Raw genomic sequence first — 57,671 nt, 5'->3', positions numbered from 1 at the left:
GCATTCTCTATATCGTCGGCTACCATCAGTCCGCAGTAAAGCGTGGTTTTCGGGTTCTTATCCCGGACATCCTCTATCATACAGTCTGAGATAAAACTAATATCTTCCGTGTAGAAGTTATGGTATACCATGGGGAAGACAATGTCCAGATTCCATTTCCCCCAGTCTTGACGAACCATTTTGGATGCCATCTTGGGCGTAGGGAAAGGAGAGGCTGCCATTTTCTTGCCGTAAGAGTGAACCACGTCGGCGATCATATTAGCGACCTCGGTAATCTGGTCACAACGGAATTGGAGCCATTTCTCGTCTTGCGAGGGATCTTCTTGTTCTCTTGGATCATATCCGTAAGCGGCCTTGAACTTCTCGATCATGGCCGGGTGATAACCAAAATCCCATTGCGGATATTCTTGGTCTTGCACGATACCGTATTTCGGCCAAAGGGTAGTCGGCAGGATAACATCCACGAAACGGTTGTAATCGATAGCGATACCGTTCAAACCCTCTACCTCGCAGTAAGCCTCTATTTTCTTCTTGATAAACTCCCGTACCTCGGGTAAGGCGGGGCACATAAATTTGTAGTAATCCACGTAAGCGGTCGTATCGGCCAAGCTTTGTCCATTGCGGTTTACGCTGAACCATTCGGGATGTTCTTTTAAGATAGCGTCTCGGTCATGTTCCGGATTCATCGTCCATAACCAAGCGTAGACCTCTATCCCATGTTTCTGGGCGATGGGAATAGCGGCCCGATAATCATCCGGAGTAGGGGCGTTTAGCATGACACCGTCTATCCCCGCCTCATTCATGATCGTACAGATGGAGTCGAAATTCATTCCGGGCTGGTAATCCAACCAAGTCCAGAACATCGGATAAGCATCTTTCGTATCATTTTTCGGGGAACTGCAAGCACCTACGCTGCAAGCTACCAGAAGCAATACTAAATAATTTATGTGTCTCATAAGTTTAATGAATTTGATTAACGATTTATCCGTTAAAGATACGTATTCCTGTTTAATGCCGTTCTTTTTTCAGCGTAAATATCGGTAAATAAAAGAAGATGCCTAGGATAGACATGATAAGGCCGCCTATCGTTCCGGCGGCGAGCGGGAACCAAAAGGCTTCTTTATCGGTGCCTAGCATGAACGGGATAAATCCGAGTATGGTCGATATAACGGTTAGGAAAATCGGTGTGATCTTGGCGTTCCATGCCTTTAGATAAGCACGGATTGGGGAAATAGCGGGTATCCGTTCCCGAATTTGGTTATATTCGTTTAAGATATAGATACTGGCGTTTACCGTGATACCGCATAATAAAACGAAGGAGGCGAATCCACCTTGGTCGAAGTTCAGTTTGAACCAATAGAAGGTCAGGAATACCCCGATATAAGAGATCGGTATGACAAAAATGACCGCCAGCGGTTGTTTCAAGGAATTAAACAAGATACTGGTCGTAAAGAAAATAATAACGATGATCAAGAATAATAACGCATATTGTTTATTATCTTTCTGATCCCATGACCAATAGTTCTTTTCCGCTTTAGCCGTATATCCCATAGGCAGGATCTTGTTAAACTCTCTAAGTTCCCTTTTCTGTATCTTCTCGCCTTGTGAGGAGGCTCCGATATATTCATATTGCAGGCAGAGCCTGTATTGCTGGTTTACTTTCGCTATCTGTTGAGGGGTCTGGCTTTTCTCGACGATAGCGAGTTCGGACAACTTATAGGATTTATCACGGATGGTTTGAGGTACATATTGCATACTCCAGATATCGAACTCCTTTGATTGGCGAGAAGAAAGTTTTAGCTTTTCCGTCTCGTTATCAACGACGATGGTACCTGCGTAGATATCTTTACCGAAAACAGGCCGGATAGACGCGAATAAATCGATAGGCAATATATCCGCTTGCGCCATACGGGATTTATTCAAGTTGAAGTAGAATTCCTGATAATCATCCTTCCACCAAGAAAACTCGGAATTGATCAATACTTCCTTGATACGGCGATACGTAAGCAATTTCTCCCGTAGTTTCTCCGCCCATTCGTATAACTCGTCATAATTATATCCGTACATCTCGATCCGGAAAGAACCTGCGTTCTCACGGACATCATTGCTGAAACCTTGGTCCATAAGTCCCCATACGCCCCAACTTCCACCACCTAATTCCAACGCTTTGCTAATCACCCTGCTTTTCAAGGTGTAGGGGAAACCACTTCGCTCGTTCTCACGGGTGAAATAGACGTTGATACTGGCTTGACGTGCGTTATAGATACTGGTCTGGAATTGCCGTATTTCCTTATAGGTACTCAAGTAAGCCTCCATTCGGTTGATCAAGTGGTTCATTTGATCAAGGGTCGTACCGTTCGGCATGGAAGCGCTGATACTTAATACCGTTTCTTCATTCCGGGTAAAATAACTTCCCTCGTATACCTTTTGGACAAATAGGCGCAAGGTTCCTCCCAAACTCTTATCGACGATAGGTTTTATCGTTTCCTTCCAAATACCTTTCGCCGCGAATTCATTGTAGCGAGCGATCCACAAAGAGTCCCTTGCGGATAGATCCTTCTCTTCCGGCTCGATCTTCTCCGGCAATAAAAATATCGGTAGTCCGAAAGCCAGTACTAGAATAAGGCAAGCCAGCTTTTTCCAATTGCAAAGGAAACGGATCTGCGCCCGGTAATAATGAGAGAAATAGACTGGGAAACGGTGTATGAACGACCGTATCGGACGGACCACCGGATGTTGTCTCCAATGACTCCGGGCTTTTGGGGAAGAAGAAGCGACTTTCTTCCGGTGCAAATTCATCTTGTCGATCAATGCCGGAACCAAGAATAACGCGATGAACAAAGATACGGCCAGATTAATGATCACGACAGCAGCGAAATCCTGTAAGTTCAACCGTATCTTCTCATCCAAGAAGAAGATGATCACGAGGGCGCCCATAGTCGTCAAAGTGGCCGCCAGAATAGACAAGAACGCTTTCCGGTCATGATGGTGCCGGATATGATCGGTCATCACGATCGTATTATCGATCACCAAGCTGAGAGAGATCGTGATACCCGCCAGCGAGTACAATTGCATCTCCAACCCTAATAAATAATAAAGGATGACGGCTATACACAGGTTGATACTTAAACTGATGATGATCAAGAACAGATAACGTACATTCCGGGTAATCAGCAGAACGAAGAGCAAGAGGATCAAGATGGTCAAGCCTGTACGGACGTAGATTTTATCCAATTCTTCTTGGATAAATTCGGTAGCGTCGTAACTGGTATGGATCTCGTAACCGGGAGGAAGCAAGGTGCGGATATGTTTCATTTCTTCCTTCACTTTCTTGGCTAATTGCAACTGGTTGGCAGTCTCTTCCGCACGGATAGACAGGTAAATAGAGTTTAAACCATTGATCCGGTAGTAACTTTGCGGGGCCTCTTCTTGCCGGGTTACCTTTATCAATTGATCCAGCCGGATTAAGCTACCATCTTTGTTTGCGACGGTGATATGCGATGGTTCGAACCCATTCGTGATCTTTTCCGGCATTAACGCCAGACGAATCCATTCCTTGCTGGTATCTCCTTGTCCCATATTAGCGGTTCCAAGGAACTCTTTTTTGTAATATTGGCTGATCGCCGATTGGATATCCTCTATCGTGATCCCCAGATCCCGTAGCTGGCGGCTATCGTATTCCAAGCGCCATTCCATAGGGGTCGCTCCGCTTACATCGATACGATAAATACCTTGCACGCTGCTAAGCCGGGGCTTTATCTGATCCTCGGCGAATCGCTGGATGAATATCGGGGTAGCGGAAGCGTTCAAGGTATAACTCATGAACGGGCGTGATTCCTTGTCGTCCGGACGGCTCATCTCTAAAATCGGATAACTTAATTCTTCCGGAAGGTCCGGCCACGTCTGTCTAACAATTGTTGATGCCTCAAAACGTGCGGCATCTATATTCGTATGTTTATCTAGTTCTAAAGTAATCCTTCCCCATCCGTTTCCCGAGGTCGAGGAGATCTCTTTGATTCCTTTGATACGGGCAAGCATCGCCTCCAACCGTGAGGTTACCTCCATCTCGATAACCCTCGCTGAGTTGGAGGGCATATTATAGCTGATACTTAATTTCGGCAGCGTACGGGAGGGAGATAGCTTGATCGGCAATAAAGGCACGAAAGCGATCCCCGCCAATGCGATACAAAGGAAGGTGACGATGATCGTAAAGGATGATATGTTCGGCTTAGAACCCATGCTCGTAATCAAATTCGTTGGCTAATGAGATGCCTGTCTCGAAATCATGTAAGGTGAGCTTACGTATTTTGTAATAGCTCAACCAATAATTTTGCAAGGCCGTGATATAATTACGTTGCGCTTCCTGCTGTCGGTTCAAGGAGAGCGTAAGGCTATTGATATCCGCTTTGCCGATCATGAAACGTTGCTTGGTCTCGTTATAGGCCATGATCGCGATGTCCAAAGCCTCTTCGGCGCTGGCGATCAGGTTTTGCTGTACATTGAAATCGCCGACAGTCATGATTACGTCTTCCTCCAGAGTGACTTCCGTCTGCCGTGCGGATATTTGCGTAACATTTAGATTGCTTTTGGCTATATTGTATTTACCCTTCCGTACTCCCCAGTCTATAAGGGGAATAGAGATAGATATCGATACCAAGTCCTGCTGCAGCGGATTCTTGTAAACTTCCTTAAACTGGGTCGCTACTTGATTGAAACCGATACTAGCATTCAAGGAAGCGTTGAATAAGGTTTCCTTTTTGGTCTTATCCACTTGTTGCTCGGCCTCTAACACCTCTTGCCGCACTTCCAGAAACTTGGGGTTATTCTCCCGGGCTAACGTCAATGCTTGATCCACCGGAATATCCATATCATGGGGGCGTGACGGCAGACGAAGCCGTATCTTCGTATTCTTATCGAAATTCAAATACGAGGCCAGACTGAACATGGCTCGCTTCAAGGCTATATCGGCGTTTTGTAACGTATTGCGGGCATTGATCGCATCCAGCTTGAGTGTCAGTAAATCCGCTTGACTAATAGCCGCGATCTTATGCCGCTCTTGGCCGGTACGGTATAACGTATCGGTTGTCGCTACATTTTCTTTGGCCATATCATATTCTACTTGAGCCATGGCTAAAGAGAAAAAATAAGTGGTGGCTTGCTCGCTGACGGTCTCGATATTATAAAGCAACTCTTTCTTTACTTTCTCATATTTTAGAGGCTCTATCTTCTTCTCCCACCGGAAAGGATTGTATCCCAATAAATCTTGGCTGTATCCGATACGGATTGGAACGGAGGTGAACTGATTATAAGTATTCGAGCCGAAATAGCGCATATACCCCAGATCCGTATCCACGAAGAAACTACCACCCAGCATATCGAAGTTCTGCTTGATCTTTAAGTTTCCTCCCGCATAAAAGGACTGTTGCTTACGGTATTCGTCAATGTCTTTTTCTGAATCGTATCGTTTCGTGATATCCCGGTAATATTCGGCGGGTGTGATATTCAATGTAAGACTAGGCAGTCGCTCCGCTTTGTAATTACGAAACTCCCAGTAGCCGGACAAGAATAGGTTTTTCGTACGAAAAGCCTCCAGCGAGCTATCGGCGGCCAATGAGATCGTCTTCTCAAGGGAAAGGACGAGCGATTGGGCCGATACTCCTTCGGCTAATAGCGAACAGAACGCGTATAAAACTAGGAATGTCCTCTTGTATCTTTTTTTCATAATGCATGTCTCCTATAGATAAACCAATAAACCAAAGGGATAATAAATAAACTGACAGCCGTACCGATCAGCATCGCCGAGATCATGGCAATGGAGAGTGGCTTTTGCAACTCACTACCCATATCGAACGTGAATAGTAGCGGTACCATACCGAATATAGTTGTCAATGAGGTCATGATAATCGGGCGCAGACGGCGACGACCCGCCTCATGGATCGCTTCCATCAAGGGTACACCTTCTTTCCGAAGCTCATTGATCGCGTCCAGTTTCAAGATAGAGTCGTTTATGATGATACCGCAAGTTACCACGATACCGATAGCACTCATCAGGTTTAAGGTATGCCCGCATATCCATAATACCAGTAAGGAGGCGGCTACGTCTATAGGTATTTCCAGCAGGACGATCAAGGGCTGCAAGAAGCTCTCGAATTGCGCCGCTAAGATAAAGTACATCAAGAGAATGGATATGAACAAGATGACGACCAGTTCATTCAGCATTTGTTGGTTCGAGAAGAAGCTTCCCGAGAAATCGATGTCCCAATTCGTCTTATCTTTGGATTCGCTGCGGACGAGCTCCCGAATATTTTCCATTAACTGTTCCGCATTCTCTACTTGATAGAAGCTAAAAGGAATATATTCCCCGTTCTTTCCAGCGGTGAGTATCTTCAAATCCTCTCCGGGAGTAATTTTTGTTACTGCACTAAGAGGGACATGATTCGTCTTTTGGTTTTCGTCCGGTTGCGTACGGATTAACGTATTATGTAGGATATGATCGACCGTTTGCTCGTTTCCGGCTAGCGTGATCGGTAAATACTGTTGATAAGAGCGTAAAGTAGCGACTTCATTTTCCTTGAAGGCCGTCTTAAGTACCCGGTAGACCTCTTCATAGGAGATATTATAAAGTAATAGTTTCTGATGGTCTATGGATATGTTTAATTGATTCTCGAAAGCTACGCCAACGGGAGCGAGACCGGTCTTACTCTCTAGTGTTTTCTCTAGTTTTTGCAAAGTAGGGGCATCCGGAGCTTGTTCTTTGTTACGGGCATAGAACTCGGCTACGATATCGGCCTCACCGGTTACGAACAGTTTCTCAAACACGGTCTCCGGCGGAGAGAACGATAATACGGCTGTCGGGTAATTTCGCTTTACCCAAGCGGAGATTTCTTGTTGTAAAGGAGCGATAGCATCGGTCTCTTCTGTCTTGAAATAAAGCTCTACTTCCGAGATGGATAATTCCCTGTCTCGGTTTAGCAGGAATTGTTGCTGTCCGATATAGGCCGTGTGTTGCGCACCTAACCGATCGGCCTCACCAAATAATTCGGTGACTCTCTTTCTATTCTCATCAATATGGATGTTCTCATTCCATTCAACATGTGCGATTAACTCATTCTGATCGATTTCCGGCATCCGGCTTTTGGGGATCATATAGAATAGGATCGCGCAAAGGGGGATAGTGACAGCTACAAATAGTAGGCTAGTGGTTTTATGCCTGAATATGAAATCAACCCCTCCGTCATAGAATCGGTCTAGCGTATGCTCCTTGATCAAATTGTTTATTTTCAGATTGAAAAAGGAATGCTTGATCTCCGGTATGCTGTAAACTAATTTGTAAAGTACAGGCAGTAACATGATTCCGGTGAAATAAGAGACCATTAAACCAACCGTAACAGCAAACGCCTGATCGAAGAAAATCGCTCCCGCTATACCACTCATAAATACCAGCGGGACGAATACGGCGATCGTGGTAAATGTGGAACTAAGCATGGGGGTGATTACTTCTGTGGTCCCTTTTATACACGCTTCTTCCAGATTATCTCCTTTTGCCCGGTATTGCGCTATATTCTCCGTCACGATGATGGAACTGTCTATCATCATACCCAATGCCAAAATCAATCCGGATAGGGAGATGATATTTAAGGACATATTGAAAAGGTAGAAGAACAAGAAACTAATGATGATACTGACTACCATACTTAGTCCGATTACCGCCGGGCTTTTTACGTCCCCGAGGAAAAGGATCGCCACGATGCAGATAAATAAGAAACCTAACGATAGATTCTGTTTGAGGTTGGAGATCGTATAATCCAATAACTCGGTCTGGTTTCTTGTGATCGTAAATTCAATATCCGGGTAAATAGACTTGAAATAATCGGTAACCTCGGCAAGCGCCTCTTTCATATTGTCCATATTCTCATCCGCTTGCTTGATAACGGCTAACGTGACGGCCCTTTCCCCGTTGGCTAGCGATAAGCCGGTTTCTTTTTCTGGTACGACAGCTACTTTTGCCAGATCTTTTATCTGGAAGATCCGGTCATTCTTACGGATATAGATATTTTGTACGTCTTCCGGTGTACGTAATAAGGTAGAAAATTTGATATTGTACTCATAATAACCATCCCGTACGGTCATGCTTCCCGGCTCTATATTATTGGCAGACAAGGCTGATTCCAAATCATTTAACGTAATATCAGCCATATCCAAGAGCTTCATATCCGGTACGATCTGTAATTGCCGTCCTAATATGCCCGTGATATCCACCATCGCCACTTCCGGCAACTGTTCAATCCTTCGTTTGATCACTGTTTCCGCGAATTGGCAAAGATCGAGGAAAGCGGCATCATTTTCAATTGTCTTGAGTGTGAGGTTGAGGCAAAACACCGGAATGTCCGTAGCGCTCGCCTTGACTACCCGTGGACGTTCTACCTCACGGGGCAGGTAATTCATGGCGGCGTCTATTTTCTCATTGACCTCTATAAAGGCAAGATCCGTGTTCGTGCCAAAGTCGAAGCTAAGGCGGATAATACCCGCTCCATCACGAGTCTCGCTATGGATATCCCGTAATCCTGCCACTTGCATCAATTGCAAACGGACCGGCTTCACGACGGTGTTTTCCAATTCCCGTGCGGATGTATTTTGTCCGGATATCTGAACGGTAATCTCAGGTATGGCGATATCAGGCAATAAGGAGACCGGTATGGTGAAATAAGTCACCAACCCCACGATAAAGCAAGCCGTAAAAGCCATCAATACCGCTATCGGACGTTGTAGCAGGAAGCGAATCATACGCAACTAATTTTCAATTCTCAATTCTCAATTTTCAATTACCTTGACCGGTGACTCATGCGCCAGATTAATATTGCCGCTTGTAATCACGACATCCCCTTCTTTCAATCCTTCCAAAAGGGTATAACTATCCGCGTTTTCCAGTCCGGTGCGCACGTAGTTCCAATAAGCGTGCCCATCAACTAAAGTAAATACGACTTGTTTTCCGGAACGTAATACCACAGCCGTTTTAGGTACGACCAATTGCTTCCCAAGCGAGCGTTGTACGCTAACCCGTACATTCATGCCTTCGAATAATTTACCTTTGTCGTTTACCGCCGCTTTCACTTGTACCATCCCGTTCTCATCCACTAGCGGGTTGATCTCGGATATACGTCCTTCAGTCTTTAAGCTGGTGGTGGCGAAAGGGGTAACTTCCACTTTATCTCCGTTTTGGATAAGCGGCAACTCACTTTCCAATACGGTGAAAGAGGCTTCCAGACTATGAGGATCGATAACGGTACAGAATGCGTCCGTCGTAGACACCACGTTCTCTTGTTTAGCGAAAAGGTTTGCGATAATACCGTCGAAAGGCGCGATTAGCGTCGCATTCTGTTCCTCATATTGGGCAAGTTGATATTGGGCGAGCGCCAGATCATATCCACTTTTTACCCGTGCTAGGTTGAGCGTTGCGGGCGGGACTTTCGCTGAGTCTTCCAGCATATATCCTTGACCGATCAATACGTCTTTTAATTCAAGCCTCGCTTTCTCTAGGGCATCTTTGGCTTGCGCTGTTTTGTTCGTGAGCCGGAAAGTAGCGAGTTCCGCTATTTTCTGTCCTTTGTTTACCCGGTCTCCGTTCTTCACGTAGATACGGGCGATGGGTTCCGCCGACTCAAACCGTAAGTCCACCAACTTGCGAGCGGACAGTTTACCATTGCTTATCAACTCATGATTAAATTCCGTTTGCTTCAATGTCATGATCGTGACTTCGTTCGCCTCATCCGGCAATACGGTCTCTACGGAATCCTGTGTGGCATCTGTATCTTTCTTTTCTCCGCCGCATGCGCTTAAACAGAATAAAAGCGTAAAGGTCAACAATTTATAGTATTTCATACTCGTATGATTGATCGGTTTGTACAATTTGTCATTCGCAAATATAAGTATTTATTGTTACGATGTAGTCGTAATTGCTATAAAAATAAGGATATTGTATTCATATTGATGTGTTGTTTAACATACTTCGTGCTTTCTCTTTCATTTCTTTAATAGCGGAACTTTCCACTTTGGGTTTCTTAGTTAATACGGAATCAATCGCCTTTTTCAATTTTGCAGGTTGAAAATAAGATGGTTCCGTATAAAGATTCATTAACAGATAATACGGATAGATACGTTCCGGTAAAATATCAATGGCATGTAACAGGTGCTTTTCCGCTTGTCGGTATTCACCTAAACACTGCTCATTTTTAGCCATTACGTAATAAAGCATGGGATCGGAGCTTAATAAGACAGCTCTTTCCAGATATCCATTCGCTTTCTCGTATCGTCCGGTCTTGCTTAGGCATTGAGCGACCTCGAAAAGGAATTCCGGTTTATGCTTCAATAATGGATACAAAGGTTCATATACCTCCAAGGCCGCTTCGTAAGCTTTATTATTGTAAAACATTTGTGCTCTGTCCCATTTTTGATAAGCCCTATAATAATCTTTCTGGGTCCAAAATAGTGTAATGCCTAGAATGGCTACACCAATAAGAAATACCCGTTTATACCATTCGTTGTGACTAGGCTCTGTCTCATCCTTTTGAATTTGATCCGGATTCGGTGTTACGCACATCACTCCCAAAAATATCAATATGACCCAGAACTCCGGCAATTGTAACGGATACGATGAGAAAGCAAATATAGCCAACGCTATGATTCCTCCACAACAGGCATATCTTTTATTCTTGATCCCTTTATAGACAATACTTCCTAGGCAAGTCATAAACAAGGCTAATCCAATGATCCCTTGCTCCAAGCCGATTTGCAGGTATTCGTTGAAAGCATATTCCGGACATCCTGCGATCCATTTCTCCTGTTCGCTAGCTTTTCCTGAAGTCATGTATTCGGCTTGTGCTTCAGCGTAAGCAGCTGGGAACCCACCTAAGCCTGTACCGGTTACAGGGTATTTTTGAATTGCTTTTGCTGTGACTTTCCACATAAGGAACCTGCCATCCGCAGAATCCTTTTTTAATGTATAGAAGTATGTGCTTCCTGCGAGAAATAAAACACATCCGAGAAAGCCACATATTATATATGGCTTTTTGTGCTGTATCAATTCTATTTTTATCCGTTTCCAATCAAGGCGGTACATTGCGTAAACCCAAGCGCAAGAGCAAATTGCCGCTATCCATGCCGACCGGCTCATTCCGGCGGGGAGTATGACGATAATTGTAAGTATACACAACATTGCGAAATAATATAAAATATTCCGTTTGGATTGTTTCAACAAGATCCCAAGAGCTATAGGAAGCGTAATCGCTAAATATCCGGAATAAGGCCCCGGGTTGAAAAAAGAACCAGTTAAACGAAATAGGGAATGGCTAGATTGTGTCCAACCTTGTAATTGTTTGAATCCCCAAATAGCTTCTATCAAGCCGATACCTATGAGGACAAATAAAAAATAGTTTCCAAGCATCGGATATTTGCTGATAGTATATCGAAGTATAAACCATAATATAACCATCTGTCCGATAAATATGATTTTTTCCGGTTCGGGATTAAGTGTCCATGGATAAGCGATGGCAGACCAAATGCCTATAAGTGGAAGTATAAAATCATTCCATGTTAAAGAGATATCAGGCTTTTGTTTTTTGGTAAAAAGAGAGAATGGTATATAGATTGAAAAGATAAACAATATGAGTTGTACCCAATGTAATTTCCCCATGATAATTCCATTCACTAATTCAGACATGATTGCGAATGGGGTACATAATAGTAGTACACCTAGAAACGAGAGAAAAAAACAGTCTATATAATAAAGGCTTTTCATGTTAATTAACTGGATTAAATAATCGTTTCCATCTGATTTTACCCGTATATGGATCTATTGACTTCCATATGATCCAAGCTTTACCTACGATATATTCCTCAGGTAAAAGCCCCCAATAGCGGGAATCTTGAGAGTTTTCTCCGTTATCCCCTGCCATGAAATAGTAATTTTTCTGAAACTGGTATGTGTCTATTTGCTTATCTCCCAAAAAGACCGATTCGCAATGAATACTCAAGATTTTTTGTTGTTCCCACTCAATATACTTTTTATAAAGAATATAGCTTGATCGATCCATCTGTATCGAGTTTCCTGCTTTAGGAATAAATAGAGGACCGAAATTTCTTATATCCCAATTGAAAGTCGTGTCATACGGAAAACATTTAAAAATTTCTTTCTCAAATGTGTCGTCTTCTCGCTTTGATATTGTTTGTTGAGATATATCGTTTCCTATGGCACCTTCGTATCCTCTTATCTTGAATATTCCATTTCTAATAGATAATGTGTCACCGGGTAGTCCCACGCATCGTTTTACATAATATTTTAATATATGCATTTCTACTTTATTCCATCGATTAGGGAAGGGGAAATTAAATACAAGAATGTCATTTCGCTGTATTTGCTGGAATCCGGGGATCCGATAGATTTTAGTTGGTTCGTTACGTAAAGATGTGAATATGTTAAATATACGTGCGCCAATTGTAGGCTTGAATACCATGATGTTATCTCCGTCTTTCAAGGTTGGACTCATGGAGTCGGATGGTATCTTGAAAGTGCTGAAACAAAATATCTGCATGAAAATAAAAGACAGAGTTGAAATAACGAGTATACTGGCGATCCGTAGGACTTTGTTGATGAATATATCAAGTATGTGTTTTCGTCTTATATTCATGATAGATGCTGTTTATAACCATTTTAGATATCCATTCTTATAAGAGAATATGCGTTGCATATTTTTCTGCTTCTTATTTGTTTCATTTCTCACTCTGTAAATAGTACCTGATGGGACATACTTGAAAACAAGGAAATTTTTGTTTCCTTTCTGCTCGTCAAATAGTTTCCATTCTTGATCCCAATAATATAATTTATATATATATTCAGGTTGTATGATACTAGGAGTATAGGGGGTATAATGGATAGTTGAAATATTGTATAATCCACCAAGATCAATTTTTACTTTATATTTCCCGTGTGAATTTTTTTTGATATTTCCGATCATACCTGTAGCGGATATATGATCTGTTATCATATCGATATTTTCGTATGTGTTGATATGTTTGATAGGTGTCTGTATTGTTATGTTACGGATTTGTTCTTGTTTTTCTGCTTTTTGAGTGTACAACGTGAAGTCACAAAGAGCAAAAGTATCGCTTGGAATTTGTAACTCAATACTATTATATTTGTTTCTGCTTTGGATATTTATTATATTTTCCCATAAATCGGAATGATCCGTAATAGTGTACAATGTATCAACAATGCCTTCCAGATCATTTATTCCTATAATATGTGTATTTAATAAAGGATTTATTATTTGTAATCGATCTTTAGGGTCTCTGAAAAAACCGGGTGACCGAACATAAATATCTTGTGTTTGGTTAGAGATTGAGAAAATATGTTTTTCTCCAGTAGGTGAGATATAAAATGGATTCCCTATGGGCAAAATGTTTCCATTTAAGTAAAAAGCAGGTAAATATACGACATCTCTTCCCATACCAATGAAAGTGACATTACGGTTCACTATTTTTCCCCATTGTATAGGTTCCCATTTTTCGTGGTTATATACACAAAGATATGCGTAAGAAGGAACTTCTTTTATACCTTTTGGTATTAGTATGTTTACATTTGTTGTATCAAAATATTCATTAGAAACATCTTTTATTCTGGGATTTTTAAATAGGTTTGGAATATCTTCTTTTGATATATTAGGATCGAATAAAGGGCCTGTTTTGTTTATAGAGAATGTGTTTCTATATACTTTAGCGAAACGTAATTTCCCCCATTTTCGATCTGTTGTTTTATTATTGTACATAATTTTATATTTCCATCTATCTTCGTCCCAAAAAGGTTCAAAAGGTATGGTTTGGGAAGGCGTTATGATTGCATTCCATGTATGGGAGTTGTTTCTGTTCCCTTGTGAAGGTGCAAAGTCAATACTTGAGGCTATACCGGATGAGGCCAATACTAAGGAATTGAACCAACTTCTATCTCCGCATTGTCCGTATTTAATTTGCTCGAAAGTCTTTACACTGTTAATTGGAATTCTATCTCCTGCAAAGAAATTATACCTTATGTCTTTGTAATAGTATAAAATAGAATCTATCCTTTGGATGAAAGAGGCGCCAACACTATCTTTAAATATGGTATGATGTCTTTTATAAAACATCTCTTTCGAGTCCTCAAGTATGATTCCTTCTTTAAAACGGTAAGGTAATATGAATTCACAAAACATTTCAAAAGGATATTCCCTCGTATATATATTATTTTGCCATGCCTCAAATGCTAGGTCTATTTGCTTGATAAGCCATTCTGACTTGATCGTCTCTATATCGGACTTATAATCTAAAAATGAGAATGCGGCAATTTGGTGAGCGTATGCTTTCTCAAGAGAATCTATCTCTTGTCGCCAAGGCAATGGAGTCTTCATCCAATTATATTTTTCCGATATGGCGGCATGTTTATCATACAAGTCTTGCAAATTGACCTCATTTGAATTGTTTTTATTGTAGTGAAATGCCATGTGCTGTATTAGGAATTTTGCTGCAGCTAATTTTTGTTCGTCTGACTCATAGTGTTTTATGATTTTTTTCTGACTCATTTCTGTTGCTTTTTGCTTTCTTTGTAGAAAAAATAATGCTGTTATTTTGAGAATTACAAGAATAAAAAATGCAAAGGACAAAAAACAATATGTATATCATGATGTGTTTTATTTAAGTGTTTTTAATTAGATCGAAACGGATAAAACTTAATAGGTCATCACTGAAATTTGGATTCATATAATGGCTGTTAGATATATAGATTCCGTCCTTCATGATCAGTATTAATTTCGAATTGTATGTATAGTCTTGAAATTTTGTTTCTCCAATATAATTTAAATCTTTATCTAAAATGATTATAGAAAAATTTTTTCCTCCATACTCTAGTAATTCCATGCTTCTTACTTTTTCTTTGGTCCAGTCTATTTCTGTTTTTGGATAGGCTATGCGATAATATACATTTCTGTATTTGTCATATAAAATATTTCCATATCGCTGATTTGTACACAATCTATCAGGATCATAACCAAATTCTGGAGGCCAATTTACTTTAGGGATAAATTTGCTTTTTGCTTTTACTCTATAAATGGAATCATGGTTGATGGTAGATGTTACATATAAGTCTTCTTCGTAATCAAAGGAGTAAATAAATCGTTTGCCATCAAAACAACGACTATAATCATTTTCCCATCCGTATTGTTTCCTTTTTACTTTAGAACCTTCATATTGTGGATATGTAAAAGGTAGGGCTTGAATAGATTTTGTATCTAAATCGAGAATAGCTGCTACTGGAGCGTTTTCGACCCATCGGTTAGGACCTGAATATATGTACATTTTTCGCCCAATAACAGTGGCTGGCCGATAGACATGAGTTATAAAACAAAAAAAGGACAAGGCCGTACCATTGTCTGCTTTTTCATAATTTATTTTATCCTTTACAATTGCATTTTTGTTAATTATAGCTATTTCTTGAAAATCATAATTTGTTAAATAGATACTGTCTAGATTTTGAATATAATACCCTAGAAAACGCCCAACCCCATTGTCTCCGTCTATTTTAGGCTCTATCTTGAACGATAATAGGCTGGTGTTTATGTCATAGAATAATATTTCGTTTTTTTTCCATTCTGAAAAGTTAAGTATTCTTTTCCGTCTTTGCTAATGTATTGTGCAAGAAAATAGATGGAATTTTTAGTGTTGCTATCTAAATTAAACGATTTGTTTATATTTGATTCTTTTAATTGGTAATTATCGATTTTATTGCTGCTGCATGAAAAAAACATGATAAATACTATAGCTGTAAATAGAAATTGGATTGTTTTCATGTTATATGTTTTAATATATGTAGGATTGTTGCAAAAATAGAGATATATACAGCTTATATAAAGTTATATGTTCTTACATGTTCGCAACAATCCTATATCGTTAATTATCACAAGGGCTGCATCCCATTCCTCCACCAGAGCAGCAACTGCCATAACTTGTGGTCCAGAAACAAGACCCCCCAAAAGTTTCGCAGCCTGCTAATGCTTCTACATTACTAAGTAAGATGTCGTTTAATGCAACACGTTCTTTAGTTACATTCATATTCCATGCTGTAGCAATGGCAATTGTTGCCATTATTGCTATTATTGAAATTTTCTTTCTCATGATTTTTATAGTTGTTATTGTTTGTATTTTAAGAATTTTGTTTCTTGCTTACTTTTCTTCCGCAAGAAAGGGATATTCTAGAATCCTTCTATAAATTTATTTTCGTACTTTTACGTCACCTCCTTCTCTTGCGTGAAGCGGGGATAGCTTGTTGACGATAGGCAAGCTTTCTCATAGCTCTTAATTTATAGAGTTGTTCCCCTTATATTAAGCTTTATTGGCTGATTTGCATTGCATTTTACTGTGATTGTTTCATAGAAGAACCCTCTGTCTTTGGGTGTCATATAGACTTTCACTTGAAGGGCTTCTCCCGGTTTGGCCGGATGTTTGTCAAAAGTTGGTTTAGCGCATCCGCATGTTGTGGCTACATCAATTATGACAAGAGAGCAATTTCCCGTGTTTGTTAGGGTGAAAATAGCTTCTTTACTTTCTCCAAGTGTTATTGTACCCAACTGGATGGATTCTTCCTTTATCTTTACGGTGGTTTGTATCTGTGAGGATAACTTTTCTCCCGATATTTCTTGTAGATACAGGTCTTTGATATTAGAGTTATGGATGGGATTACCTATTATTAGTACCTTATTTGCTTTATCCAATAAAAAGGTCTGATATCTATTATCTGTTGGAAAATGGTTGAGTTGATTCAGTTTGTCTGATTGATCAAAACATACAGGTGTGTTAAAGCCTTCTCTTTTTAGTAGATATCGTATTTCATTCTTGTCGTTAGGGTGGAAAAAAAATAAGAATGGAACTGTTTCTTGGCTGGTAGAGTCTATATATTGGATCAATTCTTTCCAACGAGGTAGTTGTAGTTTACAACTGGTGCATCCTATGGAATCTACATAAACTAGAACTTTATGGGATGAATTTGGGATAGTGTGATATATTGTATCGGAATTGAATCGCATGAAAACCATATCCTGTGGAAACTGTATTTCCTTTCCTTGCCATTTGGATATTAAATGTTTGATCTCTTCTTTTTTCTTGTCTTGGCAAGAAAAAAGAAATAATAACAATATGATTAGACTTAAGTGCTTCATGGTATTTTATAACTAAATTTTAAATTGCAGAATTGGTTCGTCATTATTTACATCTGTGGCGAGGATCGTTCCCGTATCTTCATTTACATAAATGCCATAAATAGCGTGATCTAGAATGTATTTACGAACTAGGTTTCCTGCCAGATCGAATACATAAATATAGTATCCTCCATCTTCTGTTTTTTTCCCTTGTTTTAATGCCTGCTCTATTTCTTTGAATGTCTTACCATGGAATACTGTATAGATATAATTATCTGTGATTTGTATATCACTAAAGCCCATAATACCGATTGGTATAGCATCAGATGGAGTACTTTGAAATTCTGGTTCACCATGAGGACCATATATAATAAATTGCACAGAGTCTTAAAATTGTATATTTCTAAGACTTCTCCAAGTTGGGTTGCCATAGCTAAAATTTTTTTTTGAGGATTGTAGTCTATAAAACTTCTCCATGCTTGAGCTAAAATGGGACGAGATATTTTTTCATTATATTTTCTCGTTGGAATTTCATTAGTTGAATTGATCCATTTCCCTTGTTGATCTGTCCACTTTTGTCTATACTCACCTAGATAGTCAGTAACTAAAAATCCTGATTCCATCGGATAAAAGTCCAAAGCTCTGACCAATCGCTTATCCATATCAACAGTTTCCACAGATGTAATCTTGTGCATATTTTGTTCAATTTTCCATCTAGTTGTTCGCATTCTATTCGCATCAAGTGTCCATATAGAATCAGTGGAGATAAACCGGAAGCAGTCTGCTGATGACATTTCTTCAGGCCCTTCACCTCGTTTACCAAATGAAGTCATATATTTCCATTCGGGGTAGGAAAAGGCATGGAAAAAACAATCTGCGTTATGTAAGTCCATAATAATAGCAATACCATCCTTGACCGCTATCCGGAATGGATAGCGGAACAAGGCGGTATCTAGGTGGATAACCTGCGCATTTAATGCCTTTTCATCGGGAAAATCCTCGTAGCGGGGGAAGTGCCGTGAGGATTCCGAACAGGATACCAGACTACCTATTAATAGAACTATGTATACGTAGTAGCTCATGTGTTGTTTTAACGGTTGTATATATATTTGTAATATCCTCCATTACATGATAGAGAGCCAGCCCCATAGCAATCTCCGGATCCACTTTCACCGGAAGCTAGCGCTTCAATATTAGAGAAAGTAAGATCTGTGAAATTTTGTTTTCCTTCTTTCAAAAGAAAATACGAAGCACACAAGGCGCAAATGAAAATGATAGCGAAAGCTTTTTTAAAAGTAATTTGTTTCATGTCGTTTCTAATTTTTGTTACAAACGTACGGCTTGGTCTTTGGATAGCCAATCTTTTTAGGTGACTTTTAGCTGACAGTTGAAAAATAAGCCTTTTGTCTACCTATAGTCATCTTTCATCTTGCGAGTTGAATGAATTTATTCGTAGAAAGGGATGGAAAACGTATCTTTGCAGTTTCAACGAGGAATAATTATGGAGAAGCAAAATTGGAAATTTTATTGGAAGTGGAGTGTATTTGTTCTGATGACGATGATTTGCTTGTTGTCTTTTTATAAATCATACCAAAATGTAAAGTATGAATTACAAGAAGAGTCTCAAACGTTATTTCAGCGGGCAGTTCAAGATGATACAAATAGGCGGATAAAAGATTTAGGGGATGCTTTTTGTTTTTCCTATTCAGGCGCTAATCGATTGGAACGAGATAGCATTACAATCAAGACTGCCGATGCGATTATACATATGAGGAATAATAAGGAGGTGGCACGGAGGATGTCTTCACAGGAGAAGTCTGATTTTTGTCTCCAACATTGTTTGTCTATGGAGAATCCGATTCAAGTAACCTTGCTGGATAGCGCTTTTCGTGCATCTTTGTATGAACATGCGATTTCGGCTCAGACCGTAACTTGTTATACTTTTATGGATAAGACGGAATGTAGCTCTTCGGATACTTCTTTTTATCAATCTTTTATACCATTAAAAGAAATTGTTTTTGGAGCGAATCGGACGATCGTTTTGCAAACGTTTGTTCAATTTCCTTTCCTTTATATAGTAGGTGAAGTGTTTTTGCGAAATATATTTTGGATTCTGGCAATGGTTATTCTCTGGGTTATCGCTATTGTCTTGACATGGAAAAGACCAAGGATAAATATCTTACCGCTACAAGAAGTACCTAAAGAGATGATACAAATAACAGAAGATATCTTGTTCGATGAAACACATGGCGTATTGCATTATCATAGGCATCGTATCGAATTGGCAAATCAACGGCTGAAACTGTTTTGTATTTTATTAGAACATAAAGGATATTTCATTGAGTCCGATCGGCTGAAAGAAGAAATCTGGCCGGATGGAAGTGTGTCCAAAGACGCTCTTACCGCTACGGCTAAAAGGCTTAAAGAGGATTTGTCTTCTATTCCCAATCTTAAGGTGGAAAGCTCTCGTGGAAAAGGCTATATGTTAAGTGTCGTGGGTTAACCTAACTTAGGAAAGGAAAGAGTGTCTTATAAAGCTTTGTCCTTGCCTCTTAGCTTTCTCTCATATTCCTTACTGTAAGCCTCTCCTCTGCTAACTAGATATTCAAAGAAAACTGTATTGTCTATTACCCGTAAAAGGAATAAGGCACGAAAACTACCAATCCTTATACGGTATATATTTTGAAAGTCTTTCAGTTTCTTACAATCGGTAATATCCTCTATGGATGCGGCTTGTTTAACCTCCTTGATCATATTGATAACTGAATTCTTGTATTTTCCGGACAATTTATTTACAGAATTTGAAAAATCCTTGGAGTAATTAATGTTCATATCCCTAATGATTTCTCAAAATCCTCTTTCTCTTTGTCCGACAAATAAACCTTACCTTCCGGGCGAGTCTCAACTAGATGGCGATATAAATCCTCATCATTCATGGTTTTCGCTTCAGTGATCAATAAGTTCTCAATGAATGCCTTTAAACTCTTGCCTTCAGATACCGCCATGAACGATAGTCTCTTTAATGTGTCCTCTGGAAGCTCTATCAGTTTCTTCTTTCTTGGTAATGATAGTGCGTTACTCATAAGTCTATGTTTTTGATGCAAATATATAAAGTATATATAATATATGCAATATATAAAGTCTATATGATTGTTTTAAATTACCAGCACTATCCGGAAGGGCTGTAGTTACCGACAAACTGCGTTGGCAAATCGAGGCACATACTTATAACCAGTATATTGCGTACTAAAAACGTTAATATACAGGGTTATTGTTGTTTCTCGTAGGGAAAACAATGGTTTCTCCTATAGGAAACTTTAGTTTCTTCCTAGGGAAACAAAAGTTTCATAAGCGGAAAACTTTTGTTTTTGCTTAGAAAAACTGTAAACTATTATACGTTAATGTTTTATAGGTATCAAGAAGAGTGCTGAAGTGATGAAATACGGCGAGTGTAAGAAGATCGTTCTGTTTTGTGGTGAAAAAGCGTAAGTGATTGTAGATAGGATCGGATTATTGTAGATGTTTTTTTATCTGCAATCATGGGTTAAATATCATATAACCAGATGTCTATATGCGAAGTTGTAGATGTTGTAGATGTTTTTGATTATTTATAGGAAAGGATAGGGTGGTAAATGAATAGTGAGTGGGACGAGGGCGTTTTTAAGTAGATAGCCTTAGGGCAATTTATATAAAGGTATTTGCACGATGCGATGTGCAATTTTGTATGAAAATTGCACATCGCATCGTGCAATTTTGTATATTTGTCCTTTAAACATGAATCAATATGGAGACCTTATTTCGTTCCTTTAGAACTCAATTAGAGCATACTTCGACAGAAGTCGTGCGTTTTCTTCACGATCAGATCGCATGGGATAGCCGATTGGTTGCGATTTTAGGTGCTCGTGGTGTTGGGAAGACTACCCTATTGTTGCAGCATATCAAATTGTATGATCGTGAGGATGAGTCTTTGTATGTTACGGCAGATGATTTCTATTTTACCAAGTATCGGTTATTCGACATGGCTTATCAATTTTATAATCTGGGTGGGAAAAAACTTTATATTGACGAGATTCATAAATACAAGGATTGGTCTAGGGAGGTGAAGAATATATACGATCAAATTCCTGGTCTTCAAGTTATCTATACAGGTTCGTCTATTCTTGATCTGGAGAAAGGTGGTGCGGATTTAAGTCGCAGGAAGGTAGAGTATAGATTACCCGGACTTTCTTTTCGGGAATATTTGAATATATCGCAGGGGTGGCAGCTTCCATCGTATTCGTTGGAAGAGATTCTTGCTGGGAAGGTTGAGTTCCCTTATAAGGAAGCTCGTCCACTCAAATTATTTAATGATTATTTATCGACAGGTTATTATCCATTTTTTCAAGATACGGAATATCTCTTGCGTCTGCGTAGCGTGATTAACCAAATGGTGGAATCTGATATTCCGATTTTTGCGGATATGACGGTGGCTTCTGCCGTAAAGTTGAAGAAATTATTATATGTATTAGCTCAAAGTGTCCCTTTCAAACCAAATTATACGAAGTTGGCGAGAGATTTGGATATCAGCCGGAATGTGTTGCCCGACTACATGAGTTATTTGGAGAAGGCAGGTCTGGTTAATTTACTGCGAGAAAAAGCGCAGGGCTTGAAATTATTGGAGAAAGTAGAGAAGATCTATCTGAATAATACGAATCTGGCTTATGCGTTGTCGGAGCAGGTACCGGATATCGGTTCCGTGCGTGAGACGGTTTTTCTATCTTGGATGCGAGTCGTATGCTTCGTTACTTCTTCTGCGATTTCAGACTTTGAGATAGATGGCCGAACCTTTGAGATTGGGGGAAAGAATAAGACGCGGCAACAGATCAAGCAAGCGGCGGATGGGTATGTGGTGAAAGATGACATAGAGTATGCTTTCCGCAATATGATTCCTTTATGGATGTTTGGCTTTATCTATTGAATATCCATCAAGGTCTTGCCACGATCATAACATAATCCCTCTCGAACACTTTAGGATCGTCTAAGAATTTGATTAGGTCTTTTTGGCGGGAGGAGCCTGTGCGTTTAACGGTCTCACGCATTTCGGTGACGGTACGAATCATATAAACACAGTCATCGGTTTGTCCGTCTGGCCAGAACGGAAGTCCATCATCTATATCATTGATAAATCCTCCGGAGCTTTTGGGTAAGGCGTATGTTTTCTTCTCTTTCTTGAGATAGACTACTCGATGGGTGATAACCGGTTTGTAATCGTCCAGCCATCCCAGCCAATTATAGATGGCGGGAGAACCTTTTTGAAAGACTCCCATAAATAGCCCATTCGGATTCTCCAAGAAAGAACGAAGACCGGTCGGTTTATCTTGATTGTCTTTATGAAGCGTATATAAAGGGGTGATCGAGTGGGAACTTGAAAGCTGGTATACCGTATCTCGATAAGGAATCAAGAAATTTATTCGGTCTTGATCCGTATTCCAATAAAAGGTTTGAAACCGGGTGATCGTATCCGGAGAGACGTTAATATCCTTGGCATCCGCAAGGATGAATTTGCAAAGCGTATCTCCTCGAAGGTTGAATGTCGTTATTCCTTTCGGGATTTTAGAGCCTTCCGCGTAATCACAAAGCATATATCCCGAGGAGGAGAAGCCTACTATTTGACTGGCATCCGCATTTATCGAATATTTGGTAGGCAGGTTTTCGGGGAATATATAATTCTGAATGGTCAGCATCGTATCTAATGTGGATAATTCCCCGATACATGGCCTTATATCGTTGAATGTGGTCGAATCTTTTTTATTGTCTTGGTCGAGGCCGCTCAAGGCGCAGTACATACGGGTTGTTTTCTTGTCGTAAAATAGATTAAGGCCGTTCATCCCATGGTTCCATTTATAATCCAAGGCCTTAAATCCATATCGTTTGCTGGGAATGCCTTGCTTACGATAATAAATACGTGGGTTATTGAATGTGATAAAAGCGTCGCTATCCGGAATAGCGATCGCTTGTGTTACCGTGTAACGAGCGTCTCCAACATTATAATATTCCAGCTTAGAGGCTATTTGACTCAGTTTCAACATCGCCGGATGGTTCAGCGCCTTTTCTATATCAATGAGGGCCGGAGTCGTTGAACTATTATATTCCGGTTCATATTGGGGAGAGGTGGGTTGATTCCTTTGCTGGCAACTATTTAAGAGCAATGCAAGGAACAATAAGCATGTTGAGAACTTGGTGATCATGATTGGATACGTATTGTTTATCGCAAACATATGTAAAATAATTGATTGTAACAAATGATTTTACGAATTTATCATAGATTTGCGATAGCCCCGTAAATAGTATCTGGATAGAAATGATACCTATTGTGATTTTATGATTTAGCGTTCTTTTTCTTAAGCGGAAGCCTTGGGAAAAGCTTTCGAAAACGAACTAGGTGGCTTGTTACGTTACTTCCTGCGATAATGAGGGTAACGGCTAGGATGATCAGGATGATTCCGCAACACAATCGTAACGTTAATGATTCACCGAAGACAGTCACTCCGAAGAATACGGCGGTCAACGGTTCCAAAGCTCCGAGGATAGCCGTCGGGGTGGAGCCGATATATTGGACCGCCAGTGTCGTGCAAAGGAAAGAGATAGCGGTTGGGAATATGGCTAGAGCGATCAGGTTACCCCATAAATACCAATCATGGACAATGTGAAGGCTCCTGCCGAAATCTATACGGACTAAAAACAAGGTCATTCCGAAAAGCAAGACATAGAACGTAAGTTTCAACGTAGCGATATTCTTCAATAGCGGACGATTCGCGCCTACGATATAAATAGCATAGGAAAGAGCGGAAGCCATGACCAACAGGACACCGGTTAAACTAAGAGTCGTTCCGTCGCCACTTTTATAAAGTAAGCCGATACCGCCTAATGCCAGCAAGATACAAAAGATGGTTTGTAACGTTAATTTCTCCTTGAAGACAAACGCCATGATCAGCGCCACTAAGATCGGATAGACAAACAGCAAAGTCGAGGCGATGCCTGCTTCCATATAATTATAGCTTTGGAATAACGCTAGGGAAGAGAAGGAAACCAACAGCCCCATGAGGATTAAAGGAACGATCTCGTTGGGTTTCAACTTAAAGTTCCGCCCTCTCGCTTTGATCATGATACCCAATACCGGGATCGCGAATAAATATCTGAAAAACAGGACTGAATCCGGATTCATACCGGCTTTATACAAGGGTAGGGCGAACAAGGGGTTCATTCCATAAGTCGCGGCGGCGATAGCCCCTAGAACATATCCTTTTGCTTTTGCATTCATGATTAAAAATATTAGCGCGCAAAAGTAGTATATTCATGATAAATATTATATATTTGTAGATTATCATTTCAATAAATCGTTAACTAAAAAGTAATAAATATGCCTCCAGCAGCAAGATTGACAGATATGCATACATGTCCTATGCAAACCCCGGCTTGGCCATCACCGATACCCCATGTAGGCGGTCCTATCGTAGGGCCGGGAGCGGCGACTGTTCTAATCGGCAAGCTACCGGCGGCGGTAATGGGGGATAGTTGCGTTTGCGTAGGTCCGCCGGATACGATCATTAAAGGATCTTCCACCGTGATGATCTGCGGTAAACCTGCCGCCAGAATGGGAGATACGACAGCTCACGGAGGGCAAATCGTATTGGGATGCCCCACCGTTATAATAGGTGGTTAGGAGGATCTGCGGCATATAATAGTATGTATATTGTGAGAATATTACTATCTTTGCCGCCACTTGAAAACTAAAAATAACAAGACATGGAAACAGTAGTAAGTGGAATCAGACCAACAGGTAATCTGCATCTAGGCAATTACTTTGGTGCGGTAAAGAGTTTCTTGCGGATGCAAGATGAGTATAATTGCTTCTTCTTTATCGCTGATTGGCATTCGTTGACTACTCACCCGCATCCTGACAATATACGAAATAGCGTAAAGACGATCCTCTCGGAATATCTGGCTTGTGGTATCGATCCGGAAAAAGCTACCATTTATATTCAGAGCGATGTGCCGGAGGTGGTAGAGTTGTATCTATATTTGAATATGAACGCCGGTATCGGCGAGTTGATGCGTACGGCTTCCTTTAAGGATAAGGCCCGTCAGCAGTTGCATATCAGCCGGGAAGGATGTGAAGGCGATGTAGAGAAAGAGATTTTTAATGAAGGTAATAAACATAGCGTAAGCGCTGGTTTGTTGACTTACCCGACCTTGATGGCCGCCGATATTATTATCCATAAGGCGTTGAAGGTTCCTGTAGGTAAGGATCAAGAGCAGAATATGGAAATGGCTCGTCGTTTCGCCCGCCGTTTCAATTCTACCTATGGAGTAGATTTCTTCCCGGAACCTGCGTCGTTCCATTTGGGCGATAAGTCCGTGAAAGTACCGGGCTTGGATGGCTCCGGTAAGATGGGCAAGAGTGAGGGTAACGCGATCTACTTGATCGATGATGAGAAAACAATCAAGAAGAAGGTTATGAAAGCGGTTTCTGATGCGGGACCAACCGAGCCGAATAGCGTGAAGCCCGAGCCGATCGCCAATTTATTCACGATGATGGAAATTGTCTCCGAGAAAGAGACCTATGATTTCTTTAATGAGAAATACAACAATTGCGAGATCCGTTACGGCGATATGAAAAAGCAGTTGGCCGAGGATATCAATAAGTTCTGCGCTCCGATCCGTGAGCGTATCTTGGATATGGCCGCCAATACGGAATATCTGGATAAGGTAGCCCGTATGGGTGCGGAGAAAGCTCGTGAGAGCGCTTCTAAGACTTTAAATGAGGTACGCCAGATTATCGGTTTTCGTCCATATTGATGCTTATTAATTAAAAATAAGAAAAAGCGTTTAGGGATAAGTCCTTAAACGCTTTCTTTTTATTAAAACCATTATAAAGAACCTGAAAAGCGATTTGTTAAAAAGAAAAGGTTGTTACTTTGCGGTGAATAGTTACAGATAACAAACGTATGGCTGCTATTACCACCCAAGAATTTGAACATCATTTCAAGAGTTTATATAAGCCCTTGTGTTTGTTTGCGCTTCGTTATACCGATCAGGTGGACGATGCCGAGGATATCGTGCAACAGGCCTTCGCGGATGTATGGGATAAGAACCGGGCTGGTAATGTGATCGGGAATCTCAAGGCTTATTTATATCAAGCGGTGAGGAACCGTTCTCTTTCATTTACCTCACAACCCGTAAACGCTGAGGCCACCGAGCAGTTACCCGACGTAGAAGATACCTCGGAAGAGGAAGACATCCTGCGATCGGAGCGTGACGCCCGCCTGTGGGACGCTATCGATCGGTTGCCTCCCGAACGGAAGAAGATTTTCTTGTTATCCAAACGGGATGGCTTGAAATACCAAGAGATCGCGGAGGAATTGAATTTATCGGTAAAAACGGTTGAGAACCAGATGAGCAAGGCATTGAAAGCTTTGCGAGAGACCGCTATCCGTGTTTATATGTTCTTTTTCGGATAAATTTTATAGAAAGGAATGGGGGTTTTTCATATTTCTCTGTCTTAGAGATAAAGGTTACTTGTTTATTTCATTAAAGCATGGAGAGTGTATGAGGAAGTTGGTGGTATTTGTGATGTTGATGACGTGCGTGATCTCGGCCCAAGCGCAATGGAAAGTGACGCCGGAAGCCGGTATGAACGTGACAAAGTATAAGGGAGATGCCGCTAAGGTAGGCTTTAAGGCTGGGGCCGCAGTCTCTTATACATTCGGATCGGGCTGGTTCTCGCTTCAATCCGGTTTGTATTATGTGCGACGGGGGAAGGGGCTGTCTTCTTATAGTGAGATTTATGGAACTAGTGAGAGTCCATATGGGGGACGGGAAGGTACGAGTATATTTCTCTATCCCGTTTCCAGTGATTATTTGAATCTGTGGGGATACGGTTATGGTAATGGTTACGGCTTTACGGGCTTCTATTATGATACCTATGGAATTAAGGATTTTGATGTAGAAGGTATAAGGCATCGCAGTCAGAAGGAGCATCGTGAATATATCCAATTACCGATCTTGGCTCGTTTCGATTGGCAGGTAAGTAAGGATGTTCGGTTACATTTGGCGGTCGGTCCCTATTTGGCGGTTGGCTTGGGAGGAAAAGTGACGTATGAGGAAAGTGATTATTCTTTAAAAGGAAAGCTGCCCTATAATAAGGAAATATCATATAACCCGTTTAATCCCGGCCAAGGATATGCGGTAGCGCCTCGTTTTGACTGGGGAGCTACCATAGAGGCTGGTATAGAGGTGAAACGGGTCGCTTTTAAGGTTGGCTATGATCTGGGTATAGATAAGCAATACAAGGGATATGCTTATAACATAGGTCTGAACTATCATACGGCTAGTTTTACCTTGGGATACACATTTTAAAGAGAAAATAGGATGAAAGCGATGGTTTGTATAAAGTGGGTATTTATATTCGCGGTGTCGATGATGATTTTCTCATCTTGCGTATCGTCTAGGATCTCGCCGAGTATGAGCGTGGGAGTTCCATTGAAGAAGGGGCAGGCCCCAAATGTCGGATTCCAATGGTATGAGACTGGAAGGACTTATTAAATAGAAGGAATAGTTATGAATAATAACGAGCATGACAATAAATTGGAACAACGCATCCGTTTCGTAGCGAAACGCTATCGGGAAGGAAGCCTTGACCCGGATAAGGCATGGCAGAAGTTCGCTTCTGAGCATGTGATTAGCCGGAAGGTCTCGTTTCGCCGGTATTGGATCGGGGCGGCCGCTGTCGTGTTAGTGCTCGTAGGTCTGGGGACATGGTTTACGGTAGAGAGAAACGCCCCGGATTGGGTTGCGATTACTACCGCCCCCGGACAAATGAAAGATGTTTACCTTCCGGATAGTACCTTGGTCGCTTTGGCCGGCGATTCATGGATCCGGTATGACGCGAAGAGATATGATAAAGAGAGGCGTGCCGTGGAGATGAATGGAAAGGCCTTTTTCCAAGTGACGAGGAACGAGGCACGCCCTTTCTCAGTGAAAACGAGCCAAACGGAAGTTACGGTGCTGGGAACAAGTTTCCAGATAGATGAGAAGCCTACCGTTACGGAAGTCAATGTAGTTACCGGCAAGGTATGTTTTACCGCCGGGGAGGAAAAGGAGAATGTGATACTTACCGCTGGAATGTCGGCTCAGTATTCTATGGAGAACAAGGAGATAACGGTAGTGACGGAAGAAGACGTGAACAAGTTGGCTTGGAGGACAGGGCAACTTCGTTTTATGGAGACACCGCTGGATAAGGTGATTGAGGACTTGAGTGATTATTATCAAGTCAAGATTGCGAACCAGACAAAGAATGAGGGAGCGAGATTGACCGCTACTTTTAATAATCTGCCTTTGGAGGATGTCTTGCAGGTTGTTAACCAGACATTGGACGCACGTTTGGTTTCCACTTCGAAGAAATAAAATCAGATCATTTATGAGATCTATTGTTGTATGGCTGATAGGGATTCTTTTGCTTCCCGGTTGGATGGGACATCTATATGCGCAGATGCCCGAACCTACGCCGACGGTTACGTTGGATATGCGGCAGGTTCCCCTGTTGGATATATTGATGGAGCTTGAGAAACAAACCGGATTGTTCTTCTCGTACGAGTCCTCTCTGCTGAAAGAGCTGCCAGAGGTTTCCCTGTCGGTCCGGGATGAATCCTTGTCGTACTGCTTGAAGCGCTTATTTTCCCCATTACCGATTATTTATCGGGTTACGGGGCAATATATCATCTTAAAGCGAAAGCCCCGTCAATATACGATCAGCGGATTCGTCAGGGATTCAGCCTCGTATGAGAGTTTGTTGGGGGCCTCGGTTCTGGTGAAAAGTTCGAGGGGAGGGACGATGTCTAATAATTACGGCTTTTACAGCTTGATACTTCCACCCGGTAAGGTTCGCCTTAGGGCCTCGTACGTGGGCTTTAAGGCGATGGAGATAGAGATCGATTTGCAAAGGGATACGATGATCGACTTCCCGTTGAGGTCATTGGCCTCGTTAGGCGAGGTCGTTATTCGGGGGACCCGGCCTCGCTACGAGATATTGAGTAGCCGCACGGGGGTGATCGACGTACCTGCCGAGCGGGTGAAGTCGATGCCCGCTTTGCTGGGGGAGGCGGATCTGGTGAAGACCTTACAGCAGTTGCCGGGCGTGGCGGTAGGCACCGAGGGAATGACCGGCTTGTATGTTCGTGGGGGCGGGGCCGATGAGAATTTGTATCTGCTGGATGGAAATCCGGTCTATCATGTGAACCATTTGTTGGGGTTTTTCTCGGCGTTCAACCCGGACGCGATAAAGAATACCCGGTTTTATAAAGGGAGCTTTCCGGCGGAATACGGGGGAAGGCTCTCGTCGGTTGTAGATGTCCGTATGAATGACGGTAACCAGCAGGAGTATCACGGGAATATCTCCGTAGGGTTGCTTTCCGCACGGGCGAATCTAGAGGGGCCGATTATTAAGGATCGCTCCTCGTTTAATGTCTCGGTACGCCGTACGTGGTTGGATTTGATAACAGGGACGGCTTTGGCGATCGTTAATAAGAACAGTGATACCAAGGAGAGTTTCGGTTATCACTTTTTTGATATAAATGCGAAGGTGAACCATTCTTTCTCGGAACGTAGCCGGGCCTATTTGAGCTTTTATATGGGGCAAGATGCTTTTCGGCAGGGAAGCAAGGAGAAGCATGAGGATTCGGATGATATGTTTCTCTGGCGTTGGGGAAACTTGATCGGCTCCGCAGGGTGGAACTACGTGTTCGGGCAAAAGCTGTTTGGTAATCTAATGGTGGGCTACAGCCGTTTTCGCTCGCATATCCGGCAAGAGGCGAAGGGGTATGAAATCGAAGGAAATAGGGCAGAACGGCAATCAATTAAGCGGGATAGCCGTTATAAATCGGAGATGGAGGATCTGAGCGTACGGCTGTCAGTGGATTACAGTCCTTCAATGAATCACCGGATACGAATGGGCACGGATTACCTGTATCATAATTTTCGTCCGGAGAATAGCCAGCAACGGTCTTGGGTGAACGATTCGTTAGTAAATCCCGTATATGAGCTTTTGTATGATTATTCCTTGATAAAAGGGCATGAGTTCTCTTTGTTTGCCGAGGATGAGATGCGGGTCACGGATCGCTTGCGGGTGAATGCCGGATTGCGGTATACCTTGTTTCATGTAGAGAATGAGATCTATCATTCTTTTCAGCCTCGTTTGTCGGCACGTTATTTACTTCGTCCGGATCTATCGGCGAAGATATCCTACAGTAAGATGAACCAATATGTCCACTTATTATCGAATACCTATGTGAACCAGCCTACGGATATTTGGGTCCCGGTGACGGAGCAAGTCCCTCCGATGAGTTCTCACCAGATTACTGCCGGGCTTTATTATAATCTGAAACGGATGTATGATTTCTCGATCGAGGGGTATTATAAACGGTTGAATAACTTGATTGATTATAAGGATCATTGGCCGGTTGAGACACATTTCTCCGGTTGGGAAGACCGGGTCGGTTTGGGAAAGGGTAAGACCTATGGTGTGGAGTTTATGGCGCAAAAGACAAATGGGAAGACAACCGGATGGATCGGGTATACGCTCTCTTGGTCGGATCGGTGGTTTCCGGATGGTTCCGTGAATAAGGGGCGTCATTTCCCGTTTCGCTTCGACAACCGGCATAAGGTGAATGTGGTCGTTTCTCGTAAGTTATCCCGGAAGGTGGAGTTAACGGGAGCTTGGGTGTTCGCCTCAGGAAACCATATTAGCTTGCCGGAGTATAAATATCTGTCTCCGATTTATCAGAAAGAGAACGGGTATGCCGGAGTAGATTCATACAGACCGATGAATTCAGGTTTGAGCGCTCGTAATAATTATCAATTGTCTCCTTATCACCGTTTGGATCTGGGCGTGAATTTTTATCGATATAAAAAGAAGGGTCGGATGGGGATTTGGAACATAAGTATATACAATACGTATTTGAAACCGAATCCCTTCATGACGGAGGTTATGGTAAACCAGGATATAAATCAGCGATATCATGTAGTGCTACAGGAGACGATTTTGTTCTATTGCATGCCCTCGGTTTCTTATACTTATAAATTCTAGCTTATGAGAAGATATTTACCTTACCTGTTCGTGTTAGGATTATTGATGGTCTCTTGCGTTCGGGATGTGGAGATTGATTTGGAGGATCTGCCGGATCGGATTGTACTGAACGCATCGGTATGTCCCGGAAAGGAGGTGTGTGCTCATCTCTCGAAAACATGGTTTATCATGGATAGCGTTCCCGATTTTGAGCTATCCGACGCAAAAGTCCGTGTCTATGTCAATGATGAGTTTCAAGGTCTTATGCGCAATGATGACCTGCCGGAAGATTCTATACATTCACGGGGGCAATATGTTCTGCCCGGTTGTTTCGTGAGACAGAGGGATTGTTTGCGTATAGAGGCCGAGGCCGATGGGTATGAGCCGGTATCCGGGGAAACTCGTATCCCCGGTCGGGCACGGATTTATGAGGTGGATACCTTATCCTATCGATCTTCTGCCTACTATGCCGAATATCTGCGTTTCTCTGTTAAAATCGGGGTTGAGACGGATTCCTATTATCGTTTAATCGTGGAGCAGATCTTGGACTTCCGGAAGGGGGATAGTACCCGTACCGTAACCTCTTTCCGTAGCTTAGGAGGATATAGTTGGTATTATTCTGGTTTTAGCGTGGATTATGAGGATCCTGTTTTCCAGTCTTTTGGAGGTAGTCCTATCACGAGCCAGATGGATGGGCGTTACTGTATGGGTGTATTTAGAGGGGAGGATCTGGTTAATACGAATGCTATTAAGGTTTCTGTTTTTCCTGTTGAATACTCGTATGAGAGTGATACCCTTTCTATGGACGTTCATTACGATGTGCGCCTGTTGTCTATCTCCGAGGATTATTATCGATATATGAAGATTATGAGGGGGTACTCTATCACGATCGGCGACGCGAATTTCGGGGCGTTGATAGAGCCTGCCGATACGTATTCGAATGTGGAGAACGGCTTTGGGATTGTCGCCGGATATCAAGAGGATAAATTGCGTATCACGATGCCGAGAGACACGGTGCCTCCTTATTGGAATCCTTGGGATGGATAAGCCCATCCCGCGTTGACGACCTGTGCTTGCCGGTTCATACATCATGAAGCGGTAAGTTCACGAGGTATGAAAAAAAGGCTTTTCCTTGATAGGGGTATTTCCGGGAGATCCTGTCTTATCAATGAACTCAATAAAGTAGAATGATGACAGAGTGGATGAATAAATGGCTTATGGCCATTTTTTGCTGGATGATTTTTATGCCTGTACCAGACCTCTTGGCCCAATCAGCCAAGACGAAGGATGATCCCCGGATTACGTTGCGTATGAAGGAGGTTTCGTTGCCGGAGGTCTTGTCGGAGATCGAAAGGCAGGCGGGCGTGACCTTCTCGTATGAGTCTTCTTTGTTGAAAGAGCTTCCGAAGATCAGTTTCCAAGTGAAAGATGAGGCATTGACGGATTGTTTGACCCGCTTGTTCGAGTCGTATCCGATCGTGTATAAGGTGAGTGGAAAGATCGTGATTCTGAAGCGTAGACAGAGACAGGTAACGATCAGCGGCTTCGTGAGGGACCAAGCGTCCTCGGAGTCTCTGATCGGAGCCTCTGTTTATGAGGTCGCCAGCCGGAAAGGCTCGGCTACGAATAGCTATGGTTTTTTCAGTTTGACGCTTCCGCCGGGGAATATCCGCTTGCATGCTTCTTACATTGGCTATGAGAGCTGTTCCTTTAATTTCACGGAATTGGATAGGGATACCATATTAAATATTGAGTTGCGTCCGAACGCTCGTCTGGAGGAAGTGGTAGTTACGGCTTCGGAGCGGGATCGTTTGTCTGTAAATAACACCTTGATGGGAACGATGGGGTTTAGCCAGAAGACGATCAAGGCGACACCGACCCTGTTTGGTGAGTCCGATATCGTGAAGACCTTGCAACTGACTCCGGGTGTAGCCAGTGGGACAGAGGGACTGGCCGGTTTATATGTTCGTGGCGGCGACCAAGATGGAAATCTGTTTTTGATAGACGGTAATCCGGTTTACCAGATCAATCATGTCGGCGGGCTATTCTCCGCTTTCAATCCGGAGGCGATCCGTAATCTGGACTTTTTCAAGGCGGGTTTCCCTGCGAGATATGGCGGGCGACTCTCGTCTGTGGTAGATGTCCATACCAAAGAGGGCAATATGAAAGAGTACCATGGTAGCGCTACGATCGGGCTGATCTCCGGTAATCTGAGCTTGGAAGGCCCTATCATCAAGGATCGCACGGCTTTTCAGATAGCGCTTAGACGCTCGTGGCTAGATGTATTCTCTGCCCCGACGATAGCGATCGTAAACAGGGTCATAAAAAAGAACGGGAGCCGGATCAACCTTCGTTACGCTTTTCACGATTTGAATTTAAAGCTTAATCATCGTTTCAGCGATCGCAGCCGGATGTTTTTCAGCTTATATAACGGGAATGATGTATTAAAAGGAGGGGGAACGGATTTCTCAACAGAAGAAGAGCAAGTCCCTTATACGGATGGTACCCATTCATCGCTGCGTTGGGGTAATTTGATGGGAACCTTGGGCTGGACTTATGTCTTCAATAACCGTTTGTTCGGACGGGTTTCCGGGGTCTTTTCACGGTATCGCTCGAATGTACGGAGTTCAAAAGAATATAATTATGGTGTGGAAGGAGAAGATAATTATCTCTCTTCTTCATCGGAAACGAGTAGTTCTACCTCTATCTTGGATATGGGCGTCCGTTCCTCTTTTGATTACACGCCTTCTACGTCGCATGTGATTCGTTTTGGAGGGGATTTCTTGATGCACCGTTTCCGCCCGGAGTATAATGAGGTGAAAGCAGCCGGTTCCGGTATGCTGGAGTTTTCGAATATAGGGAAAATATATACGAATGATCTGCTATGGGCCCGTGAGGCGGCTGTCTTCGGAGAGGATGATTGGAATGTCTTACCTAGCTTGCGTTTGAATGCGGGGCTTCGGTTTAGCCTGTTCAATGTGGAGCGGAAGGCTTATACATTATTGGAGCCTCGCGCTTCCTTGAGATGGTTGCTACGTGACGATCTTAGCTTCAAAGCCTCATACGCCCGTATGGGGCAATATATCCATTTATTGGGCAACAGTTATATAAATTTGCCGACGGATGCGTGGATGCCTGTTACCCGTAAGTTGAAACCTTTAATTAGCGATCAAGTCTCCGCTGGTTTCTATTATAATCTGATGCGTTCTTATAGTTTCTCGGTAGAGGGGTATTATAAATGGATGAAGAACCTGTTGGATTATAAAGACGGCTATTCCTTCTTGCCCGGTACGGCGGCTTGGGAGGAAAAAATGGCGGTTGGCAAGGGACGTTCGTATGGCGTGGAGTTCTTGGCTCGCAAGGAAAGCGGACGTACGACCGGTTGGATAGGATATACACTTTCATGGTCGGATCGGCGTTTCGATGAGATCGATAACGGGCGACGTTTTCCGGCACGTTACGATAACCGGCATAAGCTGAATATCGTGGTTTCGCATAAACTGTCGGATAAGGTGGAACTGACAGCCGCTTGGACGTATACTTCCGGCAATCGAATGACCTTGTCGTTGGAGAGTTATGAGCAAGCTGGTACGCTTACTATTTCCAACCAATACAAGATGAATAACTGGTGGGAACCATCCGGGGAAGTGGTGGATTTGTATACACGTCGTAATAATTACCAGATGCCGGCTTATCATCGTCTGGATTTGGGACTTAATATTTACCGTCCGAAGAAGAAGGGGCGAATGGGCATCTGGAATATCAGTATTTATAATGTATATAGCCGGATGAATCCGTTTATGGTCTATAAAAGTGATAACTGGGAACGAACGAATAACTTAGTCCCGGGTTCTTCTTCTCCCTATAGCGGTAAAACAAAACCTTGTTTTAAGTTGATAGGTATTATGCCTATCATACCTTCCATATCATATACTTATAAATTCTAGGAAGATGAAACAGATAAAGAGTATCCTAATAAATACGATTTGTATAGTAAGCCTGTTTGGTTTGATGTCTTGCATCAAGGAGATCGATCTTGAATCCTTACGGCCGGATCCCACTTTGGTGGTGAACTGTGTCGCTATAACTGGCGAACCCTTAACCGTAAGTGTCTCCCGTACTTGGTTTTTTACGGATGATCATCCGAACGTGACTTTGGATAAAGCCGAGGTGAATTTATTCGTGAATGGCGTTTTTAAAGAGCGTATGAGCTTTCAAGAGGGGGATGAGGCATTTAACACGAAAGGTTATTTCAAGTCTGATTTTATACCGGTGAAAGGAGATCGCATCCGTGTGGAAGCCTCTTATCCGGAATATGGTGTGGCAAGTGCTGAGACGGTCATGCCTGAGCCTGCTCAGGTCTTGAAAGCGGGGGTAACCTATGCCACGGTAGCTGGCTCTTTTGGTTCTGCTCGCCAGAATGCGATTTATCAGGTAACGCTCAAAGATAACCCTGCCGAGGAGAATTATTATTTACTTCGTATGGAAGAGGGCATTCCTGTTTTTGATGGAATAGCTAAGGAATATACAGGAGAATATAAATGGTTCTCGGTGAGTCCAAACTATGCGACTGAACCTGTTTTTGGCCAATCGTTGACGGCCTTGGATCAAATCTTTGGCAATGACTGGATGTATGGGTATGATGGAAAGGTCTTTTCTGATGAGTTAATAAACGGGCAAGAATATACCTTGCACTTAAGGGATGAGTATTATTATGAACCTTATTATGGATCATATCCGCTAAAAGTAGTCCCGGATTCGATAGGGATAGAAGATCTAAATGAGGAAGATTTTCTTCCGATTCCTCCTAAGCACCTACGGGTACACCTATATGCTATCTCGGCGGAATACTATCGATATCTGAAAGTTTTGCAAGATAAAGACACGGATTCAGTTTCGAACCTTTTGATCGATGGCGGTCTGGCCGAACCGATCCGTGTATTTAGCAATATAGACGGTGGCGTCGGTATCCTAGGCAGTTGCCACGTAGGAATGTTTGAGACGGAAATAGCGTCTTCCTCACATTCCAATCTTGAAGCGGCCCGATTTGAAGACGGGATAGACTAGGAACTGTGGTTCCATTTTCCGTCGTACCGGGTTGTATTCATAGTTGATACCGGCTCCCATCCAGAAATTATCAGTAACCTTGAACTCCATTGAGCCGCCCACTTGGGTATGGTAGAGAAAAGGGTTGCTGAGCATATGGGGGTTGTTGTACTCGTCGGCGTAATAAGCGTATTGTCCCCAGCCTTTCAGTTTCAACCAGTCAGTAGGTTGATATTCCACTTGTACGTTTGCGCCCGCTGTTATTCCGGGACTAGGGTTGAAGGGACTAAAGAAACGACCACCGAATCCTCCGCCATAAAGACTCCAATTGCCGCTGTGCCAAGAAATACCCCCGTTCATGATCGTCATGCCTCCGACTCCCGGCCATGTATATTGAACACCGTTAGCGATAAGATCGAAGCTCTCGTTTAGCCGTTTCATATAAGTCTCATTGAAATCCAACGCCATTGGCGATACCTCCCGAAGCATCGGGGTATATACGTTAAAGAACGGCTGATAGGCGGCGGAAGATATCTGCATATCCATCGGACGCTCTTGTAGGGACGTATGGGGAATATCGGGCGTGAACTCCCGCAATTTAATATCGATATCCCGTGTCCCCGCAGGGGTAAATGTCTTATAAGAGGCTTTCGGGATGTTCAACTCATACGTCTTGTTTTTAGGCAGGACGATGATTTTACCTTCTTTATTTAAAATAAACGAAAAGTCAGACTGTGCATGGATTCCAACGACACATATCCATGCCATGAATATAAATAATCCTCGTCTCATACACTCTCCTCCTATTTTTGATGTGAAGGTAACTTTTTTTTGAATAAGATGCAACTTTTAGGATACCTATTTCATCCATATAATAGAGAGCATAAGTACTTATGGATGAACAACTGTTAATCGATGGATGTATGCGAGGCGAATCATGGGCTCGTAAGGAATTGTACGAGCAATATGCTCCTGCTATGATGAGTGTTTGCATGCGTTACGTGGGTGACAGGGAGACGGCCCGTGATCTTCTGCAGGACGGGTTCGTGAAGATATTTACGAAGATCCGGTCGTATTCCGGCTCCGGGGCTTTCGGGGGATGGATACGGCGGATCTTTGTCACTACGGCTCTTGAATATCTCCGGTCTTCAGAGAACACGAGGCTAAGTGTAGGTCTGGACGGCTATGACGACAGTTTGGAAGATATCAACTATTCCGTATTGGACCGTTTATCGGCGGACGACTTGTTGGCTTGCGTGGCCCAATTGCCGCCGGGATATCGTACGGTCTTCAACTTATATGCGATAGAGGGATATACGCATAGCGAGATCGCCGAGATGCTGCATGTACAGGAGGCGACTTCCCGCTCCCAGTTTATCCGGGCGAGGAACGCTTTGCAAAAGAGTGTACAATCTTTAATAAGGCATGAAAATGCGGGACGATAAGGATCATAACGAACGGCTGGATGATTTCAGCGGCTATATGCGGCAGCGCTTGGAAGAGCACCGGTTGCCGGTAGATGCCGGCTGCTGGGATGAGGTGGAGGCCCGGATGAACCGGAGAGCGAGATCACGGGGTTGGTTGTGGACGGGAGGCTTGGCCGCCGCCGCAGTGCTGGCTTTGGTTATTTGGCTGCTACCTTCCCCGGAGAAGATGCCATTGGAGGAATTGAGCCCCTTTCAGAAAGAGATATCGGAGAAAGCGGAGGAAATGAATATTCTTCCGGAGCATCCCGTTTTACCTGTAGAGCCTGTAAAGAAACGTATAGCGAAAGTGCTGAAATGGGAAAAAAAGGCTAAGCTTTCCGCTATTGTCGGGGAAAAGGAAACGATCCGGGAGGATGAGAAGTGTGAGACTATCGAGATTATTGAGAAGGATGCGATTGCGGCTATCGTAGAAGAACCGTCTGCGAAGGAGGATGCGTCTGAGGATTCGACGGACATAGTCGTTAAGCGAGGTGACTCTACGGTTCCTCTACCGGAAGGCGAACGAAGTCCCCGACGAAAAGCCTCTTTGAAAAAGAAAGCCAAGAAGAGTAAACGGAATAAGTGGTTATTGGCCGCCGCCGTTGGCTCTAGTGGTTATGTAGATAGCTTTTTAAATACGGATATGAGTTATGGCGATGTTTCTTCTCCGGGAGATATGAATGTTCCTTCCCAAGATCCTGATCCGAATAAGCCGGATAAAGACGATAATGAGAAGGAGAATGGCAATACGCCTCCCCAAACGGCCTCATTCCGTAATGCCCCGGTATTACGGAGTTCTGAGGTGGATGAGAACTTCTTGGATAATCGTTCGTTCGAATCTTATCCGGACGTTAGCTACTCCCTTCCGATATCTTTTGGTTTTACGGTACGGAAGGATTTGAGCCGGCGTATAGCCGTGGAAAGTGGATTGATGTATACGTATTTATCCACTACATTCAAGAGGGGAGGGGATTTCCCGTCAGAGGTGAAATCGTCTTTGCATTATCTGGGTATTCCCTTGAATCTGGTGGTTTATGTATGGAAGAATCAGCGATGGAATGTCTATCTCTCCGGAGGCTTTATGATGGAGAAGGGTTTGCAGGCCGTGTATAGCGGTTATATCGCCGGAAACGGAACGACTATCTCTAAGAGCAAAAAGGAGGGCATCCACGGTATGCAATGGTCCGTGAATGCCTCGGTCGGTGCCGCTTATCGTTTCTATGGGGATTGGAGTCTCTATTTCGAGCCTCGCTTCTCCCATTATTTCGACTGTGATCAACCGGCTAGTATTCGTACAGACAAGCCGTTGGGATTTGGGTTGAGCGCAGGTATACGATATGCTTTTTAATGATTAAATCTATTATAATTATGCGGAAACTTTTTTATTGGGCGTTTGCCTTTAGCCTTTGCGTCTTAATGGGATGCAAGGATGATGGAGTGAGAGTGGAGGTCGTGCGGTATGCTATCAACGAACCGGTATTCATGTCGATCTCCGAGTTTCGGAATTCAGTGAAGGTGACGGATGAGGTGGTGCCAATCACCAAGCGGGGAAAGATCTGTTTCTATAAGGATTACCTGTATATTTCTTCCCCGGATAAGGGCATCCATATCGTGGATAACAGGAATCCGGCATCTCCCCGGATAGTGGGCTTTGTAGAGTTGATCGGTAACGAGGATCTCTCGATCAAGGATGATAAATTGTATGCGGATTCGTATGTGGATCTGGTCTGGTTCGATATCTCCGATCCGGAGAGACCTGAATTGGAAGGTCGTGTGGAGAACGCTTTCCGTTATGCGCTTCCGACCATAGAGAATGGCTATGGGTTCGATTATAATATGTGTTATTCGGAGGAAGCGAGAGCGAAAGGTGTCGTGGTCGGTTGGGAACCGAAGGAACGGGAGGAAACTATTTACCATTATCCGAGTTATGGCGGTGATCTGATGGCGAACGATGCGGCGCCGGGTACTTCCACGCAGGGAGTGAACGGATCTATGGCTCGTTTTTCTATTTATGGTAAGTACTTATATACGGTAGAACAGAATGTCATGTGCGTTTTCGACCTTTCTGGGGACAAGCCTGTCTTGACGACAAACGACATTTGGTTGCAACGTGATGTCGAGACTCTTTTCAACTATAAAGATAAGATGTTCATGGGAACTCCGACCGGCATGTTGATCTATTCGCTGGAAGATCCGCTAGCGCCTAAGTATCGTTCTTCCGTAAGTCATGTCTTTGGTTGTGATCCGGTTGTCGTGGAGGATGACTTAGCGTATGTGACCGTGCATTCCGGAAATACTTGTGGGCAAAATACCAATGAACTGATGCTCATAGACGTGAGTGATGTAGACCAACCGAACTTGCTGGTTACTTATGGCATGAAATGTCCGAAAGGATTAGGTATCGATAACGGTACTTTATTCCTCTGTGACGAAGGGTTAAAGGTCTTCAACGCGAAAGATCCTATGACCTTGATGGCTAATCAGCTTGTTCATTATGCCGGAATGGAGGGTTACGACGTAATCCCTTTCAAGAATACCTTGATGATGATCGCCGATGATGGCCTTTACCAATACGATTATTCCAATTTACAGGCGATATCTCAGTTAAGTAAATTGCCAATGGGCGAATAGAATTTAATATTCCTCTTCGCTATTCGCTTCGCAAGGTGTTTACCGGATTGCGGGATGCCGCTTTATAACTATGCTTGCTTACGGTCAGTAGCGTAACTATCAATACGATACCGCCGGACAGCAGGCATGTTCCTATGGATATGTCCACCCGATATACGAAATTCTCCAGCCAACAACTCAGCGAATACCACGTGATAGGAACGGCAATTGCGAAAGCGATCCCTACCCAGCCGATAAACCGACGATTTAATAGATACAAGATCTCCTCGGCCGTAGCCCCGTTTACCTTACGGATACCGATTTCTTTCGTACGCTGCCGGATGGCATAGAGAGCCATGCCGAATAATCCGAAGGCGGTTAGCAGGAGGCTGATGATCGAGTACATGATGAGCAAATGTGCCAGTTCGATCGTTTTTCGGTTAGATAACATAAATTCCTCGTATATATCTTGATATTCGAAAGGTACGTTGGGGTTGATCTTTTCCCATGTTTGTTGCAGTAAAGCTAGAGCCTCGGCTCTGTGCTCCTTTTTCAGTCGGATTTGGACGAGGTTATAGGGGGGAGTATGCGTTAGGTAGGTCAAGCTAGGGTAAACCTCTTGTCGTAAGGTTCCTGTATATAGATTCTCCACGATCCCTGCTATAATCGCTATCGGTTCTCCCTCCTTTTCCATCTTCCCGAATTCAGTGTCGTAAAGGCGGACAGGCTTACCCACGGGATTCTCGCCTTTGGGCACGAGCAAACGTGCGTACTGTTCGTTAATATAGACGGGTGTGCTGTATCGTTTTAGAGCCTCTCGTTCTGAGAGTCCTTGAAGAATGTTTATCTTCATAACCTTTAGGAAAGTACTATCACCTTCGTATTGGCCTAGCGTATAATTTAGTTCGTTTCCGTTTTCGTCTTTCAAGACCATTGTCCGCAAGTTGAACTGTATGATCCCGCTTCTCGAAAGGCACATCTCTTCTATGGAAGGATAACGCCGGATCTCTTCAGAGAAGGTCTGTATATGGTTCCCACTCCAGTCGGCTATTTCGATGAGGTCCCGGTAACGTTCACCGTTTGTCTGAGTGAGCGTTAGTTGCTGCCGTACGGTTAGCGTGGCGAATACCAGAGCTATTGAGATGGCGAATTGTAAGATGGAGAGCCCGCTTATGATTGTCCGCTTCCGGGTACCGGTGGTGAATGATTTATACTCGGAATGGGAAAGGGAGTTGATCTTATGGCTCATATATAATGAGGGGATAATGGATAGAGCTAGGATGAGTGCCACGATCACAGGTAAGACCTGTCCACTAAAGAAAAATCCCAAGGAGATACGTCCGGAAACGATCCGGTTGAAAGCCGGCAGGAAATCTAGTGTAAGTAACAAGGATAAAAAGAAAGCGATCAGCACGGTAAGGAAAGTATCCAAGAATAGCTGGCGATGGATTTGCCCAGCCGATGCTCCCATCACCTTCTGGGTGTAGATCATCCTTACCTGTTGCAAAATGCGGGAGAAACTTAGGTTGGCATAATTGAAACAGGCGATCACGAGGATTAGGATGGCTGAGAACAAACCAACGTACAGTAAGTCTTTCTGGTTTCGGTGGATATAGGGGATGTATTCTTGTGTATAGGTTTGCTCTTGGAAATAACTCTCTTGGAGGGTATAGAAATAATACTGTCCGGTTCCGTTGAAAGTAGGTACCTTATCATCCTTTAGTTTTTGAGTGAACGTATCGATGTTGAAGAGATCGTTTACCAGTAATAAGGTAGGGCCGCCATTGAACTGGGAGGTAGTACCTGCCAATGCGTTGAACTTCAAGAATGATTGAGGGTACTCTTTGATAACGGCGGCGACCTCGTAGGTAATCGTCTCGTTCTCATAAGCGTACTTTGCCAAGAAGGTTTTACCGATAGGATCCTCGTTCCCGAAGAATATCTTCGCTTGGTATTCGGTCAACGCAATTGCGTTTGGTTGGGTTAATGCCTTGCTTATATCTCCTGCCATTACCTTGTAAGGGAAAAAGCGAGGAAAGGAGGGATCAGCTCTCACGATCGAGATTGGGGCGAAGCGCTTTTCTCCTATCGTGATGGAGGCGGCATTCTCTATGTTCAGTCGTAAATAATCCTCAACTTCCGGGTATTGGTCTTTTAGCTGCACAGGGATCGGCCCTTTAATAAAAGATACTTTCTCTCCGGAGGTCAAGGGAGAGTCTTGTGCCATATAGATGATATGCGACTTATTGGGATTATGGGCTTCTATCCTAGATTCATAAATGACGTATGAGATCAGTAGGTTGGTACAAGTGATGCCTGCCGCCAGACTCAATAAGGAAATGACGGCGAACGTCTTGTTTCGCCACCAGCTACGGAATATAAGTTTTAGAGATATGGATTCCATGGTTTTATCTGTTTGTTGGTTCAAAGCTATCCGGTTGCGTGGAATATGGCAAATAAAATCGGAGGAAACGATCGTAAAGAACTGGATTTGTCTAAATATTGGACACTGAGACCCGGGAAAAGATCGTATCTTTGCGTACGAAAAAAAGAGGAGGCTTAATGCGTGACGCGAAGATTATAGTCGTAGATGACAATGAGGCGATATTGAGAAGTCTGCGGACGGTCTTGTCCCATGAGTTTAAGACGATCGTTACCGTATCATCTCCCGTATTATTGCCTGCCCTTTTGCGGAATGGAGATGTGGATTTGGTTTTACTGGATATGAACTTCGGCACTGGAAAGCAAGGCGGAGGGGAAGGACTTTTCTGGTTGGATCGTATCTTGGAGCTTAAGAATCCTCCGGCCGTTATCTTGATAACCGCTTTTGGGGATATCGAGTTGGCTGTATCTTCCCTTAAAAAGGGAGCTACGGACTTTATCGTGAAACCTTGGGATAACGAGAATTTGATTCAAGCACTTACCCACGTCTTGGAACGTCGTGCGGAATCAGATGAGAGCGAGATTTCGTCTGTGGCAGAATCTCTAGTCTCCCATCCTTGTACGTTGGAGGATATGGAGCGGCAGTTTATCGCCGAGGTATTGAAAGAAAAGAAAGGGAACCTGACGCTTGTGGCTCAACAATTGGATATTAGCCGCCAGACCCTTTATAATAAGATGCGGAAATACGGGTTGTAGATTATAAGGAGAGTAACCATGGTCAACCGGAATTTATACCTGAAGATTATAGGGAGCGTTTCCTTAATCGTACTTTTTGCGTTACTTGGATCTGTATTGTTGATAACCGGTATTTCTTATTTTTTATCCTTTGTATGTCTGTGTGTTATCCTGTTGATAACTCTGTTGCTAATCCAGTGGATAAACGGTACAAATCGTAAGATCGCTATTTTCTTCGAGTCGGTTCGTAATGGGAATACAACTTTGCGATACCCGGATAAAACGAATGATCCCTTTGTAAAGGACTTATATGCGGAAATGAATCGGATTATCCTCCTATTCAGTCAAAACCAGAATGAGATGGAAGAGAAGCGCTTGTATTACGAGAGCATCTTGCGGGTACTGACGCATGAGATTCGTAATTCGATTACGCCAATCCGTTCCTTATCTGCTGATCTGTTGAAATATTCCGATACATATACTCCGGAGCAATTACGGGAAGGTTTGGAGGTTATTCATGGGCAAGCGAAAAATCTATCCGCTTTCTTGGATTCCTACCATCGTCTGACGCATCTTCCGGAGCCGGAAAGAACTGAGGTGCCTATAACCTCTTTATTTCGGAAGATGGAACGGTTGTTGTGTGCCGAGGCGGGTAGCGACCGTATTCGTTTCTCCTCTGCGGAAGCTTTAACGGTACATGTGGACCAAAACTTGATTGTGCTGGCTCTGATTAACTTGATCCGTAACGCATTACAGGCGATAGAGGGGCAAGTGGCTGGTATCGTCTCCGTAGAAGCCTTGGAGGCTGATGGTAGGGTATATATAACTATAACAGACAATGGCCCCGGCATTTCTCCGGAACTATTGTCTGCTATCTTTACGCCTTTCTTCTCTACGAAGTCCGGTGGTAGCGGCATCGGTCTCAGTATCTCCCACCGCATAATGCGATTACATGGCGGCGATTTAACCGTTGATTCCTTGCCTGGTGTCCGTACCGAGTTTCGTATGACGTTCTAGAATATGACTTTCTTGATTTTTTCAACAATCAAGTTGAAAGGCTCGGCTTTTACATGGCTGCATATTCTCACAACGTCTCGTTCAGTGTAACCTCCTATTAATTGGCAAATAACGAAGCTTTTCTTTGTTAAGTTTTTTGTTAGCATAGAGTCTTCTAAAGGAAATGTATATTGTGGATTATAGTTTTTGGAAGATATCATAGCTAGGTAAAAGAAATCTTCAGCTGCTTGCAAATCATCGTTTGAGATGACGATAGCCATGTGAGGTTTGGTTATTCCATTAGGAAATAGATAATTGACTTCTACAACATCTCGTTGATGTATTTTCATTCGATGAGATATTTGGATATATATGCTGCCATGGATTGTCTGGAATGGGCTAGAAATAAATCTTTCTCATTCATAGGACTGAAAGGTTGGCTATCGCTTTTCCTTTGGTTGGAAATGTTGTGTTTAGCCATCTTGGGCGACGAAACATTTCTAGTTGGTCTGTTTTTTGTCGTTCTCATATCTTTTGTTTTTATGTTATTGGCAAATATACGTATTTATTTCAAAAGATCTCCTGTTTAAATGGAAAAAGAGATTATGGCTAAAGCTTATGGTATAACTATCGCTTTGGCCATAATCTCTTATAAGATTGTCTGATCAATACCCCAACTCAAACGGTTGTTCTACGGCAGGTACGCCTTCGGACATCCATTTAGGCATTTTATCGTTCTTTAGGTAATGGTTGAAGAATTGGAACATGCGGCGTTGGAAATCGATGCGGTTTGCCATATGCATCGGCCAATGCGGTTCGCCTGTATAATTCAGTAACCAGCAAGGTTTACCTAACCGTTTCATGGCAACGAAATACTCGATACCTTGGTACCAAGGCACATGACCATCGGCATCGTTGTGCATGATCAATATTGGGGTCTGCACCTTATCCATCGTGAACAACGGCGAGTTTTCCAGATAACGAAGTGGAGAACTCCATGGCGTAGCTCCTAAACGGCTTTGTGTATGCTCGTATTGGAAAGAGCGGGCCATGCCGGAACCCCAACGGATACCGCCATAAGCGCTAAACATATTTACGACAGGCGCCCCAGACTCGATAGCGGAGAATAAATTCGTGCGAGTCGCTAAATAAGCTACTTGGTAACCTCCCCAGCTATGTCCTTGCGCACCGATCCCTTTTTCGTCGATATATCCTTTGGCGATCATCATGGTGATACCCGGCATCAAGCAGTTATAGCAGCTTTCTCCCGGATAACCATCTACATAGCGAATGTCCGGGTTGAAGATGACATATTCGTTGCTATTGTATAAGTGATAATCGATCGTAGAACGATGCGGTTCCGGCATACGGTAATTATATAAAGTCTCCGAATTCCGCTCGTAGAAGTTTACCATCATCGGGTACTTCTTGTTCGGATCAAAATTCGCCGGCTTATAAACGACACCTTCCAGTGGACGGCCGTCCAAGGATATCCATGATACCAACTCGGCGGTACCCCAGATAAAACCTTCCTGCTGTTTGTCTTCGTGTGTCAATTGCACGGATTTCTTGAACGCCAAGGTCGAATAGTGGATATCCGGGTATTGCTGGAAGGTTTCCATCGTATAGATCACGTCATCCGTATTCTTCGCCTTGTTGATAGATCGCAGCATATAATTGCCCGCCAGCAAAGTCTTCGGGGCGGCAGGAGCGGAGAGGCGTGCGTTGTAGAATCCGTATCCTTTTGTGGCCTCGTTGAATCCTTTTAATAATTGCGGTTTGCCGAGGTCGATAAAGCGAGCCTCTTTATCCAGTTGTTCCAAGCGGTAGGAAAGTTTCTCCTTCCTTCCGTTCACGGTCAGGTTGATCGGTGGGGTGGCTGCGGTCGGATCGAATTTCCAGATGTCGTAACGATCATAGATCAAGAGATTTTGATCATTCGCGGTCCAGCCGGCGGCTCCATGCGCATAAGGATAATCGGGAACGTCGTTCTCCTCGTCCCAAGCCGGGAAGCTTTCCGGAGTGGTTAGGCGATATTGCTTACCTTCCGCCAAGGCGATCGTGTACCAGCAGCTATCCGTCTCGCCATACCAATACGCATATTTACCTTGTGGGGAGAGGCGGAAACGGCCATAATCCGCTTGGGCGATTTGCTTGCGCTCCCCGTTATCCAACGATACGGTATAATAGTCGCTGCGTGTGCGGGCCTCCCACATGGAAGACAAAGAATAGGGACGGGAAGTGGAAAGGAGCGCCAAGGGTGCGTCACCCTCATTACCCAATTGGATATTCGGTAATTCCTCATTCGCCAATTGGAAGATAGAGCCGTTGCCCAGATTATAAACCGCTTGATAGCTTTTCTTTAAGTCTTTTTCCTTGTTGTAATTCTGTACGGTATATTGTACGGGCTCATCCCAACTCCAAACCTGTACGTTCGGACGATTCTCGGCTAGTTGGGTCGTGTCTTTTTGCCTCGGCTCCGGTGAGGTACCGAAGAACAGACGGGAAGCGGATTTCGAGAATTGAAGCATCCCGTTCTCATTGATTACCCATTCAGCAGGGAAAGCCTTGTTTCCACGGGTGGCGATTTCTTTCGCGGGAGCGTTATGTTCGGATAGCCATAAGCTTAACGCTTTGTAAGAAGAATCTTTGTCGGCGCAATATAAGAAAGCCAGCCGTTCCCCTTTCTCGTCGAACGTGGTTTGTTTGAATACGCCTTTTCCCTCTTTGATGAGCACCGGACTTCCTTTCTCCGGATTCAAGGTGAATATACCTGCTTCTCCTTCCGCCACGCTCGTGTAATATAGCATACCGCTTTTCTTGGCGAATTGGAAATCCGTTACGGTCGGGAACTGGAAGGTCTTGCTTCCATCCAGCGAACGGACGTACAAAGTGGAGTCCTTCCGGCCTCTTTGATAAGCGATCCAATCCGCCTCGTCCGCTAATTTGAAGGTTTTGAGGGAGTCTATCGTCTCCTTTTTACCGGCGACGGAATAGATTACCAAGGTGTTCATCGGCATCTTGTCCTCTTTCGTCTTCAATACTTTCAGGGAATCTACCGTGGACTTTCCGGGTGTTTGCGTGACAACCAGATAACCCGAGGAAGCGGAGAACGCGAACTTATCGGCCGGAGAAAAAGTGGCGGTCTCTTGCCCTTGGGCCGCATACAAATAAACGGTAGCGTCACCTTCCCAAGGTTCCATCTTGCAAGCTACCCATTTTCCGTTGTCCGAGATCTCCCGGTCCGTGATTCGTTGCCAAGTGATCAGGTCATCAACTGTTAGGCTTTTAGAGGCGTTTTGCGCAAAGGCTGGGGAAAGACTTCCCAGACATGCTACAAAAGCCAAGTACTTTAAGTGTCTCATCGTGGTTGTATATTGATTTTGAAGCAAAGATAATGGCTTTATCAGAATCTTTGTTGCTTTTGACCGGAATTTGCTTCTGGAAAAACACGTACGTGTTTCCGAGAAAACATGTACGTGTTTTTTGTAAAAGTCGTACGTGTTTTCTGGATAAGGTAATGGCGTTTTTAATGTGTTGATTATCAGTGTTCTTTTTGAGCGTTCTAATGATCGCAGTTATAAGCAGCTTACAATGGGCATTATAAAGGTGTTACAATGCCTATTGTAAAGACCTTATAATGGGCATTGTGGTGATAGGAAATTCCTTTGGTCAACGGTAGGAAAAAAGGTTTGTAAGTGGTTAGTTATTCACTTCCCAAGCCGTAAGTTATCCACTAGGTATAGCCGTTAGTTATTCACTCGACAAGCCGTAAGTTATTCACTTCCGAGGCCCAAAACAGGGGAGTTTATATTGAATATGTTATTTATTGCAAGGAGATATTTTAGTACGCTATTATAATGTACGCATGTACATTATATTATATATATGAAAATGATTGGTGAAAACGATCGTTATAATTAGTCATTTGCAAAGGTACGCGTTTCTTTGACTTCTGCAACCCTTCCGAGCTATTTTTTTGTTCCCTTATTCGCTTTCTTATCAATAGGATAGCCTATCCTTTACGAAACAACCGATTCCGTAAACGAACCTCCCGTTTTTCTTCTTTAAAAACGCAAGATCTAAACGATCGTTTAAACTAGTCGTTTTCGAATAGGAGGTGATCGGTTAATATGTTGAATGATATTTAATTAACACTATTATTAATATTTAAATTAGAGATTATGAACAAGAGAATTTCTACGTTGATGACAATGGGCTTGCTGACCGCAGGTGCATTGTTTACTACTGCGAATGCTCAAACAACCAAAGAAGCGGCAGATACCCAATTCAATGGCAGCAAGTATTATTATCTTGCGAATGAGAATGGCGGAACTTACAGCTACATTGGTGGACAGAGCGTGAAAAAAGGTACTGCGGAGCAATACACCGCATTGAATACTACGGCAGAAACTGATGAGGATGTAGTTAGGGGCGATGGTACGTATTTATGGGCTATTTCTCATGTAACTCGTAATGGTAAATCCTATTTTACGTTTAAGAACAAGGAAACAGGTACTTTATTGTCTTTTGCCAAGGATGGTACAATCACTACGACGGTGGATGCAGGCAAGGCTAATGAGTTGACATGGTTGGACGAAAACAAGTATATTCAAGCAGGTGAGGTTATCCAAGCCGTTGACGCTTCTCACCAAATCGGGCTTTCGGGTACAACTTGGTCAATGAACTCTAGCGGAGTAAATATTCAAGTTTTCGTACAGGATGCAGCTCCTGTTTCTGTTGATGACTTAAATGCGGCTTTAGGTAATGGTTTCGCTTTGAGTTTTCCGGCGATTAATCCACAGCCGAAGGAGAATATCTTCGATCAGAAGATTAGGGCTTATAACTTTGCTGGAGAGACTTGGGCTACAAACTTGTCTTTACCGTCAGGAACTTATTTCGCCGTATCTGCTCCGAAAGGTGGTATTGTAGATGAGGCAACTTTCAAGGCTTCTACCTTTATCGCTGTAGACCCGGTAAACCATTTTGGTATCAATGCGCTGAAGAGAGCGGATGGCGTTGGTTTCGCTTTCAAGTTGGTATCCGGAGAGAATTTGGTAATGACTGCAAACACGTCTAAGGAGCAAGTTTACGCCGGTAACGCTGCGTTTACGGTATCAGAGATGGATAACGTAAACAAACCGGGTGAATATACATTGAAACTGTCTTCCGTACGTGTGAAGAAAGATGCGGCTAAAGACGATCAAACTACAGTTCCTGATGTTTATGTAGACGCTATTACCTCTACAGGCACTACTTATGTAACAACGACTAGCAAGCCGACTACCGCAAAATGTACGATTAGCACTTCCAATATGCTGAAAGCTTCTGAATTGTTGAGTAAGGATGCGCCGTCCGTATTTAATGTATTGTTCGTAAGCAATGAGAAGAATGTGACTAAATCCGGTTCTTCCGAATACGGTAAGTACTTAGGTTTAAAAGTAGGAACGAGCGATTATGAGTTGTTCGCTCAAGGCCCGGATTATGTAAACTTGAACGCTCCGCAGAATCAGTGGGTAGTAACTAAGATTGACGGGCAGAAGTTCACGTTCACGAACCGTGAGGTAAATACCTATAATACTTCTACGGGTGCTGCCACAGGCCTTTCATTCACGGCTTCTTTACGTAAGACCGATGAGGCTAATGTTTACGAAGTAAATGCGGAGTCTAAGACATTCACTTATGCTTATGTTGCAAATAACTCATATACGATTTCTAATGACAAAGATTTGGCAACAGTAGATGGCTTGAAGATCAAATTGATCCCTGCTACGGTAACTCCTTCCGCAGGTTACGCTGATTATTCAGACGCTGAGCTTGCTGAGTTAGCTAGACTGAAATTTACGGTTGGATCGAATGTTCTTTATAAGGATTTGTACTTGAAAGCTAAATATACAGGCTCTACTCCTTCTTCTGTAGAGGCTACTCAAGAAGCGTTGGATGCCGCTGAATGGGAAATCATCAAGTTCGATTGCAGTGCCGCTGAAAGCGACGTGGCTAAATCCGATACGATCTATGGATCTACAAAATACGCTTATATCGTAAAAGACGAAGAGACTAAGACGAAAGACGTGAAAGATATCGCTATCGTATCTTACGCATTCAAATTGCATATGGACGGTAAGGCTTTCTATTTGAATGAAACTCGTGGAAGCTATTCACTTATTCAAGAAGATGACGTGGAAGACGCTCCTAGATTTATCGTGAAGGAGAACAAGAACGGTTCCGCTTATTTAATTAAGGCTGGTACAGAACGTAAATACACAGAGATCATTAATAAGAATACGCAAGGTTTGGCTTTGAGTAGTACGGATGGCAAGTTGACGCAGGAAAGTATTTATGCGACAGCAAAAGACGTAAAAGCTAGTTTCTTCGTAGTGAGAGATATCACGACTCCTTCCTTGCCTTCTGTTCTTAGACATGCTTCTTTCCAAGCATTGGAAGGTGGTTTCGTGGCTGTAGGCGAGGCTAACGACGCTGTTATCGCTCCGACAAGCGCAGATGCGGAGAACTTGACATTCTGGTTGGATACTGCTGATACGAAAGCTTATACTCCTTCATTCTATATCTCTAAGGGTGTTGATACGACAGCCAACGCTCCGAGAATGTTCTTGTATAACGCTAAGGATTCCGCTTCTTATTACAACCCGGGTTCTGCTAGCCTAGTAACAGACGATAGCTATAAGTTGGTGGATCGCACCTCTATCAAGGCTATTTTCCGCCCGGCTACTTTGGTAGGTATCGATACTTTGTCTACTACTGTAAAAGGTAAGGAAACAGAGGTGACCGCTAAGAATGGCTTGAACAACTTTAAGTTCCAGATCGTATTGAAAGATGCTACTGTAGAAGGTGAGTATATCATCAAGAGTTTATCTAGTTCAGACTATATCTTCAACTTGAACGGTAAACTTGGATTCACGAACGATAAATCAGAGGCTTTGGTCGTAAGCGTTGAGAACGGTATCATCCCGACCGGTAACGAGTCTATCGACAGCTCCGCCTCTTCTATCGTAGTGATCGGCAACGCCGGTTCCGTAACGATCCAAGGCGCTCAAGGCGAGACGGCTTATGTTCGTAACCTGTTGGGTATGCCATTGGCTGAGACAGTGGTTACTTCCGATAACGCTACGATCGCTGTTCCCGCAGGAATCGTTCTTGTAACGGTTGGCGACGAGACTGTAAAGGTTGTCGTTAAATAAGACATGTAAAGGAATAATGAAAAATAAATCGAAAATCATCCCCGTGCGGATTATCCAAGTATCCCGTGAGGGCGAACAGGCGGGAATGGATTAATATTAATACTAAAGTAATAAATTAAAGTTCATCCCTTAGTACTTCCGTGAGGAAGGAAAGCGGGAAAAGAATCAGCCCCGGTCGTTTGTTCGATCGGGGCTTACTTTTTCGGCTCAGTCCTCACTATATGGAAATTTTCACAGTCATATTTCCTATCGCAAAAGTAGGAGATGATAATAACAGTTGCAAGGACAAATAGTTAAAACATCTCAGACGTTCCATTATATAGGATTTTGCGATAGTATGATTTGTACTAATGATTCGTCCCCTCGAATAAATCCTTTGAATTGTTGGATAAGCCATTCTTTAGCTTGAACTGGTTGAACGTATAGCTAAGGGTCAAGCCTATCAACGGGTAATCGGGCCGGATTCGTGTTTTGGAAATCAAGTTCGAGGAAGTGATCGTATTGACATAACGGGCCGTATTGAAGACATCCCGGAAAGAGAGGGTGGCCGTCAACTTTCGTTTGAAGAATTGTTGCCGTATCGCTAGGTTGACAAACCAGAACGACAGGGTTCTTCCTTGGGTGGTTACGGAAGGGCCTACGAAATTGCCGTCAAGCTGTATCCTTGTGTATTTACCTGCCGTGAAAGCATTGTTCCATGCGATCTCGTAATTGGTGCTGGTCTCATTCTTCCCATCTGTCTTATACTCGTTCTCTACCCGGTAGTGATAAAGGCTACCGTTTATTTGCGTATTCCACCAACTGGTGGCCTGCAAACTGCCCGATAGTTCTATTCCGGTGGAATAATCATGTCCCACGTTCGCCATGGAATCCAAGGTAACCCCGGCTTGGTAAGGAACCCGTAATCGTTCGATCTTGTCTTTCCGGGTTCGGTGGAATAGGGAGGCAGACAAGGCATTGTCGCCGGAAGTCAAGGAATAATTCAACTCGAAAGAATGAATGTACTCCGGGCGTATATCCGGGTTACCGATCTCGGCTGTATAGTAATCCTTGTAAGTGATGTATGGCTCCATGAAATAAAGCTCCGGTCGGGTCGTACGACGGCTGTAAGCGAATAGAAGCTTCTGATTTTGTGTGAGGTTATAACCGATATGGGCGGATGGGAACAACTCAAAACGCCTTTGTAGGCGGTTCGCCCAATCTTTGGAGCTACGTAATACTTGATGCGTATGTTCTCCCCGTAATCCTACTTGAAAATCAAAAGACCGGTAGCTATCCCCAACGATCGCATAAAGGGAGTTGATCCCTTGTTGGAAATAGAACGTGTTGTAAATATCGTCACGCCAGAAGAACTCTTTGGTATCCGGGTTCCAAAACTGCATACTATAATCGCCGTCTTCCGAGTATGAGAAATATTGATAACCCGCCTTGATTTGTCCGGTTTTGCTGTATGGAAATACATAATCGGCTTTCGCACGGACGGTCCAACGATGTTCGGCCTCCCACGCACGATGACCTTGCTGGCGTACGTTGTTTTTGTCGAACAGATCGCTTTGGAAATATTCCAGAGCGTTGCCTCCATATTTCAAGAAGAAGCTACCGCTAAGGTTATGCCCCTTATCATTGAACTTATGATCCACGGCCAGATTCCCTAGTCCGAAAGTCTCATGGATATCAAAGTCGTCAAGGCTCTTGAACTCTCCGTTCTCGAATTGCTCGCCATTAGCGGAACGTTCTTCCGTATATTCCAGATCCCCTTTTCGCTTGAGTCCGGCATATCCGCCTTCCGCGTTAATAGAAAAAGTCGTTTGTTTTTGCGTATAGCTCCAACCTCCGTTGAGAATATATGCGTAGCCGTTACTTTCACGGGGGCCATTGGAATAAGAAGTCGTTGTCGTATCGTTTACCAACGTCGTTTTCTCTTGGGTAAAATGACTTTTACGAAGTCGGTTTCCCACATAACCGCCTATACGCCATTGAGACGCCTTGTTTTGTCCGGTCAACAAGAAATCCAAGGTCCGGCTCCATACCGTATTCCCGCTTAGGTTGATTACTCCGCTCAGCCCTTCCCCGAAGTTCTTCTTGGTAATGACATTGATGATCCCGACATCACCCCCTGTATCATGTTGGGCGGACGGGGTGGTGATGATCTCTATATTCTGGATTTGTCCGGACGGGATCTGTTCCAAGGCTTGGGTCCCGGTAAATATACTGGGCTTTCCATCTACGTAGACCGTGAATCCGCTACTTCCCCGGAAGGTAACCTCTCCCTCGGCGTTCACCCGGATGGAAGGCGTGTTCTCTAGGATATCGACAGCGGTTCCTCCCGAGGAAAGCAGGTTGGAAGAAGCCTCGATGATCTTTTTATCCAGTTTATAGATGACTTGTTTCTTGTTGGCTACGACCTCCACTTCCTGTAAGCCTACCTCAAGCATTTGCATCGGGATAATACCCAGATCCTTGATCTGCTCTGTAAGGATAAACTCCTCTCCCATATAAACATCATATCCCAGAAAATGGATACGGATCGAATACGTTCCCGGTTTTACGGGCTGGATTAGAAAAGAACCGTTCGCTTCAGTCATAGCTTCTTCGACGATATGATCTCCATCATATAATACAACGTGAGCGTAGTCTAATGCCTTACGGGTGGTTTGATCGATTACGATTCCTTTAATACCCGGATTCGCATGGATAGATAGTAGCACGCTAAGGAATACTAGCGATAGAAAAAGTTTTCTCATATTTTACATTCGTTTTAGAATTGATACCGCAAAGCTAGGGAAATAGGGAGGGAGCGGGCCGGACATATGTTTCATAATACCGTACAAATCGTTCAATCTTTCTATTTTCTGTGATTTTCACCCACTTAATCTTTATATTTGGGGCATTAATCGGATGAATGGATGAGAATATACCTTTTACTGCTGTTTGTACTTATGGTAACGAGAACGCAAGCTACCAACGTTATTTTTGACCGGATAACAATGGATAGCGGGCTTTCTTCTTCCTCGGTGACCTCTATTTTGAAGGATCGTACCGGGTATGTCTGGGTCGGGACGACTGAAGGCTTGAACCGCTACGATGGATATACGTTTAAAGTATTCTTGCCCGTACCGGATTGCCCGGAAAGTATACAAAGCAGTTCTATCGATAAATTATTCGAGGATTCAGATGGAGGTATCTGGATCTTTTTTTCCTCGGGTGGGATTAGCCGTTATGACAGAGGTTCGGATACATTTTTGAATTTCACGAAAGAATGGCTTCGACAACAGTTACGTGTGTATGGTAGTCCTACTTGTTTCTCGGCCTCCGTTCCGGGACATATCTTTATAGGTACGGAGAACGGGATGTTGGAGTATGACGCTAAAGAGAAGAAATTGGTACGCCTTTCTTCGGCGGGTTCGGTAGTCTCGTCGTCTCCTGTGAATTGTTTGTATTCGGCGCCGGATCATTCGTTTTGGGTAGGGACTTTAGCAGGTTTTAGTTTGTATGACAAAGAAACAAACCACTTTCAAGATTATACGATACGGACAAGTGACCGGGAGGATATCAATGCCGGCAATTTGAATGGCGTTAATGCGATCTATATCGACCGGTTTGATTATATGTGGTTAGGTACGGGACGTGAAGGGGCTTTTCGTTCGGTTGATATGGGAGAGCGAGAAATCTTTCAATCTGTCGGGCGTGAGGATACTCGGGTATATCAATTCTTGGAGACCGGTGATGGTGATTTCTGGATCGGACATAATAAGGGGGCAAGCTTGATTAGCCGGATGAACCGGCTTGCCTTGCGATGTGAGCATTTCTTTGACCGGCCGGAGGATCTGGAACCTACGGGAGAATGCCAAGTGCGATCCATCTTCGAGAGTAAGGATGGAACGGTCTGGTTTGATGATAGCCGTTTCAATCAAGGTCTTTTTTATTATTCTCCGAAGGAGAGGAAAATGGGACAGTTGAGGAACGTGCCGGAAGACGCACATTCTATCAGCAGTAACCAGATTACCTGTTTGTTTCTGGATGACTCGGATCATCTGTGGGCGGGACATTCCACGTATGGAGTGAGCCATGCGGATTTAGCACCTTCCTTGTTTCGATATACCTTGGGATACACGGAAAAAGAGAATCTGTCTTCTCTTCATATCCTAGCCGTTTATGAGGATTCGGACCTGAATCTTTGGGTTGCGACCTCTAGGGGATTAGACCGGATTAACCATAAGACTTCCCGGGTAGATATGCGTTTTACCTTCTCACCCCGGAAAAGTCCGTCCTCTTTATCCGGAAAGATTATAGGTTCTATCCGTGAGGATTCGGAGCGGAACCTATGGATCAGTTATCAAGACGCCAACCCGGACCGGTTGAATCTGGATGATTTCCGAATCCGCCCTTTTATACCGGATTACCAAGTCTCTTATGATTATCCGATCAACTCGTTGTCGGAGTTATGTAACTTATGCGTGAGCGAAGAGTCTTGGTTTTGGGGAGGAGCGGATGAGGGGCGGCTTCGGGTGTGGGATACGAAGACGAGAGCGCTTATCACGTATCGATATATACCGGGTGAGATGAATCCCCTTGCGTCGAATCATATTCATTGTCTGTTTGTGGACTCTTCCGGTTATTTGTGGATCGGTACGAATGCGGGGTTGGATCAATACGACAAGCGAACCGGGCGATTTGATCATTTCACGGTACAGGATGGCTTATCGGGAAATATCGTACGAGGAATCCGTGAAGGTGAGCCGGGCATCCTGTTTGTCAGCACGAATAAAGGGCTGAGTCGCTTGGATATACAAAACCGGCATATCGTTAATTATACGACGGCAAACGGTTTATTATCGAATGAGTTTATGGGTGGCGCTTGCTGTAAGCGCAAATCGGGTGAACTTGTATTTGGCAGTAATGAGGGGATCGTTTCTTTTGATCCCGTTCAGTTAACGGACGGTTTGAGAAAAATACCTGAGTCTCTGCGAATCACGAACCTCACGATCGGAGACTCACGTGAGAAGCAAGGTTTACAGGTGGGTTTTATTGCGTTCGATTATTCTCATCCCCGTAGTATCCGATACCGGTATCGTCTGGATGGATATGATACGGATTGGCGAGAGGTGGACGCCAGCGATCGTACGGCTATATATAACCGTCTACCACCGGGAAACTATGTGTTTCGGGTGGAAACTTCCGGCAATGGTTCCTATTGGAGCGCTCCCATTACCGAACCTGTCAGGATCTTTCCTCCTTGGTGGCGGACGTGGTGGTTTATTTTGCTGGTATTCGTGGTTGTATGCGTACTGTTGTGTATCGCCTATAAGAGCAGGGTGCGCTGGTATCAACTTCGCCAAGCCGAGTTGGAGCGTAAGATACAAGAACGTACACGGCTGTTGAAACAGGCCAAGCAAGAACTGGAGGAAAAAGATGCGTTGAAAACTCGTTTCTTTATGAATGTCTCTCATGAGCTTCGTACCCCGCTGACGATAATCAAGGGATTGACGGAGGATCTGGAACGGCATTCCGGTTCAGAAGTATCTTGTGGAGATAAAGAGATTTTGCGTACGATCTCCCGGAATACCAATCGCTTGATTCGGCATGTCAATGAATTGCTGGATTTATCGGTATTGACCCGGGGAGTACCTTCCCCGCATATCGTTTGTGCGGATCTCAGCCGATTCTTAGAGGAGATTTCGGAAACCTTTATTCCTTTGGCCGATTCCTATAAAATCGCGTTTACGTATTCGATTGCCCCGGATATCTCAATCGCTTATTTTGACAAGAATATCCTAGAGCAGGTTCTATATAATTTACTGTCGAACGCATTTAAGTATACGCCGGATGGTGGTTCGGTAAGCTTTTCCGCTTCATTGGAGCAAAGCTCATCCGATGCGGTCATGACTTTACGAATTAAGGATAGTGGAATCGGCATTCCTCC

At 43.4% G+C, this 57,671-nt stretch carries 39 protein-coding genes and 1 pseudogene (1 of these 40 only partly in view); 18 read left to right on the top strand and 22 right to left on the bottom strand.

The window, feature by feature from the left end; genetic code table 11:
* From QVP94_RS09975 to QVP94_RS09915, 13 genes and pseudogenes are all read right to left on the bottom strand, one after another.
* A protein-coding gene (locus tag QVP94_RS09975; protein ID WP_005859583.1) for a glycoside hydrolase family protein crosses the window boundary here: on the bottom strand, positions 1 to 956 show its 5' portion. 391 nt of this gene lie to the left of the window's left edge; the window shows 956 of its 1,347 coding nt (coding positions 1–956); its start codon is at positions 954 to 956; its stop codon lies beyond the left edge, outside the window.
* Positions 957 to 1,008: 52 nt separating this feature from the next.
* Complete coding sequence (locus QVP94_RS09970) at positions 1,009 to 4,239, bottom strand: efflux RND transporter permease subunit (RefSeq protein WP_008779159.1); 3,231 nt, start codon at positions 4,237 to 4,239, stop codon at positions 1,009 to 1,011.
* The gene (locus QVP94_RS09965) at positions 4,229 to 5,722 is read right to left on the bottom strand and encodes a TolC family protein (protein ID WP_005859576.1); all 1,494 of its coding nucleotides are present in this window, start codon (positions 5,720 to 5,722) and stop codon (positions 4,229 to 4,231) included. The genes QVP94_RS09970 and QVP94_RS09965 overlap by 11 nt, the downstream gene beginning before the upstream one ends.
* Positions 5,719 to 8,784, bottom strand: coding sequence for an efflux RND transporter permease subunit (locus QVP94_RS09960; RefSeq protein WP_022192522.1), 3,066 nt, complete (start codon positions 8,782 to 8,784; stop codon positions 5,719 to 5,721). Before QVP94_RS09960 ends, QVP94_RS09965 begins: the two co-directional genes overlap by 4 nt.
* 27 nt (positions 8,785 to 8,811) lie before the next feature.
* Positions 8,812 to 9,879 (bottom strand): efflux RND transporter periplasmic adaptor subunit, encoded by a 1,068-nt coding sequence (locus tag QVP94_RS09955; RefSeq protein WP_022192521.1) that lies wholly within the window; start codon positions 9,877 to 9,879, stop codon positions 8,812 to 8,814.
* A gap of 100 nt (positions 9,880 to 9,979) precedes the next feature.
* The gene (locus tag QVP94_RS09950; RefSeq protein ID WP_353884503.1) at positions 9,980 to 11,689 is read right to left on the bottom strand and encodes an O-antigen ligase family protein; all 1,710 of its coding nucleotides are present in this window, start codon (positions 11,687 to 11,689) and stop codon (positions 9,980 to 9,982) included.
* Between the two features lie 106 nt (positions 11,690 to 11,795).
* Positions 11,796 to 12,683: a signal peptidase I gene (gene lepB / locus QVP94_RS09945; RefSeq protein WP_022192519.1), complete on the bottom strand. Its 888-nt coding sequence runs from the start codon at positions 12,681 to 12,683 to the stop codon at positions 11,796 to 11,798.
* A gap of 12 nt (positions 12,684 to 12,695) precedes the next feature.
* A complete protein-coding gene (locus QVP94_RS09940; protein WP_022192518.1) occupies positions 12,696 to 14,606 on the bottom strand; it encodes a hypothetical protein in 1,911 nt (636 codons plus the stop codon).
* 112 nt (positions 14,607 to 14,718) lie between these two features.
* On the bottom strand, positions 14,719 to 15,639 hold the full coding sequence (locus QVP94_RS09935) for a DUF4221 family protein (RefSeq protein ID WP_288213230.1): 921 nt from the start codon (positions 15,637 to 15,639) through the stop codon (positions 14,719 to 14,721).
* Positions 15,640 to 15,969: 330 nt separating this feature from the next.
* Complete coding sequence (locus QVP94_RS09930; protein ID WP_080707563.1) at positions 15,970 to 16,194, bottom strand: NVEALA domain-containing protein; 225 nt, start codon at positions 16,192 to 16,194, stop codon at positions 15,970 to 15,972.
* A 185-nt stretch (positions 16,195 to 16,379) separates the two neighbouring features.
* Positions 16,380 to 17,234: a DUF1573 domain-containing protein gene (locus QVP94_RS09925; RefSeq protein ID WP_022192513.1), complete on the bottom strand. Its 855-nt coding sequence runs from the start codon at positions 17,232 to 17,234 to the stop codon at positions 16,380 to 16,382.
* A gap of 12 nt (positions 17,235 to 17,246) precedes the next feature.
* A pseudogene (locus tag QVP94_RS09920) lies at positions 17,247 to 18,295 on the bottom strand (TolB-like 6-bladed beta-propeller domain-containing protein).
* An 8-nt stretch (positions 18,296 to 18,303) separates the two neighbouring features.
* Positions 18,304 to 18,522 (bottom strand): NVEALA domain-containing protein, encoded by a 219-nt coding sequence (locus QVP94_RS09915; protein ID WP_005867482.1) that lies wholly within the window; start codon positions 18,520 to 18,522, stop codon positions 18,304 to 18,306.
* A 192-nt stretch (positions 18,523 to 18,714) separates the two neighbouring features.
* Here QVP94_RS09915 and QVP94_RS09910 point away from each other — a divergent pair, with 192 nt between their 5' ends.
* Positions 18,715 to 19,716, top strand: a complete 1,002-nt coding sequence (locus tag QVP94_RS09910) for a winged helix-turn-helix domain-containing protein (protein ID WP_288213225.1) — start codon at positions 18,715 to 18,717, stop codon at positions 19,714 to 19,716.
* A gap of 26 nt (positions 19,717 to 19,742) precedes the next feature.
* On the opposite strand, the gene QVP94_RS09905 is transcribed toward QVP94_RS09910, so the two are convergent.
* Positions 19,743 to 20,045, bottom strand: a complete 303-nt coding sequence (locus QVP94_RS09905) for a type II toxin-antitoxin system RelE family toxin (protein ID WP_022192510.1) — start codon at positions 20,043 to 20,045, stop codon at positions 19,743 to 19,745.
* Positions 20,042 to 20,296, bottom strand: coding sequence for a hypothetical protein (locus QVP94_RS09900; RefSeq protein ID WP_022192509.1), 255 nt, complete (start codon positions 20,294 to 20,296; stop codon positions 20,042 to 20,044). The genes QVP94_RS09905 and QVP94_RS09900 overlap by 4 nt, the downstream gene beginning before the upstream one ends.
* A 701-nt stretch (positions 20,297 to 20,997) precedes the next feature.
* Here QVP94_RS09900 and QVP94_RS09895 point away from each other — a divergent pair.
* Positions 20,998 to 22,170, top strand: a complete 1,173-nt coding sequence (locus tag QVP94_RS09895) for an ATP-binding protein (protein WP_005859561.1) — start codon at positions 20,998 to 21,000, stop codon at positions 22,168 to 22,170.
* A 7-nt stretch (positions 22,171 to 22,177) separates the two neighbouring features.
* Here QVP94_RS09895 and QVP94_RS09890 read toward each other — a convergent pair whose 3' ends face one another.
* A complete protein-coding gene (locus QVP94_RS09890) occupies positions 22,178 to 23,440 on the bottom strand; it encodes a DUF4933 domain-containing protein (protein WP_022192508.1) in 1,263 nt (420 codons plus the stop codon).
* A gap of 131 nt (positions 23,441 to 23,571) precedes the next feature.
* Positions 23,572 to 24,513 (bottom strand): DMT family transporter, encoded by a 942-nt coding sequence (locus tag QVP94_RS09885; RefSeq protein WP_005859559.1) that lies wholly within the window; start codon positions 24,511 to 24,513, stop codon positions 23,572 to 23,574.
* A gap of 99 nt (positions 24,514 to 24,612) precedes the next feature.
* Between QVP94_RS09885 and QVP94_RS09880 the strand changes: the two genes are divergently transcribed.
* From QVP94_RS09880 to QVP94_RS09840, 9 genes are all read left to right on the top strand, one after another.
* On the top strand, positions 24,613 to 24,915 hold the full coding sequence (locus QVP94_RS09880) for a PAAR domain-containing protein (protein WP_009016867.1): 303 nt from the start codon (positions 24,613 to 24,615) through the stop codon (positions 24,913 to 24,915).
* Between the two features lie 83 nt (positions 24,916 to 24,998).
* On the top strand, positions 24,999 to 26,051 hold the full coding sequence (gene trpS / locus QVP94_RS09875) for a tryptophan--tRNA ligase (protein ID WP_005867488.1): 1,053 nt from the start codon (positions 24,999 to 25,001) through the stop codon (positions 26,049 to 26,051).
* 149 nt (positions 26,052 to 26,200) lie between these two features.
* A complete protein-coding gene (locus QVP94_RS09870) occupies positions 26,201 to 26,713 on the top strand; it encodes an RNA polymerase sigma-70 factor (protein WP_005859552.1) in 513 nt (170 codons plus the stop codon).
* A gap of 88 nt (positions 26,714 to 26,801) precedes the next feature.
* Complete coding sequence (locus QVP94_RS09865) at positions 26,802 to 27,611, top strand: porin family protein (RefSeq protein WP_005867490.1); 810 nt, start codon at positions 26,802 to 26,804, stop codon at positions 27,609 to 27,611.
* Between the two features lie 201 nt (positions 27,612 to 27,812).
* Positions 27,813 to 28,658, top strand: coding sequence for a FecR family protein (locus QVP94_RS09860; protein ID WP_005867493.1), 846 nt, complete (start codon positions 27,813 to 27,815; stop codon positions 28,656 to 28,658).
* 13 nt (positions 28,659 to 28,671) lie between these two features.
* Complete coding sequence (locus QVP94_RS09855; protein ID WP_022192507.1) at positions 28,672 to 31,335, top strand: TonB-dependent receptor; 2,664 nt, start codon at positions 28,672 to 28,674, stop codon at positions 31,333 to 31,335.
* 3 nt (positions 31,336 to 31,338) lie between these two features.
* The gene (locus tag QVP94_RS09850) at positions 31,339 to 32,361 is read left to right on the top strand and encodes a DUF4249 domain-containing protein (RefSeq protein WP_022192506.1); all 1,023 of its coding nucleotides are present in this window, start codon (positions 31,339 to 31,341) and stop codon (positions 32,359 to 32,361) included.
* 140 nt (positions 32,362 to 32,501) lie between these two features.
* A complete protein-coding gene (locus QVP94_RS09845; RefSeq protein WP_022192505.1) occupies positions 32,502 to 35,261 on the top strand; it encodes a TonB-dependent receptor in 2,760 nt (919 codons plus the stop codon).
* 4 nt (positions 35,262 to 35,265) lie between these two features.
* Complete coding sequence (locus QVP94_RS09840) at positions 35,266 to 36,381, top strand: DUF4249 domain-containing protein (RefSeq protein ID WP_022192504.1); 1,116 nt, start codon at positions 35,266 to 35,268, stop codon at positions 36,379 to 36,381.
* Here QVP94_RS09840 and QVP94_RS09835 read toward each other — a convergent pair.
* Positions 36,334 to 37,152, bottom strand: a complete 819-nt coding sequence (locus tag QVP94_RS09835; RefSeq protein WP_022192503.1) for a hypothetical protein — start codon at positions 37,150 to 37,152, stop codon at positions 36,334 to 36,336. The two genes, QVP94_RS09840 and QVP94_RS09835, sit on opposite strands and share 48 nt — an antisense overlap.
* A gap of 101 nt (positions 37,153 to 37,253) precedes the next feature.
* Here QVP94_RS09835 and QVP94_RS09830 point away from each other — a divergent pair, with 101 nt between their 5' ends.
* From QVP94_RS09830 to QVP94_RS09820, 3 genes are read left to right on the top strand one after another with little or no spacing between them, the layout of a single operon-like run.
* Positions 37,254 to 37,805, top strand: coding sequence for an RNA polymerase sigma factor (locus QVP94_RS09830; RefSeq protein WP_008772825.1), 552 nt, complete (start codon positions 37,254 to 37,256; stop codon positions 37,803 to 37,805).
* On the top strand, positions 37,792 to 39,174 hold the full coding sequence (locus QVP94_RS09825) for a porin family protein (RefSeq protein WP_022192502.1): 1,383 nt from the start codon (positions 37,792 to 37,794) through the stop codon (positions 39,172 to 39,174). Before QVP94_RS09830 ends, QVP94_RS09825 begins: the two co-directional genes overlap by 14 nt.
* 20 nt (positions 39,175 to 39,194) lie before the next feature.
* The gene (locus QVP94_RS09820) at positions 39,195 to 40,457 is read left to right on the top strand and encodes an LVIVD repeat-containing protein (protein WP_022192501.1); all 1,263 of its coding nucleotides are present in this window, start codon (positions 39,195 to 39,197) and stop codon (positions 40,455 to 40,457) included.
* A 19-nt stretch (positions 40,458 to 40,476) separates the two neighbouring features.
* Here QVP94_RS09820 and QVP94_RS09815 read toward each other — a convergent pair whose 3' ends face one another.
* Positions 40,477 to 42,840 carry an ABC transporter permease gene (locus QVP94_RS09815; protein WP_022192500.1) on the bottom strand — a complete coding sequence of 788 codons (2,364 nt, stop codon included), beginning with the start codon at positions 42,838 to 42,840 and terminating at the stop codon, positions 40,477 to 40,479.
* A 158-nt stretch (positions 42,841 to 42,998) separates the two neighbouring features.
* Here QVP94_RS09815 and QVP94_RS09810 point away from each other — a divergent pair, with 158 nt between their 5' ends.
* Complete coding sequence (locus QVP94_RS09810; protein ID WP_022192499.1) at positions 42,999 to 43,574, top strand: response regulator; 576 nt, start codon at positions 42,999 to 43,001, stop codon at positions 43,572 to 43,574.
* Between the two features lie 18 nt (positions 43,575 to 43,592).
* Positions 43,593 to 44,570, top strand: a complete 978-nt coding sequence (locus QVP94_RS09805; protein ID WP_008772820.1) for an ATP-binding protein — start codon at positions 43,593 to 43,595, stop codon at positions 44,568 to 44,570.
* On the opposite strand, the gene QVP94_RS09800 is transcribed toward QVP94_RS09805, so the two are convergent.
* Both QVP94_RS09800 and QVP94_RS09795 read right to left on the bottom strand, forming a co-directional pair.
* Positions 44,567 to 44,899, bottom strand: a complete 333-nt coding sequence (locus QVP94_RS09800) for a type II toxin-antitoxin system PemK/MazF family toxin (protein ID WP_008772819.1) — start codon at positions 44,897 to 44,899, stop codon at positions 44,567 to 44,569. The genes QVP94_RS09805 and QVP94_RS09800 overlap by 4 nt on opposite strands.
* 315 nt (positions 44,900 to 45,214) lie before the next feature.
* Entirely contained in the window at positions 45,215 to 47,914 is a 2,700-nt protein-coding gene (locus tag QVP94_RS09795) for a S9 family peptidase (RefSeq protein ID WP_288213224.1), read from the bottom strand.
* Between the two features lie 819 nt (positions 47,915 to 48,733).
* On the opposite strand from QVP94_RS09795, the gene QVP94_RS09790 reads away from it, so the two are divergent.
* A complete protein-coding gene (locus QVP94_RS09790; RefSeq protein WP_022192495.1) occupies positions 48,734 to 51,748 on the top strand; it encodes a DUF6383 domain-containing protein in 3,015 nt (1,004 codons plus the stop codon).
* Between the two features lie 347 nt (positions 51,749 to 52,095).
* Here QVP94_RS09790 and QVP94_RS09785 read toward each other — a convergent pair whose 3' ends face one another.
* Positions 52,096 to 54,492, bottom strand: a complete 2,397-nt coding sequence (locus QVP94_RS09785) for a TonB-dependent receptor (protein WP_022192494.1) — start codon at positions 54,490 to 54,492, stop codon at positions 52,096 to 52,098.
* Positions 54,493 to 54,654: 162 nt separating this feature from the next.
* On the opposite strand from QVP94_RS09785, the gene QVP94_RS09780 reads away from it, so the two are divergent.
* On the top strand, positions 54,655 to 57,671 hold a 3,017-nt coding region (locus QVP94_RS09780; protein WP_288213223.1), incomplete at its 3' end, for a sensor histidine kinase.

This window comes from Parabacteroides sp. CAG:2, from assembly GCF_000436315.1.
Classification (GTDB): domain Bacteria; phylum Bacteroidota; class Bacteroidia; order Bacteroidales; family Tannerellaceae; genus Parabacteroides; species Parabacteroides distasonis.
The sequence above is the reverse complement of the archived record's forward strand: the minus strand, read 5'-3'. Positions and strand labels throughout refer to the sequence as shown.

Excerpts from the sequence above, each read along its gene's own strand:
- QVP94_RS09910 (WP_288213225.1), top strand. The coding sequence starts at position 18,715 with ATGGAGAAGCAAAATTGGAAATTTTATTGGAAGTGGAGTGTATTTGTT.
- QVP94_RS09895 (WP_005859561.1), top strand. The coding sequence starts at position 20,998 with ATGGAGACCTTATTTCGTTCCTTTAGAACTCAATTAGAGCATACTTCG.
- QVP94_RS09870 (WP_005859552.1), top strand. The coding sequence starts at position 26,201 with ATGGCTGCTATTACCACCCAAGAATTTGAACATCATTTCAAGAGTTTA.
- QVP94_RS09955 (WP_022192521.1), bottom strand. The coding sequence starts at position 9,879 with ATGAAATACTATAAATTGTTGACCTTTACGCTTTTATTCTGTTTAAGC.
- QVP94_RS09885 (WP_005859559.1), bottom strand. The coding sequence starts at position 24,513 with ATGAATGCAAAAGCAAAAGGATATGTTCTAGGGGCTATCGCCGCCGCG.
- QVP94_RS09785 (WP_022192494.1), bottom strand. The coding sequence starts at position 54,492 with ATGAGAAAACTTTTTCTATCGCTAGTATTCCTTAGCGTGCTACTATCT.
- QVP94_RS09930 (WP_080707563.1), bottom strand. The coding sequence starts at position 16,194 with ATGAGAAAGAAAATTTCAATAATAGCAATAATGGCAACAATTGCCATT.
- QVP94_RS09850 (WP_022192506.1), top strand. The coding sequence starts at position 31,339 with ATGAGAAGATATTTACCTTACCTGTTCGTGTTAGGATTATTGATGGTC.
- trpS (WP_005867488.1), top strand. The coding sequence starts at position 24,999 with ATGGAAACAGTAGTAAGTGGAATCAGACCAACAGGTAATCTGCATCTA.
- QVP94_RS09890 (WP_022192508.1), bottom strand. The coding sequence starts at position 23,440 with ATGATCACCAAGTTCTCAACATGCTTATTGTTCCTTGCATTGCTCTTA.
- QVP94_RS09865 (WP_005867490.1), top strand. The coding sequence starts at position 26,802 with ATGAGGAAGTTGGTGGTATTTGTGATGTTGATGACGTGCGTGATCTCG.
- QVP94_RS09925 (WP_022192513.1), bottom strand. The coding sequence starts at position 17,234 with ATGAAGCACTTAAGTCTAATCATATTGTTATTATTTCTTTTTTCTTGC.
- QVP94_RS09805 (WP_008772820.1), top strand. The coding sequence starts at position 43,593 with ATGGTCAACCGGAATTTATACCTGAAGATTATAGGGAGCGTTTCCTTA.
- QVP94_RS09800 (WP_008772819.1), bottom strand. The coding sequence starts at position 44,899 with ATGAAAATACATCAACGAGATGTTGTAGAAGTCAATTATCTATTTCCT.
- lepB (WP_022192519.1), bottom strand. The coding sequence starts at position 12,683 with ATGAATATAAGACGAAAACACATACTTGATATATTCATCAACAAAGTC.
- QVP94_RS09940 (WP_022192518.1), bottom strand. The coding sequence starts at position 14,606 with ATGAGTCAGAAAAAAATCATAAAACACTATGAGTCAGACGAACAAAAA.
- QVP94_RS09970 (WP_008779159.1), bottom strand. The coding sequence starts at position 4,239 with ATGGGTTCTAAGCCGAACATATCATCCTTTACGATCATCGTCACCTTC.
- QVP94_RS09820 (WP_022192501.1), top strand. The coding sequence starts at position 39,195 with ATGCGGAAACTTTTTTATTGGGCGTTTGCCTTTAGCCTTTGCGTCTTA.
- QVP94_RS09845 (WP_022192505.1), top strand. The coding sequence starts at position 32,502 with ATGATGACAGAGTGGATGAATAAATGGCTTATGGCCATTTTTTGCTGG.
- QVP94_RS09830 (WP_008772825.1), top strand. The coding sequence starts at position 37,254 with ATGGATGAACAACTGTTAATCGATGGATGTATGCGAGGCGAATCATGG.
- QVP94_RS09950 (WP_353884503.1), bottom strand. The coding sequence starts at position 11,689 with ATGGGGAAATTACATTGGGTACAACTCATATTGTTTATCTTTTCAATC.
- QVP94_RS09815 (WP_022192500.1), bottom strand. The coding sequence starts at position 42,840 with ATGGAATCCATATCTCTAAAACTTATATTCCGTAGCTGGTGGCGAAAC.
- QVP94_RS09915 (WP_005867482.1), bottom strand. The coding sequence starts at position 18,522 with ATGAAACAAATTACTTTTAAAAAAGCTTTCGCTATCATTTTCATTTGC.
- QVP94_RS09855 (WP_022192507.1), top strand. The coding sequence starts at position 28,672 with ATGAGATCTATTGTTGTATGGCTGATAGGGATTCTTTTGCTTCCCGGT.
- QVP94_RS09840 (WP_022192504.1), top strand. The coding sequence starts at position 35,266 with ATGAAACAGATAAAGAGTATCCTAATAAATACGATTTGTATAGTAAGC.
- QVP94_RS09810 (WP_022192499.1), top strand. The coding sequence starts at position 42,999 with ATGCGTGACGCGAAGATTATAGTCGTAGATGACAATGAGGCGATATTG.
- QVP94_RS09790 (WP_022192495.1), top strand. The coding sequence starts at position 48,734 with ATGAACAAGAGAATTTCTACGTTGATGACAATGGGCTTGCTGACCGCA.
- QVP94_RS09880 (WP_009016867.1), top strand. The coding sequence starts at position 24,613 with ATGCCTCCAGCAGCAAGATTGACAGATATGCATACATGTCCTATGCAA.
- QVP94_RS09905 (WP_022192510.1), bottom strand. The coding sequence starts at position 20,045 with ATGAACATTAATTACTCCAAGGATTTTTCAAATTCTGTAAATAAATTG.
- QVP94_RS09860 (WP_005867493.1), top strand. The coding sequence starts at position 27,813 with ATGAATAATAACGAGCATGACAATAAATTGGAACAACGCATCCGTTTC.
- QVP94_RS09795 (WP_288213224.1), bottom strand. The coding sequence starts at position 47,914 with ATGAGACACTTAAAGTACTTGGCTTTTGTAGCATGTCTGGGAAGTCTT.
- QVP94_RS09900 (WP_022192509.1), bottom strand. The coding sequence starts at position 20,296 with ATGAGTAACGCACTATCATTACCAAGAAAGAAGAAACTGATAGAGCTT.
- QVP94_RS09825 (WP_022192502.1), top strand. The coding sequence starts at position 37,792 with ATGCGGGACGATAAGGATCATAACGAACGGCTGGATGATTTCAGCGGC.
- QVP94_RS09965 (WP_005859576.1), bottom strand. The coding sequence starts at position 5,722 with ATGAAAAAAAGATACAAGAGGACATTCCTAGTTTTATACGCGTTCTGT.
- QVP94_RS09960 (WP_022192522.1), bottom strand. The coding sequence starts at position 8,784 with ATGATTCGCTTCCTGCTACAACGTCCGATAGCGGTATTGATGGCTTTT.
- QVP94_RS09835 (WP_022192503.1), bottom strand. The coding sequence starts at position 37,152 with ATGAGACGAGGATTATTTATATTCATGGCATGGATATGTGTCGTTGGA.